At 63.8% G+C, this 57,138-nt stretch carries 52 protein-coding genes; 24 read left to right on the top strand and 28 right to left on the bottom strand.

All coding sequences use genetic code 11. The features are described from left to right. Window positions 1–93 precede the first annotated feature (93 nt). From HV765_RS02015 to HV765_RS02000, 4 genes are all read left to right on the top strand, one after another. A complete protein-coding gene (locus HV765_RS02015) occupies window positions 94–1,392 on the top strand; it encodes an MFS transporter (RefSeq protein ID WP_245636494.1) in 1,299 nt (432 codons plus the stop codon). Window positions 1,393–1,611: 219 nt separating this feature from the next. Beyond that, window positions 1,612–2,496, top strand: coding sequence for a hypothetical protein (locus HV765_RS02010; protein ID WP_082387296.1), 885 nt, complete (start codon window positions 1,612–1,614; stop codon window positions 2,494–2,496). Between the two features lie 142 nt (window positions 2,497–2,638). Continuing rightward, window positions 2,639–3,817 carry a hypothetical protein gene (locus tag HV765_RS02005; protein ID WP_175168597.1) on the top strand — a complete coding sequence of 393 codons (1,179 nt, stop codon included), beginning with the start codon at window positions 2,639–2,641 and terminating at the stop codon, window positions 3,815–3,817. A 55-nt stretch (window positions 3,818–3,872) separates the two neighbouring features. Then, the gene (locus HV765_RS02000) at window positions 3,873–4,394 is read left to right on the top strand and encodes a hypothetical protein (protein ID WP_175168596.1); all 522 of its coding nucleotides are present in this window, start codon (window positions 3,873–3,875) and stop codon (window positions 4,392–4,394) included. Window positions 4,395–4,527: 133 nt separating this feature from the next. Here HV765_RS02000 and HV765_RS01995 read toward each other — a convergent pair whose 3' ends face one another. After that, complete coding sequence (locus HV765_RS01995; RefSeq protein ID WP_175169463.1) at window positions 4,528–5,670, bottom strand: citrate/2-methylcitrate synthase; 1,143 nt, start codon at window positions 5,668–5,670, stop codon at window positions 4,528–4,530. 129 nt (window positions 5,671–5,799) lie between these two features. On the opposite strand from HV765_RS01995, the gene HV765_RS01990 reads away from it, so the two are divergent. The 7 genes from HV765_RS01990 to HV765_RS01960 all read left to right on the top strand — a co-directional run bounded on the left by HV765_RS01990 (window position 5,800) and on the right by HV765_RS01960 (window position 13,603). After that, the gene (locus HV765_RS01990) at window positions 5,800–6,753 is read left to right on the top strand and encodes a 2-hydroxyacid dehydrogenase (protein ID WP_175168595.1); all 954 of its coding nucleotides are present in this window, start codon (window positions 5,800–5,802) and stop codon (window positions 6,751–6,753) included. 16 nt (window positions 6,754–6,769) lie between these two features. Next, complete coding sequence (locus HV765_RS01985) at window positions 6,770–7,465, top strand: fumarylacetoacetate hydrolase family protein (RefSeq protein ID WP_175168594.1); 696 nt, start codon at window positions 6,770–6,772, stop codon at window positions 7,463–7,465. 150 nt (window positions 7,466–7,615) lie between these two features. Beyond that, complete coding sequence (locus HV765_RS01980) at window positions 7,616–8,380, top strand: SDR family oxidoreductase (RefSeq protein ID WP_175168593.1); 765 nt, start codon at window positions 7,616–7,618, stop codon at window positions 8,378–8,380. A gap of 85 nt (window positions 8,381–8,465) precedes the next feature. Then, complete coding sequence (locus tag HV765_RS01975; protein WP_054427670.1) at window positions 8,466–9,467, top strand: Bug family tripartite tricarboxylate transporter substrate binding protein; 1,002 nt, start codon at window positions 8,466–8,468, stop codon at window positions 9,465–9,467. 565 nt (window positions 9,468–10,032) lie between these two features. Next, window positions 10,033–11,673 (top strand): arylsulfatase, encoded by a 1,641-nt coding sequence (locus tag HV765_RS01970; protein WP_175168592.1) that lies wholly within the window; start codon window positions 10,033–10,035, stop codon window positions 11,671–11,673. Between the two features lie 132 nt (window positions 11,674–11,805). Beyond that, window positions 11,806–12,735: a hypothetical protein gene (locus HV765_RS01965; RefSeq protein ID WP_175169462.1), complete on the top strand. Its 930-nt coding sequence runs from the start codon at window positions 11,806–11,808 to the stop codon at window positions 12,733–12,735. 121 nt (window positions 12,736–12,856) lie between these two features. After that, entirely contained in the window at window positions 12,857–13,603 is a 747-nt protein-coding gene (locus tag HV765_RS01960; RefSeq protein WP_175168591.1) for a hypothetical protein, read from the top strand. Here the strand turns inward: HV765_RS01960 and HV765_RS01955 are convergent. Then, a complete protein-coding gene (locus tag HV765_RS01955) occupies window positions 13,585–14,652 on the bottom strand; it encodes a helix-turn-helix transcriptional regulator (RefSeq protein WP_175168590.1) in 1,068 nt (355 codons plus the stop codon). The two genes, HV765_RS01960 and HV765_RS01955, sit on opposite strands and share 19 nt — an antisense overlap. A gap of 155 nt (window positions 14,653–14,807) precedes the next feature. Here HV765_RS01955 and HV765_RS01950 point away from each other — a divergent pair, with 155 nt between their 5' ends. From HV765_RS01950 to HV765_RS01940, 3 genes are all read left to right on the top strand, one after another. Beyond that, window positions 14,808–15,908, top strand: a complete 1,101-nt coding sequence (locus tag HV765_RS01950) for a chemotaxis protein (protein WP_175168589.1) — start codon at window positions 14,808–14,810, stop codon at window positions 15,906–15,908. A 92-nt stretch (window positions 15,909–16,000) separates the two neighbouring features. Continuing rightward, window positions 16,001–17,632 (top strand): hypothetical protein, encoded by a 1,632-nt coding sequence (locus HV765_RS01945; RefSeq protein ID WP_175168588.1) that lies wholly within the window; start codon window positions 16,001–16,003, stop codon window positions 17,630–17,632. Window positions 17,633–17,917: 285 nt separating this feature from the next. After that, window positions 17,918–18,775 (top strand): hypothetical protein, encoded by an 858-nt coding sequence (locus HV765_RS01940; protein ID WP_175168587.1) that lies wholly within the window; start codon window positions 17,918–17,920, stop codon window positions 18,773–18,775. Here the strand turns inward: HV765_RS01940 and HV765_RS01935 are convergent. After that, window positions 18,749–19,903, bottom strand: a complete 1,155-nt coding sequence (locus tag HV765_RS01935; RefSeq protein WP_175168586.1) for an FUSC family protein — start codon at window positions 19,901–19,903, stop codon at window positions 18,749–18,751. The two genes, HV765_RS01940 and HV765_RS01935, sit on opposite strands and share 27 nt — an antisense overlap. 167 nt (window positions 19,904–20,070) lie before the next feature. Between HV765_RS01935 and HV765_RS01930 the strand changes: the two genes are divergently transcribed. Next, the gene (locus HV765_RS01930; protein ID WP_054427683.1) at window positions 20,071–20,442 is read left to right on the top strand and encodes a hypothetical protein; all 372 of its coding nucleotides are present in this window, start codon (window positions 20,071–20,073) and stop codon (window positions 20,440–20,442) included. A 465-nt stretch (window positions 20,443–20,907) separates the two neighbouring features. Here the strand turns inward: HV765_RS01930 and HV765_RS01925 are convergent, their stop codons facing one another. Next, on the bottom strand, window positions 20,908–21,813 hold the full coding sequence (locus HV765_RS01925; protein ID WP_175168585.1) for a LysR family transcriptional regulator: 906 nt from the start codon (window positions 21,811–21,813) through the stop codon (window positions 20,908–20,910). Between the two features lie 107 nt (window positions 21,814–21,920). On the opposite strand from HV765_RS01925, the gene HV765_RS01920 reads away from it, so the two are divergent. Next, window positions 21,921–23,057, top strand: coding sequence for a muconate/chloromuconate family cycloisomerase (locus tag HV765_RS01920; RefSeq protein WP_054427689.1), 1,137 nt, complete (start codon window positions 21,921–21,923; stop codon window positions 23,055–23,057). 69 nt (window positions 23,058–23,126) lie between these two features. Then, window positions 23,127–24,113: a Bug family tripartite tricarboxylate transporter substrate binding protein gene (locus HV765_RS01915; RefSeq protein WP_175168584.1), complete on the top strand. Its 987-nt coding sequence runs from the start codon at window positions 23,127–23,129 to the stop codon at window positions 24,111–24,113. Window positions 24,114–24,304: 191 nt separating this feature from the next. Here the strand turns inward: HV765_RS01915 and HV765_RS01910 are convergent, their stop codons facing one another. From HV765_RS01910 to araD, 3 genes are all read right to left on the bottom strand, one after another. Further along, on the bottom strand, window positions 24,305–25,294 hold the full coding sequence (locus HV765_RS01910) for a Bug family tripartite tricarboxylate transporter substrate binding protein (protein ID WP_175168583.1): 990 nt from the start codon (window positions 25,292–25,294) through the stop codon (window positions 24,305–24,307). A 79-nt stretch (window positions 25,295–25,373) separates the two neighbouring features. Next, window positions 25,374–26,084 (bottom strand): ribonuclease activity regulator RraA, encoded by a 711-nt coding sequence (locus HV765_RS01905; RefSeq protein WP_175169461.1) that lies wholly within the window; start codon window positions 26,082–26,084, stop codon window positions 25,374–25,376. 71 nt (window positions 26,085–26,155) lie between these two features. Then, complete coding sequence (gene araD / locus HV765_RS01900) at window positions 26,156–27,886, bottom strand: L-arabinonate dehydratase (protein WP_175168582.1); 1,731 nt, start codon at window positions 27,884–27,886, stop codon at window positions 26,156–26,158. Between the two features lie 124 nt (window positions 27,887–28,010). Between araD and HV765_RS01895 the strand changes: the two genes are divergently transcribed. Then, a complete protein-coding gene (locus HV765_RS01895; protein ID WP_175168581.1) occupies window positions 28,011–28,700 on the top strand; it encodes a GntR family transcriptional regulator in 690 nt (229 codons plus the stop codon). On the opposite strand, the gene nhaR is transcribed toward HV765_RS01895, so the two are convergent. Continuing rightward, window positions 28,697–29,629 (bottom strand): transcriptional activator NhaR, encoded by a 933-nt coding sequence (gene nhaR, locus HV765_RS01890; RefSeq protein WP_175169460.1) that lies wholly within the window; start codon window positions 29,627–29,629, stop codon window positions 28,697–28,699. The genes HV765_RS01895 and nhaR overlap by 4 nt on opposite strands. Window positions 29,630–29,775: 146 nt before the next feature. Here nhaR and HV765_RS01885 point away from each other — a divergent pair, with 146 nt between their 5' ends. After that, window positions 29,776–30,783, top strand: coding sequence for a TerC family protein (locus HV765_RS01885; RefSeq protein WP_175168580.1), 1,008 nt, complete (start codon window positions 29,776–29,778; stop codon window positions 30,781–30,783). Next, window positions 30,780–31,199, top strand: a complete 420-nt coding sequence (locus HV765_RS01880; protein ID WP_175168579.1) for a universal stress protein — start codon at window positions 30,780–30,782, stop codon at window positions 31,197–31,199. The genes HV765_RS01885 and HV765_RS01880 overlap by 4 nt, the downstream gene beginning before the upstream one ends. Window positions 31,200–31,233: 34 nt before the next feature. Here the strand turns inward: HV765_RS01880 and HV765_RS01875 are convergent, their stop codons facing one another. Further along, on the bottom strand, window positions 31,234–32,556 hold the full coding sequence (locus HV765_RS01875; RefSeq protein ID WP_175168578.1) for a hypothetical protein: 1,323 nt from the start codon (window positions 32,554–32,556) through the stop codon (window positions 31,234–31,236). Window positions 32,557–32,703: 147 nt separating this feature from the next. Between HV765_RS01875 and HV765_RS01870 the strand changes: the two genes are divergently transcribed. Continuing rightward, window positions 32,704–33,273, top strand: a complete 570-nt coding sequence (locus HV765_RS01870) for a surface-adhesin E family protein (RefSeq protein WP_175168577.1) — start codon at window positions 32,704–32,706, stop codon at window positions 33,271–33,273. Window positions 33,274–33,304: 31 nt separating this feature from the next. On the opposite strand, the gene HV765_RS01865 is transcribed toward HV765_RS01870, so the two are convergent. From HV765_RS01865 to HV765_RS01845, 5 genes are read right to left on the bottom strand one after another with little or no spacing between them, the layout of a single operon-like run. Beyond that, window positions 33,305–34,135 (bottom strand): ABC transporter permease, encoded by an 831-nt coding sequence (locus HV765_RS01865; RefSeq protein ID WP_420840096.1) that lies wholly within the window; start codon window positions 34,133–34,135, stop codon window positions 33,305–33,307. 14 nt (window positions 34,136–34,149) lie between these two features. Continuing rightward, complete coding sequence (locus HV765_RS01860) at window positions 34,150–35,340, bottom strand: ABC transporter substrate-binding protein (protein ID WP_175168576.1); 1,191 nt, start codon at window positions 35,338–35,340, stop codon at window positions 34,150–34,152. Between the two features lie 33 nt (window positions 35,341–35,373). Then, window positions 35,374–36,171 (bottom strand): ABC transporter ATP-binding protein, encoded by a 798-nt coding sequence (locus HV765_RS01855; RefSeq protein WP_054427707.1) that lies wholly within the window; start codon window positions 36,169–36,171, stop codon window positions 35,374–35,376. Then, window positions 36,168–37,364: an acyl-CoA dehydrogenase family protein gene (locus HV765_RS01850; protein ID WP_175169459.1), complete on the bottom strand. Its 1,197-nt coding sequence runs from the start codon at window positions 37,362–37,364 to the stop codon at window positions 36,168–36,170. The genes HV765_RS01855 and HV765_RS01850 overlap by 4 nt, the downstream gene beginning before the upstream one ends. Next, the gene (locus HV765_RS01845; RefSeq protein WP_175168575.1) at window positions 37,364–37,918 is read right to left on the bottom strand and encodes a carboxymuconolactone decarboxylase family protein; all 555 of its coding nucleotides are present in this window, start codon (window positions 37,916–37,918) and stop codon (window positions 37,364–37,366) included. Before HV765_RS01845 ends, HV765_RS01850 begins: the two co-directional genes overlap by 1 nt. A gap of 222 nt (window positions 37,919–38,140) precedes the next feature. On the opposite strand from HV765_RS01845, the gene HV765_RS01840 reads away from it, so the two are divergent. Further along, on the top strand, window positions 38,141–39,067 hold the full coding sequence (locus tag HV765_RS01840; protein WP_254600401.1) for an AraC family transcriptional regulator: 927 nt from the start codon (window positions 38,141–38,143) through the stop codon (window positions 39,065–39,067). Window positions 39,068–39,147: 80 nt separating this feature from the next. Here HV765_RS01840 and HV765_RS01835 read toward each other — a convergent pair whose 3' ends face one another. Genes HV765_RS01835 through HV765_RS01825 form a run of 3 tightly spaced genes read right to left on the bottom strand, consistent with a single transcriptional unit; the run spans window position 39,148 to window position 42,441 of the window. After that, complete coding sequence (locus HV765_RS01835) at window positions 39,148–39,966, bottom strand: alpha/beta fold hydrolase (protein WP_254600400.1); 819 nt, start codon at window positions 39,964–39,966, stop codon at window positions 39,148–39,150. A 3-nt stretch (window positions 39,967–39,969) separates the two neighbouring features. Beyond that, complete coding sequence (locus HV765_RS01830) at window positions 39,970–41,265, bottom strand: O-acetylhomoserine aminocarboxypropyltransferase/cysteine synthase family protein (RefSeq protein WP_054427711.1); 1,296 nt, start codon at window positions 41,263–41,265, stop codon at window positions 39,970–39,972. Between the two features lie 36 nt (window positions 41,266–41,301). Further along, window positions 41,302–42,441, bottom strand: a complete 1,140-nt coding sequence (locus HV765_RS01825) for an aminotransferase class V-fold PLP-dependent enzyme (RefSeq protein ID WP_175168574.1) — start codon at window positions 42,439–42,441, stop codon at window positions 41,302–41,304. A 169-nt stretch (window positions 42,442–42,610) separates the two neighbouring features. Between HV765_RS01825 and HV765_RS01820 the strand changes: the two genes are divergently transcribed. Beyond that, window positions 42,611–43,648, top strand: a complete 1,038-nt coding sequence (locus HV765_RS01820; protein WP_054427714.1) for an amino acid ABC transporter substrate-binding protein — start codon at window positions 42,611–42,613, stop codon at window positions 43,646–43,648. 123 nt (window positions 43,649–43,771) lie between these two features. Continuing rightward, window positions 43,772–45,931 (top strand): ABC transporter permease subunit, encoded by a 2,160-nt coding sequence (locus tag HV765_RS01815; RefSeq protein ID WP_175168573.1) that lies wholly within the window; start codon window positions 43,772–43,774, stop codon window positions 45,929–45,931. 37 nt (window positions 45,932–45,968) lie between these two features. On the opposite strand, the gene HV765_RS01810 is transcribed toward HV765_RS01815, so the two are convergent. The 11 genes from HV765_RS01810 to ubiU all read right to left on the bottom strand — a co-directional run bounded on the left by HV765_RS01810 (window position 45,969) and on the right by ubiU (window position 57,074). Next, window positions 45,969–46,940 (bottom strand): LysR family transcriptional regulator, encoded by a 972-nt coding sequence (locus HV765_RS01810; protein ID WP_175168572.1) that lies wholly within the window; start codon window positions 46,938–46,940, stop codon window positions 45,969–45,971. 64 nt (window positions 46,941–47,004) lie between these two features. Then, on the bottom strand, window positions 47,005–48,024 hold the full coding sequence (locus HV765_RS01805) for a histone deacetylase family protein (RefSeq protein WP_175168571.1): 1,020 nt from the start codon (window positions 48,022–48,024) through the stop codon (window positions 47,005–47,007). Then, window positions 48,021–49,355, bottom strand: a complete 1,335-nt coding sequence (locus HV765_RS01800; RefSeq protein WP_054427717.1) for an MFS transporter — start codon at window positions 49,353–49,355, stop codon at window positions 48,021–48,023. Before HV765_RS01800 ends, HV765_RS01805 begins: the two co-directional genes overlap by 4 nt. Before the next feature lie 118 nt (window positions 49,356–49,473). Further along, entirely contained in the window at window positions 49,474–50,352 is an 879-nt protein-coding gene (locus tag HV765_RS01795; protein WP_175168570.1) for an alpha/beta fold hydrolase, read from the bottom strand. Continuing rightward, the gene (locus HV765_RS01790; protein ID WP_054427723.1) at window positions 50,352–51,341 is read right to left on the bottom strand and encodes an alpha/beta hydrolase family protein; all 990 of its coding nucleotides are present in this window, start codon (window positions 51,339–51,341) and stop codon (window positions 50,352–50,354) included. The genes HV765_RS01795 and HV765_RS01790 overlap by 1 nt, the downstream gene beginning before the upstream one ends. Further along, the gene (locus tag HV765_RS01785) at window positions 51,338–52,210 is read right to left on the bottom strand and encodes an alpha/beta hydrolase family protein (RefSeq protein WP_054427725.1); all 873 of its coding nucleotides are present in this window, start codon (window positions 52,208–52,210) and stop codon (window positions 51,338–51,340) included. Before HV765_RS01785 ends, HV765_RS01790 begins: the two co-directional genes overlap by 4 nt. Before the next feature lie 35 nt (window positions 52,211–52,245). Further along, window positions 52,246–53,307, bottom strand: a complete 1,062-nt coding sequence (locus HV765_RS01780) for a fatty acid desaturase family protein (protein WP_175168569.1) — start codon at window positions 53,305–53,307, stop codon at window positions 52,246–52,248. 12 nt (window positions 53,308–53,319) lie between these two features. Continuing rightward, window positions 53,320–54,564 carry a class I SAM-dependent methyltransferase gene (locus HV765_RS01775; protein ID WP_175168568.1) on the bottom strand — a complete coding sequence of 415 codons (1,245 nt, stop codon included), beginning with the start codon at window positions 54,562–54,564 and terminating at the stop codon, window positions 53,320–53,322. 169 nt (window positions 54,565–54,733) lie between these two features. Then, entirely contained in the window at window positions 54,734–55,153 is a 420-nt protein-coding gene (gene ubiT, locus HV765_RS01770; protein ID WP_175168567.1) for a ubiquinone anaerobic biosynthesis accessory factor UbiT, read from the bottom strand. Then, a complete protein-coding gene (locus HV765_RS01765) occupies window positions 55,150–56,067 on the bottom strand; it encodes a U32 family peptidase (protein ID WP_175168566.1) in 918 nt (305 codons plus the stop codon). Before HV765_RS01765 ends, ubiT begins: the two co-directional genes overlap by 4 nt. Continuing rightward, window positions 56,058–57,074, bottom strand: a complete 1,017-nt coding sequence (gene ubiU / locus HV765_RS01760; protein WP_175168565.1) for a ubiquinone anaerobic biosynthesis protein UbiU — start codon at window positions 57,072–57,074, stop codon at window positions 56,058–56,060. Before ubiU ends, HV765_RS01765 begins: the two co-directional genes overlap by 10 nt. Between the last annotated feature and the right edge of the window lie 64 nt (window positions 57,075–57,138).

Here is a 57,138-nt window from a genome sequence, read left to right as displayed (position 1 = left end):
CCGGCGTGCCCGGATGCGTCATCACCCCCTCCCGCCTTCGAGAATTTCATGTTTCGGCAGTTGTTGGCCTTAGTCCTTGGGCCGCTTCTAGGTTTGTTCGTTGTCTGCATCGGCAACGCGTTCATCTCCTCTCTGACTACGCTGCGTCTGGACGCCGCTGGCGAATCGGCCACCGTCATCGGGATCATTTCGTCGTCGTACTTCATCGGCCTGACGCTGGGCGCCATCTTCAATGACCGGCTCATTGCGCGCATCGGCCACATCCGCGCCTACAGCAGCTTTGCGTCGCTGATCGCCGTCACCGTCTTGCTGCAAGGCCTGATCTACGGGCCGACCGCGTGGTTCGTGCTTCGCCTGATCAATGGCTGGGCCTGCGTGGGCGTGTTTCTGGTGGTGGAAAGCTGGCTGCTGCTCGCAGGCGACCCGAAGATGCGCGGGCGCTTGCTGGCGCTGTACATGATTGCGCTTTACGGCTCGGGCGTGCTGGGCCAGCTTCAGCTGGGCGCCCTCACACAGCTGGGCGACATGGCGCCCTTCATGGTGGCGGGGCTGCTGGCCTCGTTGTCGGTAATGCCGATGGTCATCATTCCGCGCATCTCACCGCTGGTTGAACGCGTTGAACCGCTAATGCCGCAACATCTGATCCGCATGACGCCCACGGGCGTGATGGGCTGTTTCGGGTCCGGGGTGGCGATTGCCGCCGTGTATACCTTGCTGCCGCTGTACTTGCAGCGCATCGGCCTGGACGTGGCCGACGTCGGCAAGATGATGAGCGCCGTGATTCTGGGCGCGATGGTATTGCAGTATCCCGTGGGCCGTTGGTCTGACCTGCGCGACCGCCAAGTGGTGCTGATTGCGCTGGCCGTGTTCTGCACCGTGTTGAGCCTGCTGATTCTGCTGCTGCCCGCGGGCTCTCCGTTGCTGATCGTGTTGCTGTTTCTATTGGGCGGCGGCGTGTTCGCCATCTATCCGGTGGCCGTCAGCCACGCGGCCGACCGCGCGCCGGCCGATGCGTTGATCCGCATGATTCAGGGGCTGCTGCTGATCAATTCGCTAGGCTCGGCGCTAAGCCCGCTGGCCATTTCACCCGTCATGTCGACGTTCGGCGCCGCCGGTTTTTTCTGGTGTTTTGCAGTGCTGAACCTGAGCTTGATGGTCTTCTTCATCTGGCGGCGCGGCGAGCGCCCGGCCCCCGCACCGGTGGCCCCCTTCGCCGCCGCCGCGCAAATGTCGCCAGCCGGCGTCGAGATGCGCGTAACGGAAGACCTGGTGCAAGGCGCGCTGGATCACGAAATGACCGAAGACCTGACAAACGTCGTGCCGGGCGCGGAAGCAGCGGAACCGGTGCTTTCAGCAGCGCCGAATCCGGTGCCTGCGCCGGGTGGGGACTAGAAAATCAACGCGCGTTTCCTGATATGTAACCGCCCAGCAATACCTGAAATATCATGAAGCCCAATGGCAATCACGCGCCCTTATACTCGCCTCCGCACGGCGTGGCACCCCATCTTGCGGCGTTTTAACCCGCCTTGGCGCGTGACAGATAATCAGCCTGCAATATAAAAACCAGCACCCTTGCGTTCCAAAAAAAATCAACAGGAAAGCGCCTACTCCATGACCCAGACCCTGAAGGCCAGCCCGACGCTGCGCAGTACCTTGGCCGGATTGCTTGTGGCCGCGTTTGCGGCGCTGTCGGCGCCGGCCGCTGCTGCCCCCGCTGCGCCCGCCCCCATCTCCAAGGAAGCCGCTGCGGCGGTCACTCCTCCCGATGCGCCCACGGTGATGTACGCCATTTATGACGTGGACGGCAAGGGCGAGACCACGTATGAGGTCACGAACGGCAGCGTCGCCACGTACTGGTTCGGTCATGCCTTTGAATCCGAAGGCACGCACTATTACACCGGCTTCGCGTGGGACACGGCGGATCGCTATGGCAAACCGGGCGAAGATCAGGTCGGCCCCGGCACGCAGGTCAACCTTACGGAAGTCACGTTCACGCTGACGGACCCGGCCTCCGACAAGCCATGGAAATTCCGTGGCATGGAGCCCACCATCGGCACGTTCGGCGCGTACGAACGGGGTACCGACGTGGACCCCAAACGCAAAGCGATCGAACACCGCACGCCCGGCGGCAAGCTGCTGTTGGCGGTGCCAACCACCAGCTTTGACAACGGCATCACCAGCGACGGCTACGACTTGCTGGTCTTCAATCCGGACCGCCTCAAGCGCGACGGTAACGACCATGTCTGGACGTACGTGGGCGGCGTGTTGACCGGAGAAGACAACAGCGCGGCGTGCGCCGATGGGGAAGTCATGCCCTGCACGGGCAGCTCCGGCGAATTGGAGTTTATGCCCGACGGCAAGACCGATATGCCGGCGTTGAAGATCACGCCCAAGGGCACGACGATTTCGGGCCCCAACAAGACCCGCCATCTGGGCGCCGCCGACATCACGACTTATGTTTTCGACCCGGCGAAAAAGGCCTACGTCAGCAAATAAGCAACCGCTCAAAAGCAGGAGGCCGAAACGCGCCACACACCACCGCAATACAGCTGCAATACAGCTTGCGTACAGGTGCAATTAAGGCCGCCTGCCTACAATTTCCGCATAGCATCTCTACCGCATTCGCGGTTCGAATTCCATGCGGCTTCTTCAGCAGGTCACGACTCCTCCGCCCGTGGGCGGCATTCGTATCGAGTCTTCAGATTCCCGTCAGGCAAACATCGCGCGGCAAGACCTGGACCGATTTCTATCGGAATCCGGGCTGCATGATGCGGCCACCGGCGCAGGCCTGACCGGCGCGTCACCGGGCGCGCATGCCTGGTTGCGTACGGCCGTCGCCGATGTCATCGCCCCCGGCTACGACACTACTGGCATCGCGCAACGGCTGGGGTTGCGGACCGACGTTGATGACGGCGATCTCGACCGCGAGATTCTGCTGGCGATGTTGGCCAGCCCCATCGCCTTCACGTTTCCCGATGTCGCGGAATTGAAATCGGCGGTACGCATCCGCCGCTATATCGTCCAAGCCGCGCGCAAGACGGCCTTGGCGTTTGACACGGAACACGCCGAGCGTCCCGAGGACTTCTGGACGTATCACGAAGACAGCGGCTTTACCGTGCTGCCAGGACGCTCGCTGATCGAGGGCTTGCGCCGCGCCACGCAGCCTGACGCGTCGGGCCAGTTGTATGCGTTCTCTTGCTACCGGGCGACGGAATACGTGACGGTGCTGGGCCTTGCGCAGGAATTGCAGCAGGCCAACCCGGAACTCGCGCGCCGTTTGCAGCGCCAATGGGAAACGCGTGCGGTCATGTCCGGGCGTTTTCATGACGCCTTCCTGCACGAATACGGATCGCTGGACGCGCCGTTGCCGCAACGCTTTTACGTGCCGGGTGACCGGCTCTGGTTCCGCAACCCGGACGCTGCGTCCTCCGATGTGGAAGGCTACGAAGGGTCGTGGGTGTTTTATCTGGGCAATGGCCAGTTCAATAATTTCTGGGAACACGGCAGCCCCTATACGTGGACGTCAAAGTGCGTGGAGATTTTCCACTGGCGTCACGGCTTGCAGAAAGACGCATCCGGCAAGCTGTTCATGGACGAGCAAATCGTTCACGAACGCGTGCAGCAGACACTGGCCGACGCGGACGCCACCGCCGTCATCCTTGAACGCATGGCGCGCATCCGCGACCCGCAAGGCGTGTACGCGGAAGGAGGCTGCATTGACGCCACGCGTGAGCGGGTGCGTTGGGTGCGGCCGGGCCATTGCGACATCGTGCTGCCCGAATTTCCCAGGCCGTCACCGATGTCTATCGCCGCCTGAACTGACGCGCGAATCGCGCGCCCGCCGGGCTTGAAGATCATGGCAAAATCGCGCCATGAACCTCTACCTGGTTGGCGTTATCGTTCTGCTTGCGGCCGCGGCCGTCATCTATCGCTGCCTGCACCGCCGGCCGGATGACACGCCTGGGTCCATCACCCGAACCCTTATCACGGGCGCGCTGCTTTACGGCGTGATCGGCCCGCCTGTCGGCTTGCTCGTCGTGACGCTCACGATGTCGATTCCGCAATTGATGCGCGACCTGGAGGGTTTGCAGGTGGCCTATCTGGTGGGCGGTTTACCGGCAGTGATGTGCGGCGTGACCGCCGGGGCGCTAAAGCCCGCGCGATCCTCATCTTCATGGTCAGCAGAATCTACCTGGCCCGCGTTTGCACTGGCCTGCGCCGCCGGCGCCGTGTACGGCTTTGCGCTGGTCTTGGCGATTGTCAACAGCGACAGCCTGCGATTTGCCGGTGAGGCCTTGCGCGCGGGCGCCGCACCCGGCTTGGCCGCCGCCGCAGTCTGCACCCTGCTGTTCCATGGCAGGCCCTGGATGGCTCACAAGCCGCGTCCCACCTAGCGCGGCATCGTGGCGCGTTGCCCCCGTCGCGCCGTGCCGCTGCCCACGTCGCGACGTGCTACTGCCCACATCGCAACGTGCTACTGCCCACGCCGCAACGTGCCGCTGCCCACGTCGCACCGTGCAGCTGCCGTTAGCCCGCTTCCGGCATCACCCCAACATATCTTCCTCGTGGCCGGATCACCTGCGCCACGCTAAGTTGTTCCAGGCTGTGCGCCAGCAAGCCAATGCTGCGCGCGGTGGCGAATAGCCCGAACGCCGCATCTTCCGGCAAGCGGTAATGCGCCACCAGCGCCGCCAGCGCCACATCAATATTCGGCGGCAGGCCCGTCAGCTGCGTGGCCTTTTCGATGAAGCGCGCGATGACGTCGGGCGGCTCGAACTGCGCCAACAACGCCGCTGCGCGCGGATCGCCGTCGGGGTACAGGTGGTGCCCAAACCCCGGCAGCGGCAGGCCGGTAGACAGGTAATGCGCAATCACCTGGTCTTCACCCAAGCGTTCCACTTCATTGAACAGCGCCTTGACGCGCCCCGAGGCATCGCCATGCAGCGGGCCTGACAACGTCGTCAGCCCAGACAGCAGGCACGCCGGCAATGACGCGCCCGTCGATGCCGCGATGCGCGCCGCAAAGGCGGAACTGGTGAGTTCGTGGTCCACCAGCAAGACCATGGCGGTGCGCAACCCCTCAGCCACGTGCGCGGGCTGCTTCCACCCTTGCGCAAAACGCAGATGCAACGGCTGCTTGCCCGGCTGCGCGCCAAACGCATTGGCCAACTGCCCGACCAACGCCTGGCATTCGCTATGCAGCACGCGCGTCATGCGCCCATGCGTGGAATGCCCGGTGGCGGCCAGCGTCGCCAACGTCGTGAACGCCGCTACCCGCCCGGGTGACGACACACGCGTCGCGGATGAAAAATCAACCGGGTGCTCGGCGTTCCACAACCACTGCGCCGCGGCTTCCAGGCTGGCCGTCTGCGCGAAGGCCACCGCATCCTGCCCGCGATACACCAGGCGCTGGCGAATGAAGGCCGAAATGGCGGTTGGGATGCTGGGTTCAGCGCCGAACAGCGTGTTGGTGGCAAGCGTTTCGTGCTTGCGCCCGGCCTGCTTGCGCTTGGCCAAGCCCGCCACATCTTCTGCCCGGTACAGGCTGCGCCGCGTGTCGGCCGGATCTGGCATCACTTCCAGTTTGCCGCGGCTGACATACGCGTAGATGGTCTGCGGCCGCACGCCCAATTGGCTGCACACCTCGGCCATTGAAATCCAGGAACCCATGATGTCTTGTTGCAAGTTTATATGTTGATTTTATAGATCAATATTGCTTTGCAAATCAATCATTAAATACGATGGGATCAATCATTCACGCACGCATGTTCGCCATGCCGCCCACTTGAGCTGAACCCTATGAAGCCCCAGGTCCTGCAACTGAACCCCATCCTGATTCCCGCCATCAATGACGAGCTGGCCTCGCTTTACCAGGTACACAAGTTCTTCGAGATTGCCGATCAGCCAGCCTGGCTGCGCGAGCACGGCGCGTCCATCAGCGCCGTCATCACGGGCGGGCACACGGGGATATCCCGCGGCATGCTGGAACAAATGCCCAACGTCAAAGTCGTGGCCGTGAACGGCGTGGGCACGGATGCGGTGGACCTGGCGTATTGCCGCAGCCGCCACCTGCCCGTAACCGCCACACTGGGCGCGCTGACCGAAGACGTGGCGGATCTGGCCATCGGCTTGCTGATCGCCGCGTGCCGCAACCTGTGTGCCGGCGACCGTTTTGTACGCGACGGCCTGTGGGAACTGAACCCCCAGCCCAGCGCCATTCCGCTTGCGCGCCGCTTCAGCGGCATGCGCGTAGGCATTGTCGGCATGGGCCGCGTCGGCCGCGCCGTGGCCGTGCGCGCCGCCGCCTTCGGATGCCCGATCCGCTACACCGACCTGCGCGCGATGGACGACGTGCCGCATGAATTCGTGCCTGCGTTGCTCGACCTGGCGGCGGCTTCCGATGCGCTGGTGTTGTGCGCCGCGGCCGACAAGGCCGAGGGCATCATCAACGCCGCCGTGCTGGACGCCTTGGGCCCGCGCGGCTTCCTGGTGAATGTGGCGCGCGGCCGGCTGGTCAATGAGGCCGACCTGACGCAGGCGCTGGCCGACGGCCGCATCGCGGGCGCGGGGCTGGATGTATTTGTTGACGAACCACGTGTACCGCAGGCGTTGCGCAACACCGACCGCACAACGCTGCAAGCACACCGCGCCAGCGCCACGTGGGAAACCCGCCACGCCATGGGCCAGATGGTGCTGGACAGCGTGGCGCAGGCGCTCGCGGGCGAACGCCCGGCGATGAGCCTGACCACCTGACCCGCAAGCGCCCGCCATGTCCGACTTCGTCTTTCCCCCTGCCGCCCCCGTCACGTTGTCCGTGGCGGGCAGCGCTTTGCGTTTTCCCGTGGCGCGCGTGTTCTGCATCGGCCGCAACTACCGATGGGATGCCAATGAACCCGCGCCCCAAGCCATGCCCGCGTGGTTCATGAAACCCGCAAGCGCCGTCGTGCCAGCAAGCGGGCCGCTGCCCTACCCGCCCGAGACCGCCGAGTTCTGCCATGAGGTGGAACTCGTCGTCGCCATCGGCCAAGGCGGCCGGAACCTGACACCCGAACAGGCGCAAGCGGATCACATCTGGGGCTACGCCACGGGTCTTGACCTGACGCGGCGCGACTTGCAGCAACAGGCCAAGCTTGCGGGCGGCCCGTGGGAACCCGCCAAGGCGTTTGATTATTCAGCACCGTGTACGCCCATCCTTCCCGTCAGCCGCGCCGGCCGCCTCACGCACGGTGCGATGTGGCTGGCGGTGAATGGCGTTGAGCGTCAGCGCACGGACCTGTCCCAACTGTTGTGGCCGGTGCCGGCGCTGGTGGCGATGCTGTCTCGTTCAGTGGCGCTGATGCCGGGCGACCTGATCTACACCGGCACGCCTGCGGGCGTGGGGCCGCTCGTGCCAGGTGATGTCATCACCGCCGGTATTGCCGGCATTGGCGAGCTGTCCATGACTGTCGCCCCATGCGCCGCGTAATGCCCAAGAGCTACCCCAACGAGCTGCCCCAACGAGCTACCCCAACAAGCTGCCCCCACGAGCGGCCCCAACAGGCCGCCCAACAGGCCGGCCCCAACAGCCATCACGCCCCTAGTCTTCCCTTCGTTTTCTGACATCAGGAGTTCACCCTTGAACGCAAGCTCGTCCCAAAAAATTGCCCTGGTCACCGGCGCTGGCAGCGGCGTCGGCCGCGTTACCGCGCTGGGTCTGCTGAACGACGGCTGGACCGTCGTGCTGGCGGGCCGGCGTGCCGACCCCTTGCACACGCTGGCCGCCGACGCCACCGCGCGCGGCCAGACTGCGGTGGCGGTGCCTGCCGACGTCACCGACCCGGCCAGTGTGCAAGCGCTGTTCGACACCATCGAACAACGCTTTGGCCGGCTGGATCTGCTGTTCAACAACGCCGGCGTCAACGCGCCCGCCGTGCCGATGGACGAGCTGCCGCTGGACAAGTGGTTCAGCGTCATCAACACCAATGTGACCGGCGTATTTCTGTGCGCGCGCGCCGCCTTCGGGCTGATGCGCCGGCAGACACCGCAGGGCGGCCGCATCATCAACAACGGCTCGATCTCGGCGCATACGCCGCGCCCCTACACTGCGCCCTATACCGCCAGCAAGCACGCCGTCACCGGGCTGACCAAAGCGCTATCGCTGGACGGCCGCGCCTTCAACATCGTGGCCAGCCAGATCGACATCGGTAACGCGTTGACCGAGCTGTCAGAACGCATGACGCGCGGCGTCTTGCAAGCCAACGGCACGACAGCGCCGGAACCCATGATGGACGCCACGCACGTCGCCAATGCGGTGCGCCACATGGCCGCCCTGCCGCTGGACGCCAACGTGTTGACCATGACCATCATGGCAAGCGCCATGCCCTTTACCGGGCGCGGTTAGCGCGGCACACAAGCACCGCAAGCACACAGCGCACTGCAAACCCAGAGTTGACTGAAGTTGACCATCACCCCCGAAGGAGACAAGCATGCAGATCACCACACTGGCCAAGGTTCTTGCCAAGGCCCTACCTAAAACCCTGGCCCTGTCGCTGGCCGCCGTGGCCATCACGCCCACGCAGGCCAGCGCGCAGAGCTACCCCACGCGCCCCATCAGCATCATCGTCCCCGCGCCGCCGGGCGGCGGCATCGACATCATCGCCCGCGTGGTCGGCGAGAAACTGTCGCAGTCGCTCGGGCAACCGGTCATTGTGGACAACCGGCCCGGCGCATCCAACAACCTGGGCACCGCGCTGCTGGCCAACGCCAAGCCCGACGGCTACACCATCGGCATTGTGGGCGGCAGCCACAACATCAATAAGTATCTATTCAAAAACCTGGGCTGGGACCCGCAAAAGAGTTTCGAACCCATCGTCTACACCCACGAAATTCCGCTGGTGTTTGCGGTGTACCCGAAGGTGCCCGCCAAGACCTTGCCCGAGCTCGTCAGCTGGATGAAGGCGAACCCCGACGAGGCCAAGGTGGCGACGTCGGGCCGTGGCAGCGCGCAGGAGATGGCCGCCGAAATGTTCCGCATGGTCAGCGGCGCGCCGATGCTGATGATTCCCTACAAGGGCTCATCAGCGGCTCACCCCGATCTGCTGGCCGGCCGCACCGTGCTGTACATCGACACGCTGAGCGCCATGCAGGAACAGGTCAAGGCCGGCAACGTCCGCGCCGTGGCGATCTCCACCGCCAAGCGCGCCCAGGCGCTGCCTGATGTGCCGACCGCGCAAGAGCAAGGGCTGGCCGGCTACGACGCCAACACCAATGGCGGCTTCCTGGCGCCTGCCGGCACGCCGAAAGAGATCATCAACAAGCTCAATACCGAAATCAACGCGGCGCTGAAGCAACCCGCCGTGCGCGCAAAACTGGAAGCCGCCGGGATCGAGGTCCAGGGCGGCACACCGCAGCAGTACGCGGCAGTGATTCAGGCTGATTTGACCAAGTGGGGCAAGGTCGTGAAGGAAGCGGGTATTCAGCCCGAGTGACGTCGTCTGCGTAGCCGTTCCCTGTGCGCTGCGGCCATCAGGGAACGGCAAGCACAGGGACGCCTGGCCCGCCAACAACGTACATGCGGGCCACAAAAAATGTGTTGTGAGAAAGGGAAAACATAGAAAATCAGAAAAAGGTTATGTATCCTGATTTTCGCGAACATTAACCAGGGACAACTCCCGCCCTTCGTTTCGCAAGCGTTAATTCAATCCCAGCATGACTAGCAATTCGTGGTAACCCTAGATCATTGATCGGCATTCCGTTTTTGAAGTCGGAAGTTTGGAGGGCACGTGACGCAGCGTTTGCAGGTTGATTGGCCGCAGACCAGGCATTGCCTGGCTCGCCGGCAACACCATGTCTCTGTTCCCTCGCCGGGCTTTCTTGCCCCCGCTGCGCCTCTGCCGCGCACACCGCGCTTCCTGCCCCACCCCTGAATGCCCACGTATCGCGCGAGCGGCGAACGCCCCCCCGCGCCATTGACCAGCAGTCCTGAATCGAACCGCATTGAAGCTATTGAGAGACCCAGGAGTTACACAGCCTGCGAAGGCAAGGAGGGGTGTCATGAAAGCAAGGCGATGGTTGGGAGCGGCGTTAATCGCCGTCGGCGGATTTTCCGTGATGGGTGGCGCCCTGGCACAAACCAAAGACGCGGCGTCCGGCACGCAAGGACAGGCGTCTGGCAAGAAACCAAATATTCTTGTTATTTTCGGCGATGACATCGGGCAGGCGAACATCAGCGCCTACACACGTGGCGTGGTGGGATACCGGACCCCCAACATTGATCGCATCGCCAACGAAGGCGCCATCTTCACGGATTACTACGCCGAGAACAGTTGCACCGCCGGGCGGTCAACGTTCATTACCGGCCAATCCGCCCGCCGCACCGGCTTGTCGAAAGTGGGCATTCCGGGCGCGCCCGTCGGCCTGCAAGACCGCGACATCACCATCGCCCAGGCGCTCAAGGGCCAGGGCTACAACACCGCCCAATTCGGCAAGAACCACCTGGGCGATCGCGACGAATATCTGCCCACCAAGCACGGCTTTGACGTGTTTTTCGGCAACCTTTATCACTTGAACGCCGAAGAAGAACCCGAACGCCCCTACTTCCCGAAGAACTCCACGGACCCCGCCATCAAGGCCTACATGCCGCGTGGCGTGATCAAGGCATCGGCTGACGGCAAGATCGAAGACACTGGCGCCTTGACCACCAAGCGCATGGAAACGATCGACGACGAAACCGTGGGCGCCGCGCTGGATTATCTGGACAAGCACGGCAAGGACGACAAGCCCTTCTTCCTGTGGATGAACTCCACGCGCATGCACTTGTTCACGCACATCCGGCCTGAACACAAGGGCAAGAGCGGCATGCCCGGCAATGATTACGCCGACGGCATGTGGGAGCACGACCAGGACGTGGGCAAGCTCCTGAAAAAGCTCGACGACCTGGGCATCGCCAACGACACCATCGTGATCTACACGACGGACAACGGCCCCAACCAGTTCTCGTGGCCGGACGCCGCATCCACGCCGTTCCGCAGTGAGAAGGACACGAACTGGGAAGGCGCATTCCGTGTGCCGGCGATGATCCGTTGGCCGGGCCACATCCAGCCGGGGTCGGTCAAAAACGACATCGTGTCCGGTATGGACTGGTTCCCGACACTGCTTGCCGCCGCCGGTGACGATGGCGTGAAGGAACGTCTGCTCAAGGGCTGGAAACCCAACGGCGCCAACCGCGACTTCAAGGTGCACCTGGACGGCTACAACCAGATCGATTACCTGACCGGCAAGAGCGATAAGAGCGCACGCGAAGACTTCTACTACTTCAACGATGACGGCCTGCTGGTCGCCATGCGTTACGAGAACTGGAAGGTGGTGTTCTGCGAACAGAAGGCGCCGGGGGGCTTTGCGGTCTGGAAGGAACCCTTCGTCTGCCTGCGCGTGCCCAAGGTGTTCAACCTGCGCATGGACCCGTACGAACGTGCCGACATCGTTTCCGATCAGTACAACGACTGGCTGACGAAGAACGCGTATCTGGCCTTCGTAGGCTCGGCCAAGGCATCGGAATTCCTGGAGACCTTCATCGAATGGCCGCCCAGCCAGAACCCGCCCAGCTTCAGTACCGACCAGGTACAGCGCGACGTGGACAAGAAGATCGAACAGTATTTCGAGGAACAGAAAAAACAGGGCAAGGGCCCCAAGTAAGCCAGGAAACCTGGTGAATAGCGCGCCGCGCAAGGGAGCCTCCCACGCGCGGCGCGTGTGCGTTTCGGACAAGGAAAAACGGTGCACCAGAACGCTGAAGCCAGAGGGCACGCCTGTTGGACACACGCATGGCTGATCGCTGCATTGGCCTGCGCGGCCGCGCCTGACGCCCTGGCCCAACCCACCCTGCGCTTGAGCCAGGACGATTTGCAGAAGCGTGCAAATGGAGTCTTAGCGCTGATGTCGTTCTCTATCGTGCCCGACATCACGACGAGTTCCTTATCCCTCGGCGGCGGTGGCGGCACAACGTCGGGCTCCACAGAATTTTTCATGACCCAGTTGGGTGGCGGCGACACGATCTCGAAATCGGTCCCCATCTACCTGGAAGGCGTGCTGGCCGGCAGCCGCTACGACCCGACCTTCATCGCCACGCAAGGCGCCGAGACCCGCAACATCCCCACCAAATGGAACAGCGTGTCGGCAACCGGCGGCATCGGCTGGGACTTCAAACTGACCGACGAACTGAAGCTGCGCCCCATCTTCAACGTTGCGCTGGGCAACGTCACCAGCGACCTGCGGGCTGCAAGTTGGTACGTCGGCCAAAAGACCGGCACGGACGTCACATTCCTGGACAAGGGTTCGCTGAACGCCTATGGGCTGGGCGGTTCAATCATGCTGGACTACGAACACTACCGCCCCGGCTACGAAGTGGATGTGGAATTGCGCTATTCCGACATCCGGCTAAAGAGCTTCGACAGCTCGGCCGCGGTGCAAGGCAACGCGATTGCCCAATCCGCAAACCTGTGGGCGCGCTACCGGGCCCCCACCGGTTTTGTGATGCTGCAACGCCCGCTGCGCTACGTGCTGGAGCTGACCCATTCCGAGTTTCTGGGCGACCAGCGCGGCGTGCTGGGATTCGACCGCCTGACATCCGTGGGCGCCGGCCTGGAGCTGGATTCCAGCGCCTACGACATGATCATCACCCGCACCCGATTGGTGGGGCGCTATGTGTTTGGAACAAACGTCTCGGGGTTTTCGGTGGGGCTGGCGGTGAGTTTCTGAGGGTGGCACGCGAACCGGTGCGCCGGCCAAATCCGCAGCAGATGGAAAGTTCTGGGTCTGGACAAGGAATGTCCAGAGCGCCATTCAGACTTCAATTTTCCGAGTCTGAATGGAGTCTTTTGTGTCACACACGTCCACCAACCATCAATCGATTCAACGCACTAACAAGGCCTCCGTGCAACTCGAAGGATGGGGTATGCCGGCTGACGAGGTCATCGCCTTGGCGGCAACGCTTAACCGTCAAGTGCCCGCGCTCGATTGGTTTGCAGAAGAGCGCGCTGACCGCGAAGCGCTGACGTTGCACCTGGTTGATATTGCTGCGTTGGCTGGCGAATCGGGACATGCAGTGTGGAATACCTTTGGCCCTGTCGAAGCCATGCGGCAAGCGCGCGAGGCAGGCCAACCGGCGCTAGCGGTCTGCCGCGGTAAATTCAGCGAGTTGCCAGTGGACCGCTTGGGGGTATGGGTGGCGGCGGCCGGCTTTGCATGGGAAACCAAAACGCAGGCGGTGATTCGAGCGCTCGCGGCCATGGCATGGCAACCGCAACGGGGCTACCAAGATTTGCCAGGATGGCAGGCCGTCCAACCGCTGACGCAGCGAAATCTGCTGGCCATTACAGCATCCGACGACGATAAAGTCGATTTTCCTGCCTTGATGAGACAGGTATCCGAAGCGTCGTTCATGCATCCCGCCGCCTTGTCAGTGGCCGGCGTTCCAACCGCAACGTTTGAACGCACGCTGGTGGAAGCCGGCATGCAAGACCTGCACGAAACAGCCGTTGCCCCCATGACGCTTGACGGCGTCCTGCGTATCGATGCGTTGGTGGGCTTCCCATGGCAGGGTACGAATCAGTCTGCAGCAGTTTGAACAAAGTCACCCGTCAAGTAAGCCGACGCCCCCTGGGCAAGCACCGCCTGAATCTCTTTGCGCAAATACGCCGGTTTGACCAGCATGACGTCCGGCGCCAATCCAAGCACGAACTGCTTGAACGTCAAGGACGGACGCACCGTCGCCACGATTTCAAAGCCCTCTCGTGTCTCTTTGATGACCTGATCCTCCGAGAGCCGGTAGTATCGCAACCGGCTTCGGAAGTCGCGCTCTCGGACTTTCAAGGTGACTCGCTGAGGGGCTTCGGGAAAGAACAACAACGTATGTTCCTGGCGCAAAAATCGCTCGAGATCAAAGCCCGTGTCGGTATCCGCCGGTTCATGGGTGGCAACGGCGCTGGTGATCCTGTCAATGCGGTGCAAGTAGCGCACGAACTTCCCGCTGCGCCGGGAACGTCGGCACGACACCAGATACAGCACACTGCCACGCTCGATCAGGGCCAAGGGCGACACTCGGTAATGAACCGGAGCGTTGGTCGATACCGCCACATTCTGATAGCCCAGGTCCAGGCTCGTATTGCGGTACAGCGCGTCCGTCAATGCGCCCATGATGGCCTCGTCCTGCTCGGGAGCAATCAAGGGAAACCCAGAGTCGATGATGGCCGCTTTGCCACGCCAGGCGCGGCCTTGCAGATACCGCGGATACGTAGGATGGCTAGCGAGAAGCTCTCGGCTGCGGTCGCAGTGCTCTCGTAATGTTCTGAGCGCCTCGGCAGGCAATTGGTTTGAGGCGAATTGCTCCAATTGCAAAAGCGCAACCGCCAGTTCCACACTTTTGACCTCGGCTTTGCCCGGCATCTTCTCGGGGATGCCACGCCAACTACGCGCACTTCCCTGCCCACGACAGTCAACAACGCCGTCTTGAAGCAGCCGTTGCAACGCCCTCTGCATGGTCTTGGATGAAGACGCCGAATATCCATACCGGGGCCGCAACCATTCATAAAGCATGCGCGACGACACCCATCCCCCGTCACGCTGAAGCATTTCAAGCACATCCCAATGCAAAGGCGTGAAATCTTCGCCTGCCATACGTCCCTCCATCCCCAATTTTCTTGGGCCCAATTCAAATCAAGCTCATAGGCCAAATCCCAATCTGGCTCTACGGGCCAAGCAATATTCCGTTTCTTCTATTTATATACTGTTATACTTTTGTGTAACACATTCTAACAGAGAGGACGACAGTAATGCCCCTTCCCTTGATCATCGGTGCCGCAGCCTTAGTTGCAGCCAGCTACGGCGCCAAAAAAGGTTATGACGGTTATCAAAAGCATTCCGAAGCCGACGACATCGTCAAACGGGCAAAAGCTGCATATGACGAACGTCGCACCGTCTTTGATGCCCAAGAAAAGAAAACCGAAGTGGCGTTGACGGCCCTGGGTAATCTGGAACTTGAAATCGGCGAGAGCTTCGGTGAATTCAAAACCCTGGCAGATACGCTGATTAATGACCTGAACGCGAATTCTCAAGACAAGCTGGAGGTCAAATTCCCCAAGCGGGAACTTCAGAAAATTGAGAATTACAGTTATTCCGCCGTTGGGGTGCTGGGCAGCATTGCCGGTGCGGGCGCGGCAGGCGCGGCGGCGGGTTTTGCGGTGTATGGCGGGGTTATGGCCCTGGGCGCGGCATCAACGGGTACGGCCATTTCCGCGTTGGCGGGCGCTGCGGCCACCAACGCCACCCTGGCCGCCATTGGCGGCGGCTCGCTCGCTGCGGGGGGTTTGGGCATGGCTGGTGGCACCGCCATTCTGGGTGCCGCCGTGGCTGCCCCGATCTTGGCAATCGCAGGTTGGGCCTATGACAACCACGGCGAAGAAGCCCTTAAAAACGCCCATAAGGCATCCGACGAAGCGGATGCCGCCATCAAGAAACTGGGTAAGGCAGATGAGTTCCTGGCAGACACCGAGGAATATGCACGCCGGATCAAGCGCGCCTTGACGCGCATCTATCGTGAATTCCATTGCTATTTCGATGATCTCAAAGACGTCAGCGCACTTGTCGATGACCTGAAGGGCCGCAATGTCGACGTCGCCGCCGAGCTCGCCAAACTGGGCACGTCGGTCACGCAGATCATCGAAAACGGCTATGCGCTCGCCTCGATTCTGACCAAAGTCATTACCACGCCGCTCTTCAAGGTTAAGGAAGCTCGTGGCGCCATCGTCGTCGATGAAAACGGCTTGCCCGAAATGCTCAAGGACGCAGATGGGTCGATGATGCTGAATGGTGACAAGATCGACGATGTGCTCGACGCCGCCAAGCAGGACGCCACGCGCTACGAACACCGCTAGCCCACTCGTACTTCGCACGGAGGGAGCAGGACTCCCTCTCCCTATTGCCGCCTTTTGCGTGGCCCCCTCGCCATTAATCCGATCTGAATACCATGCACGCTATCGCCAGCCAGTATCCCTGGGCAGAAGAGTTGGAAAAAACCGTCGTTCGAAGCCTCGCCACGAGTTTCGGTTTGGATTTCTTGTTATTCAAAGACAAGCATGGCGGCGAAGTCGACACGATTCATAATGCGCGAAGCGGCGTCTGGGCGACCCAGGCAGAGCATGACAAGTACGACCAGCGCGGCGCGTATTCGGACGTCAAGGGCGCTTATCATAGCGATCGCAGGTACATAGACAAGGGAAAGTCTGACGCCGCACTCCAGCAATCCGGCAAACTCCAGGACGGTTATACGTCCAGCCGGATGTCCGTGCAGAACGGAATTCGCGACCTGGATCATGTGATTGCGGCAAAGACCATTCATGATGATGCCGGTCGCGTATTGGCGGACATTTCCGGAATGAGTCTGGCAAACCACAGTTCCAATCTGGTTTCCACGCATCGGAGTATCAATCGATCGAAGCAGGCTTTGCCGGTCGAAGAGTTTCTGACTGCGCTGCCTGGCAAGATTAGTCAAAAAAAGGCCACCCTGACCGCCGATCGTAAAACCTTGGAGTCGATGCCACGAAATACGCCTGAGCAACGGCATCGAGCCGATCAACAAAAAACAAAAATAGAAAAGACCGAGTCGCAGCTCCAGGAGCTGGAATCGATCGACCCCGCAGCCATGCGGAAAAATGACTTGGCAGCCAGAAAGCAATACGACGGCACCATCAATAAGAAGTACTACACCAGCAGCAAATTCTGGGGCTCGACCCTGAGCGCGTCAGGCAACGCAGGCGTACGCATGGGAGCCCGGCAGATGCTGGGTCTGGTCGCCGCTGAAATCTGGTTCGAGTTGCGCGAAGCATTGCCCGCGCTCATGCAGAAAATGCGCGTGAATTTCTCACTAGCAACATTCCTGCAAGAGGCGGAACGCACGCTCCAGAGCATCTGGACTCGCGTGAAGGCGCGATTCAAAGATTTTCTGACCGCATTCAAAGACGGCGCGTTCGCCGGCATCCTGGGCAGCGTGACCACCACGATGTTCAACATCGTGGCCACCACTGGCAAGAGCGCGATCAAGATCATTCGCGAGATGTGGGGGCAAATGACGGCAGCCTTGAAGCTGTTGGTCTTCAACCCCGACGGCCTGTCCACAGTCGACCTGACAAAGGCCGTCGTCGCTGCGTTGTCCGCAGGCGTTGCGACCGCCGTGGGAAGCCTGGTCTACGCGCAACTGGTGCCTATCATGAGCTTTCCGTTCGGCGGAGAGCTTGCGGCGTTCATCGGCGCCTTGACGACCGGCATCGTTACCTTGGGTCTGCACTACGTCCTGCTGCACAGCAAAATGATGGAACGCATTTGGCTCCTGATTGAACGCAGCAGCCACGCGCTCACACTGCGGCAATTCGAAACTCTGAACGCGCAGTTGGACGAGTATTTGGAAGATATCGCCCGTATCGAATTGAATGTCGATGTCGACGAACTTGAAGACTTCGCCCTGGATTTGAGCAGCGCAAAAACCGAAACGGCGCGTGGCGCCGTGCTCCTGCGGGAGATCAAAGAACGCGGCATCGCGCTGCCCTATGAAATGGGCAATGCCGACAGCACACGCAGCTGGCTCGCGTCATTGGCCAAGTGAACTCGCCGTTTCCCTGCTCGCAGTGCGGGCGATGCTGCCAGCTGGTGGATCGCTCTGCGCTTACTCGGCATTTGGACCGCGGCGACGGCACGTGCCTGCACTTCGACGCCGTCCGCCTGCAATGCGGCATCTACGAGCAGCGCCCCGACCTCTGCAGGGTGGACCGGCAATACACGCTGCATTACGCGAAGCACCTCTCCTGGGACGACTTCGTGACGCTGAACCTGCGCGTGTGCGCAGCCCTGCAACACCCTGAGTTCCCCTCAGGTGACACCCCAACATCCCATGACCAAAACTGAATATCTCGCGCGCTCAGCGCCATTTATCCATTGGCTTGCCTCGATTGTCTCGGGACAGGTGCCGCTCGACTATCGGCATGAGAATGGCGTGGACGCCAGCCTGAAGGACGCCCTTGACCGCTACAGCTGGCCCAACAAGCGGATCGACATTCCGACCCCCGAGGGCCAATTAAGCATCCCTGCCCATAGCAACTTTTTAGTCAACGCCGCCCTGCTGCAGAGGCTCCAAGCGGGTCTACGCCGCTGCCTGGATCAGACGCCGGTCAATGATGCAGAGCTCGCGCATTGGGCCGAAGCCATCATGCGCTGGGGTGGCGTGTTCACCAAGCGTGGCAATGGCCCTTGGCTGGACAGTAAGCGAGTGGGCTTCTCAACCTACCTGCGCCCCGTACTGCAAGCGCTATCCGACCCGGGCGGCTCTGCGCACAAGGCGTTACCTGATCTCAGGTCGAACGCCGGCACCACCAAAATTCACTCCCTGGCGCTGCCTGATTTCGTGATCTATGACAGCCGCGTCGCTGCCGCCCTTGCGTGGCTGGCGCTGCGGTGGAGTCAACAGGAAGGCATCGCGGTGCCCGCCCAGTTGCGATTTGCCTGCATGCGCGCGAACACCAGTAAAGCCAACCTCAAAATGCGTTCACCCAATCAGACACTATTCCCCTACTTCGCCGCTACGGGACCGTTGCGAGAGCATCAGCGCCATGCGACCTGGAATATGCGAGCCAATTGGATCATCTGTGCAGCCGCTGCGCAGTCCACGGCCGCCGCTTGGACGGCTCGCCAGATCGAAGCTGCACTATTCATGATGGGCGCCGACTTAGCCCCTGCGATGCGCGATCGCTGAAACGACGAGCATCACCGCCCCCAGCACCAAAATGCCCGCCAGAATGCCCGATAGCCGCATCAGCGCTGGCGCCGGATCGTTTGCCCAATGGTGGTCCTGCACGAACACCATGATGAAGGCGATGGTGAACTGACGGCCGACATAGCTGGCGCCTTCCTGGCCCGACTGCACATGGCATCCGACCCACACGCCCAAGGACAGCACCAGCATGTGCCAAACGGGTTGCTCGTGCATTAGCGGCAAAAGCGCCATGCCCACCACCCCGGCCAACAGGCAGCCCGCCACGCGTTGCACCATTTTTTCAATGATGGGCTGGCGCGTGCTGTCCACCAGCTTGCCCGCCGGCAGGATCAACACCGCAATCGTCGTCACCATCGCTTGCGCGAAGCCGGGCATATCGAACCAGTAGGTGCACGCGGCAAGAATGACGATGGCCAAGGCCGCCTGCACCCCCAGCAGCAAACGGTTTCGCCGCAAGACGTCAGGCGGCGGCGCGCTGGCTTGTGTCGTGTCCGCGTCTTCACCAATGGCCAGCGGTGTCGCCGAAACCGGTGGCGGCCGCACACGCCGATACCACTGCGGCCCGAAATGAAATGCGCTGGCCACCAACACGCAAGCCAGCGTCCCCACAATGACCTCCGCCGCGCGCAACGCCGCAAACACGGCTGTCGCCTCCCATGACGCCAGCACGTGCGCTTCATACGTCACCATCAAGGCCGTCACCCCGCCCAGCATCCAGGCATACGGCGCCTTGGACCCATTGGCGTAATACGCCGCCACCCCGCCAATCACGCCCAGCATCGGCACGAACAACGCAGGACGGTCGCCAATCAACGGCCCCGCCAGCGCCCCCAGCGCCGCGCCCAGCAAGGTGCCGGCCACCCGATGCGCCGCGCGCTCAAGCGAGCTGTTGAAGCTCGTCTGCATGACGGCAAACCCGCTGACCGCCGCCCACCACGTGTACGACAAATGCAGGGCATTCGCGAGCGCGACCGATAGCGCGACGGACAGCACCGCCTCGATCGCAAACGTGGCGCGCGCCCGGGATGGCTTCCACGCGGCAAGCTCACGCCCCAGCGCAAACATCGCCGCGCGGATGGTGTGCAAGAGCGTATCGGCGAGTGTCATGCGATGAAGGGGGTTAGACGCTGCGGGTTGCCGGCGGGATGAAGTCAAATAATAAGGAGCTTCCCCCGCCTTGTCGAAACGCGCCTGCCAATCAGCGCGCGATAGATGTACGGTATTCTCGATCCGGCCAAATTCTGCTTATCAAACTGACCACCAAGGGAGTCAACATGAAACGCCATCCGCGCGTGATCGCTATTGCCGCTTTCGTCTCTATGCTTGCCGCTTGCGCCGCCCCGCAGACCAAAGCGCCCATCACCGGCAACACGCACGCCGGCGCCACGTTGAAAGCCGACGTCGCCCAGAACATTTCGATGCAGGCCCAAGTTCAACTGAATTGCCAAAAGGTCGACGCGATTCAAACGGAAGTCGTCAAGGTCAACCCGATTGGCACCGGCAATTCCGCCGCGTCCCGGCAGTATGGAAGCGTGGATGAACGATGGATCGTGCAACTGTGCAATCAGCAGATTCCGTTCAAAGTGACGTTGACGCCCGATGGAAAAGGCGGAACGTTTTTTTCGACGTCGCGCGAAACGTATTGATGATGGCGCAGTGATCGGTCACGCACGACCAACATCCGCTATTGCCCAGACCGTTGCGCGCAGCACCTCTCCGACGAGTTAGCGTAAACGTGTAAATGCACGAGCGCACAATCGAAAAGGCGCGCAAGCGCACACCGCCCCGACGCCCCACCACCGTATGCCGATTGCCGCCGCCCGGGCGGCAGCAATTCGGCGGCCCCGCAGCACTCGTCACCTAGGCACGCCCTAGCAGCGCGCCAATCCAAGACACCGGCAGCCTGTTGCCGTGGTGGCCCAGACGGCGCGCAACCTCGATGCGCCCGAGGGAATCTGAAGGGAAGGCCAAAGGCCTGGACGAAGATGACGACGGGGGAGTCCGGAGCGAAGGCTCCGGACCGCAATCGTGGGCGCGCGCCGTCTGGGCCACCACGGCAACGGGCGACCTACGAAGCAACGGCAACGGGCGACCAACAAAGACACAACCACCTACGAAGACAAACTCTTCCCGCCACCCCCAGCCAACTCCCCCGCCAACCCCAACGCCCGCAACAAAAACTCCGACCCATCATCCTTCCGATAGCTGACAATCACCGGCGACACAAACCCATCCCCTTCGATCCGCACATGCACCACATCCTGCCGCTGCAACCGTTGCACCGACGCCGGCACCACACTCACCCCTAAGCCTGCCGCCACCAGCCCAATCGCCGTCTGCAACTCGTTCGCCTCCTGCACCACCTGCAACGAATACCCCGCTGCCCGAAACAACCCCAGCACATGATCCGCAAAATTCGGCCGCGGCCGCGCCGGATACAGCACGAACGGCTCGCGCGCCAAACGCTCCACCGACACGCTTCCCATCCCTGCCAGCGGATGATGCAACGGCACGGCAGCCATCAGCGGTTCGGTCATCAGCACGCGCCGCTCAATCGCCGGGTCATCCAGCAAAATCCGCCCGATACCCAGATCAATCCGCCCGGCCTTCAACGCTTCAAGCTGCGGCAACGTCGTCATCTCCATCAGCCCCACCTCCACCTGCGGATCGGCGCTGCGCAGTTGGCGGATCAGCTCCGGCACAAAGCCATACAGCGTCGACGGCACAAACCCAATGCCAAACCATCGGCGCTGCGTCTGCCCCAAACGCCGGGTGCCTTCCAGCACCTCATCCAGCCTGGCGGTCAGCAGCCGGGACTGCTCCAGCAGAAAGCGGCCGGCCTCGGTCAAACGCAACGCCCGGGTCGTGCGCTCGAACAGCACCACGCCCAGCTCCTCTTCAAACTGGCGAATCTGACGGCTAAGCGGGGGTTGAGCGATGTGCAGGCGGGCGGCGGCGCGGGTGAAACTGCCCTCTTCCGCCACGGCCTGGAAATAACGCAAATGCCTGAGTTGCATGGCTAATTCAGACTTGAAAGGTATTAATCGGAACCTATATAGTCTTGGACCTTTCAGGAAACTGCAAGCGATACTGCCACCATCGCTCAATCCCTGGCAGTAAAAGTATGAATCAGCCCAGCATTCTTTCCGTCGAAGCCATTCTGGTGGACCTGCCCACCATCCGCGCCCATCAGCTGGCCATGGCCGTCATGCAGCGCCAGACGCTGGTGATCGTGCGGCTGATGTGCAGCGACGGCATCGAAGGCATTGGCGAAGCCACCACCATCGGCGGGCTGTCGTACGGAGAAGAAAGCCCCGAGGGCATCAAGCTGGCGATTGATACTTATCTGGCGCCCGCACTGGCTGGTTTGGACGCGACCAATATTCACGCCGCCATGCAACGCCTTGAGAAAGTGGCGCGCGGCAACCGCTTCGCCAAATCCGCGCTGGAAACCGCGTTGCTCGACGCGCAAGGCAAGCGCTTGAACGTCCCCGTGTCCACGCTGCTGGGTGGCGCCGTGCGCACCCGGATGCCGGTGCTGTGGACGCTGGCCAGCGGCGACACCGCCCGCGACATCGAAGAAGCCGAATCCCTGCTGCAAAGCCGCCGCCACAACACCTTCAAGCTGAAAGTCGGACGCCGCGCCGTGTTGGAAGACGTGGCCCACGTGTCGCGCATCAAGCAGGCGCTGGGCGACCGCGCTCGCGTCACCGTGGACGTCAACCAGGCCTGGAATGAGGCCGATGCAGCTGGCGCCATTGCACGCTTGGAAGCCGCTGGCGTTGACCTGATCGAACAACCGATTCCCCGCGCCAACCTCGCGGGCATGGCGCGGCTGGCTGCCCGCTTCGTCGTGCCGATCATGGCGGACGAAGCCGTCAACGGCCCCGAAGACGCGCTGGACATCGCGCGCCAAGGCGCGGCTGATGTGTTGGCGCTGAAGATCGCCAAGTCCGGCGGGCTGTATGAAATGCTGCGCACCGCCGCCGTCGGCGATGCGGCCGGCATGGCGCTGTATGGCGGCACGATGCTGGAAGGCTCGGTCGGTTCCATCGCGTCGGCGCACGGTTTTGCCTGCCTGCCGCGCTTGTCCTGGGGCACGGAATTGTTCGGCCCCCTGCTGCTGAAGGACGACATCGTCGCCAACCCGCCGCGCTACGCCGACTTTGAACTGGAACTGCCCAGCGGCCCGGGGCTGGGCCTGACGCTGGACGAAGACAAACTGAATTTCTATCGGCGCGACCGCGCAACGGCGACCTGATCCCAAGACACGGCCGCGCCCGCCATGAAGGGCGCACCCCACAATAATTCAAGCATCACGGAGACAACCATGCGCATGCGCCATGTATTCAAACCCTTTGCCCGCGCAGTCCTGGCGCTGTCCCTGCTGGGCGGCGCGTCCGCCGCGCTGGCCGACAGCTACCCCGACCGCCCCGTCAAATGGATCGTGCCCTTCCCGCCGGGCGGCGCTATGGACAGCATCGCCCGCACCTTGGGCGAATCCATGGGCAAGCAGCTGAACACGTCCTTCATCGTGGAAAACCGCGCGGGCGCAGGCGGCAACATCGGCGCGGCCAGCGTGGCGCGCTCCAAGCCGGACGGCTACACGATCCTGATCGTCGCCAACGGCATGGCGGTCAACCCGGCCCTGTACACCGACCTGAACTACGACCCCATCAAGGACTTCGCGCCGATCTCGCTGCTGGCCGTGGTGCCCAACGTGCTCGTCACCAACCCGGCGCGCACGGGTGCGACCAGCGTGCAAGACGTCATCACCAAGGCCAAGGCGCAGCCCAACCACTACACCTACGCCTCGGCCGGCGTGGGCACGTCCATCCATCTGGCAGGCGAACTGTTCGTGTCGATGACGGGCGTTGAGATGCTGCACGTGCCGTACAAGGGCAGCGGCCCCGCCGTCGCCGACCTGCTGGGCGGCCAGGTGGATTACATGTTCGACAGCATCACGTCCGCCAAACCGCACATCGCCGCTGGCAAGCTGCGCGCCTTGGCCGTCACCACCGCCAAGCGCTCCGCCGCGCTGCCCGACGTGCCCACCTTGCAAGAAGCTGGCGTGCCCGGCTACGAGCTGATGCCCTGGTTCGCCGCCTTCGCCCCCGCCGGCACGCCGCCAGAAGTCGTGGCCAAGCTGAACGAAGCCATGCGCAACGCACTGGCCGAACCGAAGGTAAAAGCCACACTGGATTCGATTGGCGCAGAGTCGATCGGCAGCTCGTCGGACGCCCTGCGCGATCACCTGGCCAAAGAAACCGCGCAATGGAAGACGCTGGTCAAGGAACGGAATATCAAGATCAACTGATGCGTGTGCCGGATCGCCCGGTGTCAGACTGCATTTTCCTGGAACCAGACTGCATTTTCCGCGGCGAAGGTCGGATTGAAAAATGCAGTCTGACTGCAAGATCCCCAGCACTCACCCCCTAAAAAAACGCCCACGCAGCACCTTGGTGCGCGTGGGCGTTTTGCTGTCGGTACACTCCGCCGGCGGAAAGACTACTCCACCGTCGCCCCCGACTTCTTCACCACTTCTGCCCAGCGCGGAATCTCGGTTGCCATCAGGGCGCGCAATTCGTCCGGCGTGCTGCCGACGAGTTCCATGCCCATGGTCTTGCCGAGTTTTTCCTGCACATCCGGTTCCTTCAAGATCAGCGCGATTTCGGCGGCCAGCTTGTCCAGGATGGGTTTGGGTGTGCCTTTCGGAGCGTAAACCGCTTGCCAGGATGCCATTTGGAAACCTGGCACGCCGGCTTCCTGCATGGTGGGGACCTCCGGCGCGAGCGAGATTCGGTCTTTGGTGGTGACGGCCAGAAGCTTCAGTTTGCCGGTTTGCAGCAGCGGCAAGGCGGCGGTCATCTGGTCGAACATGAAGGTTACGGCGCCCGATGACACGTCAACCATGGCGGGCGGCGTGCCCTTGTAAGGCACGTGCGTGAGCGGCACGCCGATCATGCTTGAGAACAGTTCGCCGGCCAGGTGCGTGGACGTGCCCGCGCCGGAGGACGCGAAGGTGCGCTTGTTGGGGTCGCGCTTGAGCAGCGCGATCAGGTCGGCCACCGAGTTCACGCCCAGGTTGGGGTCAACCAGCAGCACGTTCGGCAGGTAGGCGATGAGCGACACCGGTTCGAAGTCTTTGACCGGGTCGTACTTCAGGTTCTTGTACAGGCTGGCGTTGATGGCGTGCGTGCTGATCGTGCCGCCGAACAAGGTGTAGCCATCGGGCGGCGCTTTCGCGACGTAGGTGGCGCCGATGCCACCGGCCGCGCCGGGCTTGTTTTCGACGATGACGTTCTGGTGCAGGCGGTCACCCAGCTTCTGGGCGAGCACGCGGCCGACGACGTCGGTAGACCCGCCGACGGTGAATGGCACCACATAGGAAATCGGCTTTTGCGCGGGCCAATCGGCGGCGCTGGCCGGCATGGCCAGCGTGCCTAGGACGGCACTGGCCAGCAGCGCGGCCAACGCGCTGCGTCGTTGCGTATTCATGGTTGTCTCCTGCCTTGATTTATTGCTTTATAGGTATGGGGTCGCAGGCGGCGGGACGACTGGCCGCCTACAGCAAGGCTCAACGGCCTTGCTCTTTGCGCCAGGCGGCGAATTTGTCTTTGGTGCCCGGATCGGTGGGCGGGTACAGGCCCAGGATGGACGCGCCCTGCTGCACCTGACTGGTCACGAAGTCTTCGAATGCGGTCATCTCCACCGCTTCGATCGAGATCTCGTCGGCCAGATGCGCGGGAATGACGACCACGCCTTCGCGGTCGCCCACGACGATGTCGCCCGGCCACACGGCGACATCACCGCAGCCGATGGGCGCGTTGATGTCCAGCGCCTGATGCAGCGTCAGGTTGGTCGGGGCCGAGGGGCGCTGGTGATAGGCGGCAAAGCCCAGTTCGGCAATTTCAGGGGAATCGCGAAAGCCCCCGTCCGTGACCACGCCAGCCACGCCGCGCTTCATCAAGCGCGTGATCAGGATGGAACCGGCGGACGCCGCGCGCGCGTCCTTGCGGCTGTCCATGACCAGCACCGCGCCTTCCGGGCAGGTTTCGACAGCGACGCGTTGCGGGTGCGAGCGGTCTTCAAACACCTTGATGGTGTTCAAGTCTTCACGCGCGGGGATGTAGCGCAGGGTGAACGCCGGGCCGACCATGTTGGGCAGGTTGGCGTTCAGCGGGCGCACGTCCTGGATGAACTGATTGCGCAGGCCGCGTTTGAACAGCGCCGTGCACAGGGTGGCCGTGCTGATGCCGGACAGGCGGGCACGGGTTTCGGGATTCATTTGGGACACGATGACTCCGGACAAAAAACAGAATGAAAGAAACGCGCGGCGGGCCCTGCCCGCCTGCGCGCTTAGAAGATTTCGGGTTCCGGCACGGGTGCGCCGAACTCGGTTTCCAGGAAATCGAAATCGCAGCCGTCGTTGGCTTGCAGGATGTGCTTGGAATACATCCAGCCGTAGCCACGCTCGTAGCGCTTGGGCGGCGGCGTCCAGGCGGCACGGCGTGCGGCCAGCTCTTCGTCGCTGATGTTCAGATGAATGCTGCGAGCCGGCACGTCCACCGTGATCAGGTCGCCGGTTTTCACGAAGGCCAGCGGGCCGCCCACATACGACTCGGGCGCGGCATGCAGGATGCAGGCGCCGTAGCTCGTGCCGCTCATGCGGGCGTCAGACAGGCGCAGCATGTCGCGCACGCCCTGCTTCACCAGCTTCGTCGGGATGGGCAGCATGCCCCATTCCGGCATGCCTGGGCCGCCTTGCGGGCCGGCGTTGCGCAGGATCATGATGTGTTCGGGGGTGACGTCCAGGTTCTCGTCGTCGACCGCCGCCTTCATGCTGGGGTAGTCGTCGAACACCAGCGCCGGACCCGTGTGTTGCAGGAATTGCGGCGCGCAAGCGCTGGGCTTGATCACGCAGCCGTCGGGCGCAATATTGCCGCGCAACACGGCCAGCGCGCCTTCGTCATAAATGGCGGTGTCCACCTTGCGGATGACGTCGTCGTTGTAGACCTCGGCGCCCGCGATGTTCTCGCCCAGCGTCTTGCCGGTGACGGTCATGGCGGACAGGTCCAGGTGGCCGTCCAGGCGCGTCATCAGTGCCGGCAAACCGCCTGCGTAATAGAAGTCTTCCATCAGATAGGTGTCGCCGCTGGGCCGGATGTTGGCAATGACGGGCACCTTGCGGCTCGCGGCGTCAAAGTCTTCCAGGCTGACGGCATGGCCTGCGCGGCGCGACATGGCCACCAGGTGAATGATGGCGTTGGTGGAACAGCCCATGGCCATGGCCACGTTGATGGCGTTCTTGAACGATGCCAGGCTCAGGATGCGCTTGGGCGTCAGGTTGTCCCAGACCATCTCGACCACGCGGCGGCCGCACTCGGCGGACATGCGCATGTGGCCGACGTCAGCTGCGGGAATCGAGGATGCGCCGGGCAAGGTCATGCCGATGGCTTCGGCAATGGCCGTCATGGTGCTGGCCGTGCCCATCGTCATGCAGGTGCCGTAGCTGCGGGCGATGCCGCCTTCAACTTCGGTCCATTGTTCCTGGGTGATCTTGCCGGCGCGGCGCTCGTCCCAGAGCTTCCAGGCGTCCGACCCCGACCCCAGGATCTTGCCCTTCCAGTTGCCGCGCAACATGGGGCCGGCCGGCACGTACACGCACGGCAGCCCGGCGCTGATGGCGCCCATGAGCAACCCCGGCGTGGTCTTGTCGCAGCCGCCCATCAGCACCGCGCCATCCACCGGGTGGCTGCGCAGCAGCTCTTCGGTTTCCATGGCCAGGAAGTTGCGGTAGAGCATCGTCGTGGGCTTGACGAAGGATTCCGACACCGAAATGGCCGGCAGCTCCACCGGAAAACCGCCCGCCTGAAACACGCCACGCTTCACGTCTTCAACGCGCTGCTTGAAATGGCTGTGACAGGGGTTGAGGTCAGACCAGGTGTTGATGATGGCGATGATGGGCCGGCCGACCCAGTCGTCAGGCGCATAGCCCATTTGCATCATGCGGGAACGGTGGCCGAACGAACGCAGGTCATCCTTGGCCATCCAGGCGGCGCTGCGCAGACTTTCGTAGGAACGTTTCATAGGGGAAATGGGGGTGAGGCGTGGTGGGGATGAACGCATTTAAACACTAATACATTAGTGCGTCAGCTAGGTGAAAACCCGCTACACTGCGGGCTTTACTACCGTACTCCCGTCAGGCCCCCTGATGCAAAGCCCCAAGCTCCGACTCGACCGCTCACGCCACGCCGCGCCCCAGGTTTTCGAACATCTGCGCGAACAGATCGTGTCGCTGGAACTCGCCCCCGGCGCCCCGCTGTCGCGCGTGACGCTGGCCGAAACCTATGGCTTGAGCCAGACGCCTATCCGCGACGCCCTGATGCGGCTGGCCGAAGAAGCGCTGGTGGAAATCTATCCGCAACACACCACCGTCGTCAGCCGCATCGACATCCCCGCTGCCCGGCAGGCGCATTTCCTGCGCCAGTCGCTGGAACTGGAAATCGTGCACATGCTTGCGCAACGGCCTGATCCGATGCTGCACAAGCGGCTGCAAGCCAGCATCGACCTGCAACGCACGAGCCACGCCAGTGGCGAATATCAGCAGTTCATCAATGCGGATCAGGCGTTTCACCGCGACATGCATACCGCTGCGGGCGTGATGAGTCTATGGGAATTGGAGCAGCGCTACAGCGGCCACCTGGACCGTCTGCGCCGGCTGCATCTGCCGGAAGCCGGCAAGGCCGAGCGCATCATGGACGACCATCAGCGCTTGCTGGACGCCATCGTGGCGCAGGAACCCGCGCGGGCGCAACAGGTGCTGCGCGAACATTTGTCTGGCACGCTGAGCCAGGTTGCCGAGATCTGCAAGCGCTATCCGGAGTATGTGCTGGCCGCCTAACCCCGGTTGCGTGCGCGTCCCAGCGCCGACGGGCCGAAGATGTCTTCTTGGGCCGCCTTGCTCAGTGCAATGATTGCCGGATGTTGCAGCTGCCTGTCGGTCGTCAAGGCGTAAAGCTGTTCCTTGACGGCGCTGGCGGTGCCTATGGTGCGCACCCGGTACTGTTTGACCAGGTAGGCAGCGGTGGCGCTGGGCGCGGCAAATAAGCCCACCCCTGTCTGGCCGAATGAATTCAACAACGCGCTGTCATCAAATTCGCCCACGATGCGCGGGCGGATGTTGTGCTCGTCAAACCATTGCAGTAACCGCACGCGGATTGCCGCGTCTTCACCCGGCAAAAGAAATGGCGCCTGATCCAGCATCTTGGGAAAACGGCTCGGCAACTGTTCAAGCAACGCGGGCGCTCCAAAAAAAGTCAGGCTGCTTTCGCCGAGCAAATGGCTATAGCCGCGTACGTTCACGTGATTCGGCATCGGGCGATCGGCAATCACCATGTCGTAGCGGTGTACGGCCAGGTCTGCCAGCAAAAAGGCAAGCCGGCCTTCACGACAGATCAGCCGCACGTTCTCTTCCAGCCGCAACACCGGCTCGATCATCCGGTACACAAGCGCTTTGGGTACGCCTTCGGCAACACCCAACCTGAAATCAAGGGATTGCCGGGCGGGGCGGTCACGCAGATCGTCCAGCAATTCGTCGCCCAGGGTAAAGATGCGATCGGCGTACTGCACCGCTCGCCGACCGATATCCGTGAGTTCAAGTCCCCGCCCCGCCCGCCGGAACAACGCGGAGCCCAGTGCGGATTCCAGTTCTTGCAACTGGCCGCTTATCGATTGAGGGGTGCGCTGCAATTGCTGCGCTGCGCGGGCAATGCTCCCGGCCTTGGCGACAACCCAGAAATAGCGCAGATGTTTGTAGTTGAGAGTGACCATGGAGATCATTCCAAAAAATCTGACTATGACTTCATGTTATGCGAATTGTCCGACGAATAGGCACGCTCTAGACTGGCCTCGTACCTTGCATCGTTCACGGTTCCGCTCGCCTTCCGGCGGCAGGCGACGATGGCGGGAGGCGGCTTATGGGCCGGGTTGAAACGTTTGCCACCCTGCCGATGTGGGTGGGATTCATCGCTTTCGTGGTCGCCGTGCTGGCACTGGATCTGTATATGCTGGGCGGCCGCCGCGCACACCGCGTGTCGCCTCGGGAAGCACTGTTCTGGGCGCTTGCCTGGGCGACGCTGGCAACGCTGTTCGGCCTGCTCATGTGGTGGTTTCTTGACGCCACCGCAAGCCGGGCAGTGGCCAATCAAAAGACGCTGGAGTACTTCACCGGATACCTGATCGAACTGTCCCTGTCTGCGGACAATATGTTCGTGTTTTCGTTGATCTTCACCTACTTCGCGGTCCCCCCCGAATTGCAGCGGCGGGTGCTGCTGTATGGGGTGCTGGGCGCCATCTTCATGCGCATCGGAATGATACTTGCCGGCGTCTGGCTACTGACCCAATTTGCCTGGCTGTTCTATGTGCTGGGCGCGTTCCTGGTGCTGAGCGGCATCAAAATGCTGACCGCCGCAGGCCGCCAGCCCGACATCGCGCAAAACCCCTTGGTGCGCTTGATGCGGGCCACCATGCGAATCACCAAGGAATACCATGGACAGGCCTTCTTCGTGCAGATCCATGGGATGCGTTACGCGACCCCAATGTTCGTGGTGCTCCTGCTGATTGAGGCGACGGATGTGGTGTTCGCCGTCGACAGCATCCCGGCGATCTTCGCCGTCACCACCGACCCCTTCATCGTTTTCACGTCGAACATCTTCGCCATCATGGGCTTGCGGGCGCTTTACTTCCTGCTGGCCAACTTGGTGGACCGCTTTCACTACTTGAAGTATGGATTGGCAGTTGTGCTGATGGTCATCGGCGCAAAAATGCTGGCGGCGCAGTGGGTGCACGTACCGGTGCATTGGTCGCTCGGCGTGATTGGGGTGGTGCTGGCCGCCTCCATTGGCGCCAGCCTGGCCCTGCCAAAGCGAACGGCTACCGCCAACCGCAACGAAGTGAAGAAGTCCCAACCCGGAGAGCAGCCATGAACACAATCATTCTTGCCACCGACGGATCGACGTATAGCAATGAGGCGGCGCACTACCTGGTCGCGACCCCTTTGCTAAACCGCGATTTCATCGTGCATGTCGTGCATTGCGAGCCCGAAGTCAGAGGGGACGTCGTGTCATTCATCGGCAAGGACGAAGTCGATGCCTGGCACCACGAAGAAAGCGACAAGGCGATGCGCTCAGTGGTGGAAATACTGCGCAAAGGCAACGTCAACTTTGAATGCCACGAAATGACCGGTTTCACGCCCCAAAAGGTCATTGACTATGCCGCGCACGTCAAAGCCAACGTAATTGTGCTGGGTTCGCATCACCGCAGCCCGCTTATGAACGCCGTGCTGGGGTCCGTCAGCAGTCGGATACTGGCGCACGCGACCTGCCCGGTGCTGGTGATCTGACACCGAAGCGACGGCGGCGGCAGTTGTCGGGCTGTCAATCCAAGGGGTACCGGCGAATGACCGTCCTGCCGTCGCGCTCGGCCAGCGACAGCAACGCGTCACCCGACGCATCCATGCCCAAAAGCCCCGTCTCGACGTCTTGCGGCAGTTGGAACGGGCGCCAGGTCTTGCCCTGATCGCGCGTATAGAAATAGGTCTTGGTGTACTCGTTAAACGAGAACAGGTGGTCGGCGTAGGTCTTGATCACCCAGGCGCGGCCGCTGAACCAGGCGTCGCCGATCCAACTGGGCTTGCCCTGCACCAACGGAGAATCGGCGCGCCGATGCCAGATGCGTTCAGCCTTGTCCAGCTCATAAATGGCATCGCCCGTGATCTCGAACACGGGTTCATCCCGCGTCACGCGCGCGTCCGCCGCTTGGGGCGGCACCGGGGCCACGCCCTGCGTGATGCGGAAGGCCGGCGACACGCCATCTTGCAGCTCGACTTCAAAGCGCCGGGTTTCCAGCACCTCGTTCTTGTCCGACGCGCTCAGGCTGATCCGCGTGCGCCAGCTCCAGCCCACGGCGCGCCGCTCATCCAGCGGATAGAGCGACCAGTCATATGCCAGTTGGTCTTCGGCGCGGGCGCCGCCGTCCTTGGCCAGCATGTCGCGAAAGGCGCGTTCAAAGGCGGCCCCATCCGGCCACACCTGTTCATCCAGCGAGATCCCCGACCACTGGCGCGCCCCATCCTGGCTGACCAGCAAGCGGTAACCCGCGTCATGGCGTTCCATTGCGATGACGCGGTCTTGCGTCAGAAACACGGTGTGCTGCTGCCCGGGGCCCAGCACCACGTCCGCGTCCCGCGCCCACGTCTTGCCCAGGTCGTCCGAGCGCAAGGTTTCAAACGCGGCGGGCTGTTCGCCTTCTTCGGGCGTGCGTTCAATGGCGGTGATCAGATACAGCGCGCGCCCTTCCGGCGTGCCGATCAGGCTGACCCCGGCGTCACCGCTGATCGACCCCAGCAGATCAAAAGCACCTGTGCCCTGCCCGCCATAGATCAGGTTGCGCGTATCAGCCTGCAGCCAGGGGTTCTGCTGGCGCGTGCCAAGCGCGGGCACTTGCGCATCCAGCAGCGGGGCCTTTTCAAGCGCGGGCATGTCCTTGGCCGACACCAGACGCTGCCCGATCAGCAGCTGCCGTTCGCCGTAACGTTGCAGCGCCACCCGCGAGGACGAGGCCAGCGCCGGGCCACTGAGTTCGCCGATGATCTCGCTGCGCGCCAAGGGTTTGCCCATGGGAACCAGTTGGTAGATGCCATAGCCGATCACCGCGGCGACGGCGATCGCGGCAGCGCTGGCAAGCAGTCTAAGGTTCATGAAGGCAACGCATCCAGAGGCGGCAGCACCAGCCATTCGGCCAGTGACGTTTGGGGGAACGGACGAAACTATAGCGTGTCACGCGCGGTTCTCTATACTGGCGTGACATACTCTTACGCCGCATTGGCCCATACACGGAACCCGGACATGATCGCTAGGCACACCCCCCTCACCTTCGCCCTGGTTGTTCTTGGGGCAATCGCATGGGGGCAGCCGGCGCTGGCCGCTACGCCTGACGTCTGCGCGGCGGTGACGGTGCGCGAAGGCGACCCGATTCCCCCCGACGCCTGCGCCGTCAACATCGTGCCTCGCAGCCTTGACGTGTCGGGCATCACCTTCGGCGGCGGCCCGGCCTGGACGCCGCTGGACCCGCAGGCCATGCCCGGCGTGTTCTACGACAGCGCATCGATCGCCCCCGTATCCGAGCGCCCCGTGGTGATGACGGTGACCGTGGCCTGGTTCTATGCGCAGCCGCGCGTGTCCGAAACCAATGGCCAACCGTACGCGTCGGTCTCGCAGCCCATCACCTTGAATTGCACCGCCAACACCTACACCGTCACCCACACCCAGCACTATGCCGGTAACGACGCCACCGGGGCGCTGGTGGAATCGATACCCGTGGCGGGCATCCATAACGCGCCTGTCGCGCGCGACCCCGTGCAGCGCAAGCTACGGGGCGTGGTCTGCCCCACGCCGGGCAAGAACGCACGCAAGTAGTTGCCCTGGAGCGCGGCGGCCACGCCGCGCCCTACCCCCGCCAGTACCGGTACAGCCCGCGCGCTGCGGCATCCAGCAGAAAGCCCAGCACGCCGATCATCAGCACCATGGCCATCAGTTCGGAATAGGCCAGACGGTCGCGCGTGTCCAGAATGAAATACCCCATGCCCGCCGACACGCCCAGCATTTCGCAGGGCACCAGCACAATCCACAGAATGCCAATCGCCAGCCGCACGCCCGTCAGGATGTGGCCAAGCACGCCCGGCAGGATCACGCGGCGCAAGGTCTCCCAGCGCGTGGCCGCCACGCTTTGCGCCAGTTGCAGCCAGCGCGGGTCCAGCTGCTGCACGCCGGCCGCCGTGTTCAACACGATGGGCCACACGGCCGCGAACGTCAGCAGGAAGTAGACCGGGTCATCGCCCACGCCAAACACCATCACGGCGATGGGCATCCACGACAGCGGCGAGATCATCCGCAAGAATTGCATCGCGGGCGACACCGTGGCCTCCAGGCGGCGCCAGCTGCCTATCGCCAGGCCCAGCGGCACGCCGATAGCCAGCGCGAATCCCAAGCCCACCGCAATGCGCCGCAGGCTGACCAGGATATGCAGCGGCAGATCGGACGCGGTCAGCAGCTCGGCCAGGCTGACAAAGGTGGCGCCCGGCGAAAAGCGCCGGGCCATGCCGCCGGCGGGCGACAGCACATCCGTGCCCAGCCACCACAGCGCCAGCAATGCAGCCAGCCCGCCCAGGCCCAATGCGCAACGCGCGAGCAGGCCCAGGCCCCCGGCGCGTGCGCCACTCGCAGGCTTGGCGGGCTTGGCGGCTGGCGCCGCCTGTCCGCCAGCCGGCGCTTGTGCCACAGACTCCCGTGCCGTCACGCCTGCACCATTTCAGTCCGGCTATAGGCGTTGGGGAAACCGAAGCGGCTCAGGCCGCCCACGGATTGAATCGCACGCTTCACGTAGCGGTCATCCACCAGCTCGCTTGCGGCGCGTGCGGGGTCCAGGCTGGCCAGGAAACCCCGGTCGGCCTCGATCAGCGTGTCACGCAGGCGGCGCACCAGTTCCTCGGTGTAGCTGGGAAACGGATAGGGCTGGAAGTCGATGCGGCGTTCGTCCCAAGCGGCATGGCGGATGGCGCCGCTGGCCAGGTACTGCTCGCGGTCGGATGCGGGCGGCGCCAGCACCTTGGACAGCGCGGGCAACGCATGCGGCGTATAGCGGTTGATGCCCTCTTTGGACAGCAGCTGCGCCGTCTCGGCGCGATTGTCGCGTATCCACAGTTGCGCCTGGACGATGGCGTCCACCACTTTCTGCGACCACTCCGGGCGCTGTTCCAGGTCGCGCTCGTGCATGAACACGACGCAGCACGCGTGATTGCGCCAGACGTCGCCCGTAAAGCGCAGCACCTTGCCCACGCCCAGCGTTTCGGCAACCGCATTGAAGGGTTCCGCCACGATGTAGCCCGCGATGCGGTTCTGCGCCAGCGCGGGCGGCATGTCGGCGGGCGCCATGACGATCAGGTTGACCTCGTTGGCGCCCACGGCGCCATCCTTGCGCGCCACCGGCGTCAAGCCGTTTTCGCGCAGCAGATACTGCAACATGACGTTGTGGATGGAATACCAGAACGGAATGGCGACCGTCTTGCCGCCCAATTCCTTCACGCTGTTGATGGCGGGCGCCACGGTCAGGCCCGATCCGCCCACGTGATTCCACGCCACCACCTTGGCCGGCACTTTGCTGCCAAAGCGCGCCCATACGGTCATGGGCGACAACAAATGCACCACGTTGACCTGCCCCGAAATAAAGGCTTCGATCACCTGCGCCCAGCTGCGCAGCAACGTGGGCTTTTCGGCCTTGACGCCCGCCTTGTCGAACAAGCCGTTGTTATGCGCCACCAGCAACGGCGCGGCGTCGGTAATGGGCAGATAGCCGATGCGCACGGGCGCGTCCGGGTCGGTTTGCGCACGGGCGTTGAACGCCGACAGCAAAGACGCCGCGCCACCTGCCGTCAGCAGGGCCGAGAGTTTCAACCAGTCGCGACGCGACATGTGTTCCAGGCACATCAATAAGCTCCTTGCTTGGGGGTGGCGAACCGGTCAGGCCGGTACGGCGTCAATACGCCCGGCCCGCAGCGCGCTGCGCAGACGGGTCAGGATTTCCAGGCGCAGCGCGCCCATTTCAGACAGCAGGTCGGCGCGCGGATGCGGCAGGTCCACCTGCCACGTGCCCAGGATGCGGCCGGGCGCGCCGCCCAGCAGCACAATGCGGTCGGCCAGCACCAGGGCTTCGTCAATATCGTGGGTGATTAGCACGGCGGCGGTGTTGAAGTCGGCCACGACCTTGCGCAGTAACCCCTGCATGTCGCTGCGGGTAACTTCGTCCAACGCGCCGAACGGTTCGTCCAGCAGCAGCACCGACGGCTGGCGCGCCAGACAGCGCGCCAAAGCCGTGCGCTGCGCCATGCCGCCCGACAATTGCGCCGGGCGCATATGCCGCGCATGCGACAACCCAACTTCTTCGATGGCCTGGTCCACGCGCGCGCGGCGCTGCGCGTCCGTCAGCGCGGGCTGATGCTTGAAGTCCAGCCCGAACGCCACATTGCGTTCCAGCGACAGCCACGGCAACAGGCTAGGGTCCTGAAACGCCACGGCCACGCGCGGATGCACGCCATTCAGCGGCGCGCCTTCCATGCGCAGCGAACCCGCCGTGGCGGACTGCAAGCCCGCCAGCACGCGCAGCAGGCTGGACTTGCCCGCGCCGCTTGCCCCCAGCACCGCCACGACTTCCCCGCGCGCCAAGTCCAGGTCCACGTCTTGAAAGACCGGCGCCGGCGCAGCCGGATAGCGCAAGGCCAGGCCGCGCGCCTGCAACACCGGCGGCGCGCCCGCCGTCACGCGGTGGCTCCCGCCTGTGGCGCCACGGTAGACGCTTGGGCCGCTTGCCGCCCTGCACCCGCTACGCCGGCTCCCGCCGCCTCGGCGGCCAGCTTGGCCTGCCGTTTGGCCAGCTCGGTTTTCAATTGCACAAGGCTGGGCGTGACGATGGGCAGGAACGCCGCTTCACGCCAACGCCGGGCAAAGCTGGCGCCTGCCGGTTTCAAATAGGCCGCGCCGCCGCTGGCTTGCAGCTCCAGTTGCACCGCCTGATGCGCGGCATCGGCCAATGCGATGCGGATTTCAAACAAGGCCCAAGGCTCGGTCACGAAGCGTCCGCTGCGCACCCCGGCAATCAAGCTGGCGCTTAACGCTTCCACTTGCGCCCGCAACGCGGCCAGCGGCTCGCCCAAAATGCCGCGCGAGGCCTGGCCCTGCCCGGTCTGCGCCGCGGCGTCCAAAGCGCGCCGCGCCAGCCCGATGGACAAACCGCATTGCAGCCCCGCGAACGCCGGACGCGCGCCGGGCAGATACTGCCGCGCATCGGCGTGGATCAGCCATTCCGGCCCGATGCGCACGCCCTGCACCTCCAGCGCAGCCGTGTTGCTGGACTGCAAGGCCATCAAGGAAAGATCCGGGCTGCGCGTCAGGCCCGCGATATCGTTGGGCAGCGCCACCACGGCGGGCGTGCCATCGGGCGCGGTCACGGCAGCCGCGACCAAAAAACCCTGTGGCCGCAGATTGGTGACCCACGGCATGCGGCCGTCCAGCACCCAGTGGCCGTCGGATTCCCGCGCACTGATTTGCAGCGATTCAATGCCGCTCAGGAACTTCATCGCGTTCGACAACGCGGTGGCTCCGGCTTGTTCGCCCGTCAGCAGCGGTGTCAGCCAGCGCTCTGCCAGCACCGTGTTCGGGCTGCGCAACAGGTATTCGATAAACACCCGCTGGCCCCACGCCACAAAGGCGCTGGCGACCGAGTGTTCGGCCACTTGCGATACCGCTTCGATGGCGTCGCCAATATCAGTGCCGGGCTGGCCGCCCAGCGCCTGCGGCACGCCAATGCGGAACACGCCGGCCGCGGCCAGCTTGGGCAGCACCGTGGCCGCGTCATGGCTGCCGTCGTCCAAGGCGTCGGCATGCTGCGTGAGCCATGCCGCCAGATCCTGCGGCAAGCGCCAGTTCGCTTCTGTGTGCAGCGCTTGCGCCGTCATCACGCGCCGCTCCAGGCGTAGTCACGCAGCTGATCGTTCAACGGCGTCTGCGCCAGGTTATTGCCAAAATTGCAGATCGTGGCCAACCCCACGCCCACGATCACTTCCAACGCATTGCCGTCCGTGAAGCCGGCATCGCGCAAGGCTTGCAGCGTGTCGTCGGTGACACGGCCGCGCGTCAGGATCACCGCTTCGGTAAAGGCCGCCAGCGCTTGCAGGCGTTCATCCGGCAACACGCCTTGAGCGCGCAACGCCTCAATCACTTCAGGCGACAGCCGCGCCTTGTTGCGCGCAATGGCCGTGTGCCCCGCCACGCAGAACGTGCAGCCGTGGCGCGTGCCCGCCACCAGTTGCACCACTTCGCGTTCCTGCAAGGTAAGCCCGGCGCGCGCATTCAGCTGCGACAGCGTTTGATAGGCCTCCAGCGCCACCGGCGCATTGGCCAGCACGCCCAGCAGGTTCGACAGGTATCCGGCGCCCTGCTCCGCAGCGGCCAGCGCGGCGCGCGTGGGTTCGGGAGCGCTTTGCGCGGTATGGACGGGCAAACGGGCCATGAAGATCTCCTGGGGTATCGTTGAAAACCATATTGTGCGGGCGGCCGGCCACAAGCGACAATGCGCGAAGATCGCAACTTGATGCTCGATCTTATCGACTTTCAGCTATTCGCTTATAACCAGAATTACCACCCGCGTTTCGTCCGCCATCATGCTCGCAAACTGCTACGGTCATCGGACCCGATCAGTTCACGTTCACCGCTACCGCCCAGCTTATTCATCTTGCCCAACGACGCTCCCCATACCGATCAAGCCGCTGTTGATGCGCTGCTGTTGTCCAGCCTGGAAGTGCAATCCAGCTTGTATCACCTGGGGCAGTATTGCGGCAATTGGTCCGCCAGCACCAGCGGGCGGGCGCGTGCCAGCTTTCATTTGATCCTGCATGGCCGCTGCCGGGTGGCGCTGCTGGATGCCCACGGCATTGAGCTAGACGCGCTGACGCTCGCCGCGGGCGACGGCATTTTCTTCCTGCGCGACATCCCGCACGCGTTGACGCCGCTTGACGCCCCGGCGCCCGGCACGGCGCTGTGCCGCGTCATGGAGCCGCTATTGCCGCGGCAAGCAGACAGCACGGGGCTGGCTTGCGGCTTCTTTCAATTCCGGCCGGGCCTGGCCGATTTGTTGGCCGACACCCTGCCCGACTACCTGATGCTGCGCGCCGAAGACGAACGCTTTCGCACCGCGCGCGGCGTGTTCGATTTGATTCTGGCGGAAACGTCGCAACCGCCGGGCGGCTCGCCCGTGGTGCTGGAGCGGCTGACTGATCTGCTGATCTTCTTCATGCTGCGCCATCTGGCGCTGCATGACCGCCAGGCCTACGGCCTGTTCGTGCTGGCGCGCGACCCCGCCATGGCCAGCCTGCTGCAAGCCATTCTGGCGGACCCCGCCGCGCCCTGGAGCATGCAAGACATGGCAGACCGCCTGCACATGTCCAAAGCCACGTTTCACCGGCGCTTCACGCTGCAAAGCGGCACCACGCCCGCGCAATTGCTGCAGCTGCTGCGCATGCGCGTCGCGCGCCGTCATTTGAGCCAGGGGATGGGAATTCAGGATGCGGCTGAACGCGTGGGCTATCAATCGCAAGCCGCGTTCAGCCGGGTGTTTCAACGGACCGAGGGCGTGGCGCCCTCGGCCTTGCGCAAGCGCTAGCAATAGCGCCGGCGCTTGCCTTGGCGCTTGCCTTGGCGCTCGCCTGCTGGCGCTCGCCTTAGCGTTATCGCGCCTTCGCCTTACCCCAAACCCAGCAACAGATCGGCCAGCAAGCCGGGATGCGTGATGTGGGCTTCGTGCGGCGCGGCGATGTCCACCCACTTCCACCCTTGCTGCGACTTCACCAGCTTGCGTGATTCCTCCAGCACCGCCAATTCAGGCTGCGTGCAATGGATGTACGTGCGCGGGCGGCCGTTGCCAATGGGGTGCTTCAACGTCAGCGGCGTGGTGTAGCTGGCCAGCGGATGCGCCGTCAACCGGCGCTTCACCCATTCGTAATCCGCGCTGCCCGGGGTGAACCCCCACGCAGCGGGTATCGGATCAGGAATCGGCACCGCCAAACCCCCCGTGGCCTTGGACGCGGCAGCGATACGCGCATCGGCATCCGCCTTCGGATACACCGAAAACGCATCCTGGCCGCTTTGCAGCACGATGGCGTCGAAGTACACCAGGTGCGCCAGGCGCTCAGGGATTCGGTCGGCCACGCCGCTGATGGGAATGCCGCCGAAGCTGTGGCCCACCAGAATCACATCGTTCAACTCTTGCGTTTCGATGACCTGCACCAGGTCTTCGACGAAGGTGTCGATGGTGATGTTCTTGTTCAGCAAATGCGCGCGGTCGCCCATGCCGGTATAGCTGGGCGCGTAGACGCGATGGCCCGCCGCTTGCAGGCGGTCGGCCACCGGGCGCCAGCACCAGCCGCCATGCCACGAGCCATGGGCCAGCACATACGTCTTGGCCTTCTTGGCCGGGTTGGCGGCTAGCGCCGAAGCGCCCGCCGCCAGGGCCGGCAGCCCGGCGGCCAGTTTCAACAGGGTCCTGCGGGGAATCATCGTCATGCTTTAAACCTGCGCCAATGCCTGTTCCAGGTCGGCGATCAAATCGTCGATGTGTTCAATACCGATCGACAAGCGAACGGTCTCTTCGCGCACGCCGGCCTTTTGCAGTTCTTCGGGATTCAATTGGCGGTGCGTGGTGGAAGCCGGGTGCGTGGCCAGCGACTTCGAGTCACCGATGTTGACCAGTCGCGTGAACAGTTGCAGCGCGTCCTGGAAGCGCGCACCGGCGTCGCGGCCGCCCTTCACGCCGAACGTGAACAGGCCCGGCACCTTGCCGCCCAGGTATTTCTGCGCCAGGGCGTGGTCGGGGTGATCGGCAAGCCCCGCGTAGTTGACCCATTCCACCTTCGGATGCTCACGCAGGAAGGTAGCAACCTTGACGGCGTTTTCAACGATGCGGTCCACGCGCAGCGCCAGCGTTTCGATGCCTTGCAGAATCTGGAACGAGTTGAACGGCGAGATCGCGGCGCCCGTATTGCGCAGCGGCACCACGCGCGCGCGGCCAATGTAGGCGGCGGCTCCGAAGGCTTCGGTATAGACCACGCCGTGGTAGCTGATGTCCGGCTCGTTCAGGCGCTTGAAGCGGGCCTTGTGTTCGGCCCACGGGAACTTGCCCGAATCAATGATGGCGCCGCCCAGGCTTGTGCCGTGGCCGCCCAGGTACTTGGTCAGCGACTGCACGACGATATCCGCACCGTGTTCGATCGGGCGCAGCAGGTACGGCGACGGCACGGTGTTGTCGACAATCAGCGGCAGGCCATGGCGGTGAGCGATGTCGGCCAACGCGGCGATGTCGGTGATGTTGCCCAAGGGGTTGCCGACCGATTCCGCGAAGATGGCCTTGGTGCGGTCATCAATCTGCGATTCGAATGCGGCCAGGTCGCTGGGGCTGGCAAAGCGCGTGGTGATGCCGTATTGCGGCAGCGTGTGCGCGAACAGGTTGTAGGTGCCGCCGTACAGCGTGCTGGACGACACGATGTTGTCGCCCGCTTCGGCAATGGTCAGGATGGCGTAGGTGACGGCGGCCTGGCCCGAGGCCAGCGCCAGCGCGGCGATGCCGCCTTCCAGGGCCGCCACGCGCTGCTCCAGCACGTCGGTTGTGGGGTTCATGATGCGGGTATAGATGTTGCCCGGCACCTTCAGGTCGAACAGGTCGGCGCCATGCTGCGTGTCGTCGAACGCGTAGGCAACCGTCTGGTAAATGGGTACGGCCACGGCGCGGGTCGTGGGATCGGGGCGGTAGCCGCCATGCACGGCCACGGTTTCCAGGCGCCAATTGGGCTTCTTCGGTTCAGTCATGTGTCTCTCCAGAAAATACGAATTTGATAAAGCGAATCAAACGGCCAAGACGCGCGCGGCGCGCAAGATGCGTTCGATGTCTTCGTGATTGTTATAGGCGCCGACGGACAGGCGCACGTAACCATACTCCACTACGCTGGCCACCACGCCTTCGCGGGTCAGGTGCGCCAGGGCGGCGGCGGGGTCCGCCACGCGCACGGCGGTGGTGGTGCTGCGCAATTCGGCGTCAGGCGGCGACACCACCTGCACGCCCTGCGCGCGCAAGCCTTCACTTAGCGCTTGCGACAATTCCAGCACCCAGGGTTCGATGCGATCCGGCTGCGCGCCTTCGATCAAGCTCAGCGCACCTGCCCAACCGGCGATGCCGGGGTAGTTCAGGTTGCCGGTTTCCAGCCGGCGCGCGTCCCCGGCATCCGACACGCCCACCTGCCATTGCAGGCCGGACTTGTCCAAGGTGGTGACGCCAGATGGCCCCACGTACAAGGGGTCCAGCGCGTCCAGCAGCTTGGGCGACACGTGCAACAAGCCCACGCCCAAGGGGCCGAGCATGCCTTTGTGCGCGCCGCAGGCAAACGCGTCCACTTTCCATTCGTCGACCTTGGCGCGCAACAGGCCTGCACCCTGGATACCGTCCACGATCAGCCAGATGCCGCGTTCGGCGCAGCGGCGGCCGAGCTCGACGATGTCGGTACGCAAGCCGGTGCCGTACTGCACCCACGACACCGCGATCAAACGCGTGCGCGCATCCACGTGCTGCCACAGATCATCCACCGTATAGCGATGCGACGTCGCCTGGGCCACGCGCACCTGCACGCCGCGACGGCGCAGGTTCAGCCAGGGCAAGGCGTTGGTGGGGTGTTCCTGATCATCCACGATCAGGTTGTCGCCGTCTTGCCAGGCCAGGCCTTGCGCCACCGTGTTCAACCCTTCAGTGGTGTTCTTGGTGAAGGCCAGGCGGCGCGCGTCCCCGCCAATCAGGCGGGCCAGACGCACGCGCAAGGCGTCGGCATCGCGCAGCCATTGCGGCTTGTCGCTGCGGGCATAAGTAATGCTGTCAAAGAAGCCGGCCACCGCGTCAGCCACCTTGGGCGACAACGGGCTGGTGTAGGCAATATTGGCGTAGGCCTTGTCACGCGTGATGGGAAACAACTGCCTGAATTCGTCCTGCCAGCTCATGCGCAACCTTCTCTGTGATTCCAACTTGGTATGGCGGAATTCTAGGTATATGACGCGCATCTGGATAAGGCTTAGTTCTTATATTCATATGACCATATAGTCGCTCTGCGAACGCCTGCCCGCCCCTAGAATTCATGCCTTTCTTGCATACAAACAATACGGGAACGGCATGCGATTGAATCCTCTACTCAAGACGGCTGGCGTGGCCGCCGCGTTGGCGATTGCGGGCGCGGCAACAACAGGCGCCGCGCATGCCGGCACGGTCGACACCATCAAGAAACGCGGTGAACTCGTGTGCGGCGTCAGCCAAGGTTCGGCCGGTTTGTCGATTGCCGACAAGCAAGGCCGCTGGACGGGCCTGGACGCGGACCTGTGCCGCGCGCTTGCCGCCGCCGTCTTGGGCGACGCCGAGAAAACGCGCTTCGTGCCGCTGAGCTCGCAGCAACGCTTTCCCGCCTTGCAGTCCGGCGAGATCGATGTGTTGAACCGCAACACCACCATCACGTCGGGCCGCGATGCGGGGCTGGGCATTACGTCCGCCGGCATCGTGTTCTATGACGGCCAAGGCTTCCTGGTGCCGCGCAAGCTGGGCGTGAAGAGCGCGGCCGAACTGGATGGCGCGCAAGTCTGCGTGCAGCCCGGCACGGTGAACGAGCAAAACCTGGTCGACTACTTCAAGAAGAACAAGCTCACGTACCGCCCGGTGGTGATCGAAAACCTGGTGGAACTGGAACAAGCCTTCTACGCTGGCCGCTGCGACGTGTACTTGTCGGATGCGTCCACGCTTGCCGCCAGCCGCGCCGCGCGTGCTGCCAAGCCGGACGACTTTGTCATCCTGCCCGAACGCATCAACAAGTCGCCGCTAGGCCCTTTCGTGCGGCAGGACGACCCCAACTGGGCGTCGATTGTGCGGTGGACGGTGAACGCGCTGGTCGCCGCCGAAGAACTGGGCATCACGTCGAAGAACGCCGACAGCCAGGCGCAAAGCACCGACGCCCAAGTGCGCCGCCTGTTGGGCGTGGACCCCGGCATCGGCAAGAGCTTTGGCCTGGACGAAAGCTGGGCGAAGAACGCCATCAAGGCCGTGGGCAACTATGGCGAAGTCTGGGACCGCAACCTGGGCGCAGCCACGCCGCTGAAGCTGGACCGCGGCCTGAACGCGCAATGGAACAAGGGCGGCCTGCTGTATTCGCCCCCCTTCCAATGAGCGTGACTTCCTGAACGCGGCAGGCGGGCCAATGGCCCGCCTTTTGCATTGGCTCCGCGCCCCGCGCCGACGTACGAGCGCCCCGCGCCCGACCTGCTTCTGTTGTCAGGCATCACGACCACCATGACTGCACTTACCCTTCCCCTGCCCGCCCCGTCGCTGCTGCGCCGCTGGCTGCCCTCGCTTGCCTGGATTCTGGTGCTGGGCGGCATGGCCGCCACGCTGCTGCTGCACATTGAATCCGTGCAGACCGCGCGCGGTATCCAGGGCGGATTCGGCTTTCTATTCCAGCCAGCAGGCTTTCGAATTTCGGAAAGCCTGCTCGGCGTAACGCCCGATGATCCGTACTGGATGTCGATTGCGGCGGGTCTCGTCAACACGCTGACGGTGGCCGCCGTCGCCATTCCGCTGGCGACCGGCTTGGGCATTGCGCTGGGGCTGATGCGCTTGTCGTCGCATCCGCTGGCCGCCCGTTGCGCCGCCGTCATCATTGCGCCGCTGCGCAACACGCCCGTGCTGTTGCAGCTGTTCGTCTGGTACGGCCTGCTGCTGCGCCTGCCAGACGTGCGCCAGGCATGGCAACCCTTGCCACACGTGCTGCTGTCCAATCGCGGATTGGCCCTGCCAGCCTTGCAAGGCTGGCTGCCTTATGCCGTAGTCTTGGCGGTGGCGCTGATGGTCGGCTGGCGTGCGCGGCGGCGCGTTGGCAACCCGGCCGTCTACGCTTCCCTTGCCATCGCCGCGTTGGCCTGGGCGCTGCTACCCGCTATCCACATCGACTTGCCCATCAAGCGTGGCCTGGGCTTGCAAGGCGGCTGGCAACCCAGCATTGAATTCGCGGCGTTGCTGATCGGCTTGGTCGTGTTTCATGCGGCCTACATTGCCGACATCGTCCGCGCCGCCGTGCGCGCCGTGCCGATCGGGCTGGTGGAAGCCGGCCAGGCAATGGGCCTGACGCCGCGCGCCGTGCTGCGGCTGGTGATCGCGCCGTATGCCGCTCGCGTGGCGCTTCCGCCCTATGCCAACCAGTGCCTGTCGCTGGTGAAGAACAGCACATTGGCCATCGCGATTGGCTATCAGGAATTGATGGCGGTCATCAACACCGCCATCACGCAGACCGGCTTGGCGCTGGAAGGCATTGCGCTGGCGGTGGCGGTGTATCTGACGTTGGCGCTAGCGTTGGGCGGCGGGCTATCGGCCTGGAACGCGCGCAACACGCGCCACGGGCCGGGCGACACGCATGGCGCGCGGCTGGGCGACCGGCCGTTGTGGAATGCGGCCGATGGCGAACGGCGCCCCTGGCGCGGCAAGCTGGCCTCTACCGCGATGGCCGTGCTGTTGGCGGCCGCAGCGTGGGCCTTGCTGGACTGGGCCGTGGTACGCGCGGTGTGGCAAGGCGGCCCCGCCGCTTGCGCCAACGCGGCGGGCGCGTGCTGGGCCGCGGTGGGAGAAAACCTGCCGCTGCTGTTCTTCGGCACCATGGCCGAGGCCGACCGAGGCCCGGCGCTGGCCGCCTGCGCGGCGCTGCTGGCCGGCATCGCGCTGACGCTCGGCGTGCGCGGCCTGCCCGCCCAGATACGCGGGGCCTTGTTGATTGCCCTGCTGGCGGTGGTGGTGGCCGCGTTGACCGGCTGGCCTTGGGGCGGCGCGCTGATCGGTCCGCAGCGTTGGGGCGGCTTGCTTGTCACACTGATCCTGGCCATCGCTGCGCTGGCCGCCGCCGTGCCGTTGGCCTTTGCGCTGGCGTTGTTGCGCCGCTCAGGCAGCCGCGCGGGGTCGCTGGCGGCCGCTGGGCTGATCGAAGCGGTACGCGGCGTGCCGTTGGTCACGCAGCTGCTGTTCGCGTCCTTTGTATTGCCGATGTTGCTGGGTGGCGGCGTATCCAAGTTCAGCATGGCGCTGGCCGCGCTGACCTTGCACACCGCCTGCCTGCTGGCCGAAGTCTTGCGCGGCGCGCTGCAAGCCATTCCGCCGGGCCAGATGATGGCCGCACGCGCGTTGGGCATGCGCCCCGCCACCGCGTACGCCACGGTCATCTGGCCGCAAGCGCGCCGCATCGCCGCGCCCGCCGCGCTGGGCGTGTTCGTGGGCGCAGTGAAAGACACGTCGCTGGTCAGCATCATCGGTGTGTTCGACGTGCTGGGCGCGGCCAAAGCGGTGGTGGCCGGCACGGACTGGCGGCCCTATCACGTCGAGGTTTATCTGGCGGTGGCGCTGTTGTACTTCGTGGCCAGCCTGGCGTTGACGCGCGTTGCGCGGCGCATGGAAACGCGCGGCGGGTAGATGGGGCCAGACGTTACGCGCTCGTCCTACCGCGGGTTCAGCCCGCCCGCGAATCCAGCGGCGTGCGGGCCAGGAAGCGGTCGAAGGCGGCCAGATACGCCCCTTCCACCGCCGTCAGTTTGCGTTGCTTGTGCCAGGTCAGAAACACGTCGATCTCGGCCACGGATTCGGCCGGCGGCAGGCGCCGCAGTTCGCCGCTCATGACGTCCTGGCGGATCAGGTGCTCGGGCAGAAAGCTCAGCCCGATGCCCGCCACCACCATCCGGCGGACCTCTTCGATGTTGGGCGACGTGCCCACGATGCGGCCCGTGAAGCCCTGCTGGTCGCGGAAGATGGTCAGCGGAGACAAGGTGTCGCCGATCTGGTCGCTGGCGAAGCACACGAAATTCTGGTCCATCAGGTCTTCGATGCTGATGCGCTGCTTTGAGAACAGCGGGTGGTGCCGGCCGCAGACCACCGCATAGTGATGCCGAAGAAAGAGCCGACGTTCCAGGCCTTCAACCGGCTTGCGGCACAAACAGATGCCCAGCGCGGGCACTCGCTTGGCCAGCGCGTCCAGAATGACGGCGCTGGGCAACACGTCAATATGGAATTCAATCTTGGGATAGCGGCGATGAAATTGCGCCAGGAAGTCGTCATAGGCCGGGCTTTGGACCTTGCTCATCACCAGCAGCCGCAACGTGCCGGCCACTTCGGCCTTGTCTTGCGTGGCGGCGTTTTCAATGCGGGCCATGGTGCCGTACATGTCGCGGGCGATGGCGTAGATTTCATCGCCCAAGCCCGTCAACCGGAACTCGCCATTGCGCCGGTGCAGCAGCATGCCGCCCACCGCGTCCTCCAGCCGCTTCAGCGCCTGGCTGACCGCGGGCTGGCTCAGGTGCAGCGCCTGCGCCGCCCTGCCCACCCCGCGTTCCTGCACCACAAACATGAACGTGCGCAGCAGGTTCCAGTCCATGCGTTCGGGCGCCAGCGAGAGCGCAGAAGGGGTACGGCGGGCAGGCTGGGGCATGGCGGTCCGGAAGGCGGCGGGTAAGAAATTTGAATCCAACCCAAGCCGGCCGCCGCCCCAAGAGTCAAGCGCCGGTCAGCCCCGCGAAAAACCGCGATGCGTTGGATTCCAGGCCCTCAATATAGTAGCCACCCTCTTGCACGATCAAGGTCGGCAAACGCATGCCGCCCACCGCCCGGCCCAGGCGCTCAAAGCCGTCTTCCGTCACGCTGACCATGGCTTGCGGATCTTTCTCGAAGATATCGAAACCCAAAGACAGCACCAGCGCATCCGGCTGAAAGAGGTCGATGGCCTGGCGCGCCTGGGTCAAGCGGTCAAAGAACACGGATTCCGGCGAGCCGTGCGGCATGGGCAGGTTGATGTTGTAGCCGTAGCCTTCGCCCGCGCCGCGCTCGTCTTCAAAGCCTGCGACCACCGGGTAGAAGTTTTCGGGATCGCCGTGGATCGACACGTAGAGCACGTCGCTGCGCTCGTAGAAAATTTCCTGAATGCCCTGGCCGTGGTGCATGTCGGTGTCCAGGATGGCCACGCGCGGATAGCGCGACGTCAAGTGCTGCGCGGCGATGGCCGCATTGTTCAGGTAGCAGAAGCCGCCTGCGGCATCGCGGCGCGCATGATGACCGGGCGGCCGGCACAGCGCGTAGGCGTGGCGGTCGCCCGCCAGCAGCGCTTCGGCGCCCGCCACCGCGCATTGCGCCGACCAATACGCCGACTGCCACGTGTTCGGGCCGACCGGGCAGCTGCCATCCGCCAGATAGCGCCCGGCCTTGGCCAGCACGCCGCGTAACGCGTTGGGTTCGCGCACGAAGACATTCGACACGACCTCGCCGCCCCAGTCGCCCGGCAGTTTCATCCAGTCGTCATGGGCGCTTTGCAGAAAGCGCAGATAGTCCAGCGAGTGCACGGCCGAAATGGCGCCGGCCCCGTGGTCGGCGGGCGTCTGCACGTCAAAGCCCAGCTTGCGTGCCGCTTGCACCAGGCCATCCAGACGCGCCGGCACTTCCTGCGGGGTGCGCATCTTGCCGCGCGAAAAATAGGTTTGCGGATGATGCAGCTTCTGGTCGTCGTGAAAAAATGCCTTCATGCTTGCTGATCCTTCAGGTGAAATTGCTCGGTGCGCTGGCCAACATTGCCCAGCAGCAGAACGGAAACCAGGGAAAGCAACGAAATCGCCGAGAACAGCAGCGCCAGCGGCCACCACTGCCCTTTGAAATTCTCCGCCAGCACGGTGCCAAGCAAGGGCGTCAGACCGCCGAAGATGGCGCCCGACAACTGGTAGGCCATCGAGATGCCCGTGTAGCGGATGCCGGTCGGAAAGCTGTCGCTGACATAGCCCGCGATGACCGCGTAGTAGGCGCCCATGAAGAGTACCGCCACGCCGACCCCCAGCGTAATACTGGAAAGCGAGCCCTGGTCGACCAGGTTGAACATCGCGTAGGGCGTGAAGATCGACACGAACGCCATCGCGCCCAGGAACCGCAGGTTGCCGACGCGGCTGGCGATGTAGGCCGCAAGCGGCGTGATGAAGAACTGCATGATCGACACGACCAGCAGGCAATCCAGAATCACCGCCCGGTTCAAGCCCACGTACTGCGTGGTGTACGCAATCATGAACGTGTTGGTGAAGTAGAAGCCGGCAATGCCCAGCACGTTGGCGCCCACCGCCAGTATCAGCAGCCGGGGCGCGCCGCGCAGCACCTGCGCAAGCGGGGCCTGGGCGGGTTTGGCCGGGTTGGCGCGCTTGGCCTGCGCTGCCTTTTCCGCGATGAAGTCGGGCGATTCGTTCACGCTCAAGCGAATCACGAAGCCCACCACCAGCAGCACCGCCGAGAACAGGAACGGTACGCGCCAGCCCCAGCTCAGGAACGCCTCGTCGTCCAGGCCCGTCACCAGCTTGAACATCAGCATCGACAGGATCAAGCCCGCCGGGCTGCCCAGTTGGGCGAACGATGCGAAGAACGTGCGCTTGCTTTGGTCCGGCGAATGCTCGCCCGCCATCAGCACCGCCCCGCCCCATTCGCCGCCCACCGCGATCCCCTGCACGATACGCAGCAGGATCAGCAGGATGGGCGCCCAGATGCCGATGGACGCGTGGGTGGGCAACAGGCCGATCAAGACGGTTACCGTGCCCATCATCACCAAGGTGATCACCAGCGATTTCTTGCGGCCGATCTTGTCGCCAATGTGGCCGAAGATGGCGCCGCCCAGCGGCCGGGCGAAGAAGCCCACCGCGAATGTGCCGAAGGCGGCCAAGGTGCCGTAGAAGCCGGTGGCCGATGGAAAAAAGATCTTGCCGAACACCAGCGCGGCCGCGGTCGCGTAGATGTAGAAGTCGTACCACTCGATCATCGTGCCGACAAAAGCGGCGGTCGACGCACGCACCGGTTGGTGGCCCGTCACGGGTTTTCCCCTCATGTTTATCTCTCTTTACGTAGTTGAGGTCTTGCAGACGATCGTTATAGCCCCGCCCAAACCATAAGAAAAATTCTTATTTCTTATCCGCTGAATTCGTTTGGCTAATGAGTGAAAACCCTTAAATTCGCACCGACGCCGCGCGGAGCAGCGCGTCAAAACGCGCGGGCGCTTCCAGCCCGGGGAAGTGTCCGCAGTCGTCAAACGCCACCCATCTTGCGGCGGGCACGTCATGCAGCAAGGACTTTGGCGGCGTGTGGGCGTGCGAGCGGTCGGCCCCGCCCCACAAGGCGGTGACCGGTTGCGGCGGCGCGCTCGCGCCTGCGGGGTGCGCCAACAACGCTTGGTAGGCGTCGGCCAGCAGAAACAGGCCGCCAGCGTCCACGGCATGCAAGGCTGGCGTGGTGAAGGCCTGGCGCAGCGCATCGTCATGCCCCGCGGGCAAGGCGGCCCCATACCAATGCCGCGTGGCTTGCCGCCGGAACGCGCACATGAAGCATTGGCCGACCCACGGCGTGCGGATCAGCCCATGCAGATCCGCGCGCCGCGCCCAGCGTTGCGCGTCCGCCAAGGCCGGCGCCTGCTGAAGAATCAGGTGCCTGACGCGCTCGGGATGGCGTGCGGCAAAATCCAGGCCCACGTAAGCGCCCAGGCAGGACATATCCAGCACGGTCTCGGTCAGCCCCAAGCGGTCGAACAACTGATGCAGGGTGGCGCTTTGGCTCGCCAGGCCGAAACGAAACCCGGGACGTGGCCGGGAATAGCCAAAACCGGGCAGCTCAAACGCCACCACGCGTTGACCCGCCGCCACGCGGCGTATCAGCGGCAGGCAATGTTCGATGACGTTCGGCGGGTCAGGCACGACCACATAGGCGCCCCGGCCGGAACCGTTGCCGCTGTCGAAGACGCGAATCTGCGTATGCGGCAAATCGATGATGTGGCCCACTGCATGCGCAGGCAAACGCGGGCGGCCCCATAGCATCAGGCTGAATCGGGCCATCACCGATACCGGCTGGCCGGCAAGCGCCAAAAATCAAACGCGTGCGGATGCCCGCCATCCGCGACGTGAGACAGCCATTGCACACAGTCCCGCCACAGCCCTTCCTCACAACGGCGGGGGTCAAAGAAGCCGGAGTGGCCCAGGCCGGGCCGGGAGGCGGCACGCGCATGGCCGGCAGCTTGAACGTCAAAAGCCGCACGGGCATCACTGGCCACTAAGTGCGCGCGGATGACGGCGGCGTTCACGTAGAAGTGCTCCACCAAGGCGTCCACGGCGGGCTTGGGTGCGTAGACGACATCGTCATCGAAACTCAGCGACAGGATCGGCGCCCGAAAGCGCCGATGCGCAGACTCCAGCCGCCCGCCTTGCGCATCCGTGTAGCCGCCATTCAGCGTCCAGCGCGCGTAGTCGCGGGCCACGCCGCGCTCAAGCCGATGCAGCCCCATCCATTGCAGCGGCACATGCCCGAACAGGCCCAGGCACAGCGGCACCACGCCCTGGAAGAAGGCCAGCACCGCATACCGGCGCCAGTCGGGCCACCAACGCCAATAGCCCTTTTGGCATCCCACCGCCAGCATCGCGTCGACCCGGTGCGCGTTGGGCGCCAAGGCGGCGATCTGGCCGCCGATGCTGTGGCAGATCAACGCAATGCGTGGGTGGCCGAATTCCGCGTCTGCCCACGCAATCATGGCGGCAAGGTCCTGTTCGCCCCACGCCTGCATCGACACGCGTTGCGCCATCCCTGGCGGAATTGCCGACTGCCCAATGCCGCGGTAATCGAAGGTCAGCGCGTGCCATCCCGACTGCGCTACATAGGCCGCTAACGAACGAAAGCGATCCTGCGACGCGCCGGTGGCATTCAGGAAAATAGCGACGCGCGGCGGATGCATGGCCACCCCCTCACACGCGGCGTAGTGATGCGCGCTTAGAGGGAACTGGTCCGCCGCCAGGATGCGCAAGGCGCGTGGCGCAGAAGCGGGCGCCGTCATTGCGCCAGCAGCCAGGCCGACCCGGCGGGCCACAGCGCCCGGCTGCCGCGGCGGAAGTAGCCGAAATGCCCCAGCGCGTTCAAGCCAAATGCCGACGGGGCAAGCGGCCGGGTTTCGACATTGGCCGACGCATAAAACGCCAGCAAGGCGTGAACGGCAGCGGAAGGCGCCATCCAGTCATCCTCGATGGTGTAGGCCAGAATATTGCCGTTGTACGCCTTGAAGTGTTGCCGCAGCGGCTGCCCGGATTCATCGACGATGTAGTCGGGATGGCGGCACCAGCGCGCCCATTCCCGAGCCACGCCTGGTGGCAGATCCGAACTGCCCAGCCCTAGACGGCGGGCCGGAAAGCGCGAACAGAGCCGCGTCAACACCGGCAGCACCGCAAACCAAAGCGCGGCCAGCCCCAAGCGGCGTGGCCAAGGCCAATAGCGCCAATAACCGCTTTGACTGCTAACGGCCAACATGCCCGCCGCCTGCCGGTTGTTGGCGGCCAAGCCGAACAACTGTCCGCCCGCGCTATGGCCCACCACCAGCAGGCGGTAGCCGGGATGGCGCTGCGTCAGAAAGGCGATGGCGCCCGCGGTATCCGCTTCGCCCCACTGCCGCATCGTTCCGGGTTCTTGCTGGACAGAACGTACGCAGGAATCGCCAATGCCGCGGTAGTCGTACGTCAACACGGTGAATCCCGCCGCAGCCAGATAGCGGGCGTAAGCGTCGTAATAGCCCCGTTTGACGGCCGTGGCGCCATTTAACAGCACACAGCGCTGATTCGAATCGGCTGGCGCGTAGAGCGTTCCCGTCAATGTTCGCCCGTCGCTGGCCGCAAAACGCACCACGTCACTTTGAATGTTCTGCTCTTCCTGCATGCCGCCCTCCTTGGCTGCGTTGCGCCGTCGCGCCGTTACCGCTGCGAGCGACGCGGCTCGGGTTCCGGCAGCGCGGCGTGCACCACCTTGGGACGCCAGAACGTCACGAATGAATGCCACATGGCCTCGAACCAGCCTTCGGTTCGATACGGATACCCGTGCTCGTCACAGAAGCGCTTCACGATGGGGCTGATGGCGCGGTAATGCCTGGGGCTGATGCTCGGGAACAGATGATGTTCGATCTGGTATTCCACGCCGCCGCATAGCAGCCGGCCCACTGGCCCAGTCCGGAAGTTGATGGTGGTGGCGGTTTGCAGCATCAGGAAGTTGCCATTCAGCGTGCTGCGGTCGTACAGGCCCGCAGCGGCCGGATAATGCGCGGGTGCAAACAGCGCAAACGCGGCGTAAGACATCGCGGCATAGCGCAGCAGCGTAAACATCAGCACCGCTTCCAGCGTGAAAAACAGGCAAGGCACGCCCACCCAGACGACCCAGTGCAGCATCAGCACCGACAAATCCGCCCAGTGCGCGCGCGTGCGCTTTGCCGGGTCCGCCAGCCGGCGCAACAGATACCGCCAGCTTTGGAACACCACGCCAAAGGCGTTACCCACCAGCATCAGCGGCAGAAAATAGCCTTGGTGTGCGTACCACCAGCGATGCAGGCCGCGCACCCGATGCAGTTCGGATTGGTTCAACGCGAACACCGGCGCCAGATTTGCATCGTTATCCACACCAACAATGTTCGGGTGCGGATGATGAATCACCAAATGCTTTTGCCGCCAGTAGTTCGCCGACACCTGGCTGAAGAACGGGTAGCCGAAGTACAGAAAGAAGTCGTTCACCCACCGCCGCTTGCTGATGGCGTGATGCGAGGCGGTATGCGCGTTCGTGGTGATACCCATGCTGCCCATGATGATGGCCGCAAACGCCAGCAGGCGCACCCACCACGCATCTGACGTCGCCAGCGCCGCGACGCCCGCGATCGTCAACCCGACAAACACCAGCCATTCACCGAAGATGGCCCAAGGCGTCCGTTCGCTGAACCCCGCGGCCATGAGCGTATTGCGCAGTCTGGCAAAGTCGCTGTTCGCAGGCATCGCGATGTCTCCTTAAACGCGCTGATACCGGTACGGCGCGTAGTAATCGTTGGTGAACAGCACTTGGTACAACGCGGCCTCGCCCGCCTTCGCGGCCGCAATGCCGCAGCACAGGTAGTATTCCCACATGCGTTTGAAGGCCGCGTCGTAGCGGCTGGCATCCAGCGACGGCGCGTGTGCGCGAAACGCCTCCAGCCAACGCTGCGCCGTGACGGCATAGTGGCGAACCAGGTTTTCCGCATCCAGGATGGCCAGGTGGTGGTTCTCTAGCTGCCGGGTGATTGCCGATAATTTGGGCGTATCCGAACCCGGAAAGATGTAGCGCTGGATGAAAGGGTCGTGACGGTTGACGCGCGTGTTGCACCCGATGGCGTGCACCAGACCGCGTCCGTTTGGCCGAAGCGCTTTGGCAAGGGTGCGGAAATATTGCGGGTACTCGCGCCGGGGAAGGTGTTCCAGCATGCCCACGCTGACAACCCGATCAAACACCCCGGCAACCGACGCGTAATCTTGCAGCAGCACTTTCACGCGGTCGCCCACCCCATGCTGGTTGATCAGCGCATTCGCCCGTTCCCAGTGCGCCAGGCTGTTCGTGACGCCGGTGCCCTTGACCCCGTAGTGCCGCGCCGCATGAATCAGCAAGCCGCCCTTGCCGCATCCCACATCCAGCAGGGTTTGACGCGGCGCCAGTTCCAGCTTCTGGCAAATGCGGTCGAGTTTGTCGTGTTGAAGCGTGTCGATGTCGGCGTCGGCGTTGCGCGCATAGCCGCAGGAATACACCTGATAGCGGTCGTGCAGGAACGCATCGAACAGGTCTTCGCCAACGTCGTAGTGGCGGCGCACATTGCGCGTCTTGCCCGCCAGCAGGTTGCCTGCCAGCAACGCCCCATACCGCAAGGCGTAGCGCCAGTGCCGCCCCGTCTTGCGGTCCATCCGGGCCTTGAGCAAGACCGCCAGCACATCCGCCAACCGGCCGTCATCGACATCGAAGCCGCCTTCCATGAAGGATTCGCCCATGCCCAGGTTGCCCTGCAACAGCACGCGCGCGTAGAAGTCAGGCCGGTGAACCCGCAGCACGAGTTCAGCCGCCCCGCTTTGGCCCACCGCGTGACGGCGGCCCCCATCAATGATCAGCAGCGATGCGTCGCGCAGATGCTGGCGCAGCAGGTCAATGAACAGGCGTTCCGCCCGCGACGAAGTGGCCGCCTGCGCCCCTTTCGCCGGAATGGGAAGTTCTGCACCGGTGTTGCTATGCATGCTGAATGCTCCCTTGCCTGATGGCAGTTGAGCAGCAGCTTAGGCGAAATGGACGGCCGTTTTGGCCTTGAACCGGCGTCTGAACGTGAAATCTGAGTCTTCCTATTTCACGCCGCGTGGTGTAGCCCCGGCTCCGCAGGCTTGCGCCAGCGGGGGCTCGTGGCGGACCTTACATCGCTGGCTTCAGCCACGCGGGGCGCGGGGCGGCGTCCAGCCAATTCTTGACGATAAGCCCCAGTTCGGTGTCACCCGAAATGCGCAGGCGCCGTTGAAAGAACAAGGTGTCCGCATCGGTGTCGGCGCGCATCAAGCTCAGCAGGTCCGCCATCGTTGCCCCCAGTTCCAGCTCGGCGGGCGCGCCATGCCACATCGGCCGAAACGCCCCGCCCCGCACCCCGAAACTGCTGCGCAGCCCAAAGTCTTCGATGGTGATGGCGAAGCTGCGCCCTTCCAGTTCGGGCGGCGGCGCCAGCCATTTGAAGCGGCGCGCCAATTCCAGCCCGGCCACGAAATGCATCGATACGAGCGGCGCGGGCAGGCGCCGCCCCACCTTTGCCAGCAGACCCGGAAACCCCATCGCGACGCTCATGCTGCCGTCTCCAGAAGTTCAATGCCCGAGCGGCCGTAGTAATAGCCATTACAGCGCCCCATCCCTGCGGGCGGCGTCACGGCCCCGGGCTCGCCGCCCGCGCGGATCGCATCCAGCGCGGCAATGGCGTCAAGCGTTCCTGCCGACTGCGGATTCACCCGCATGACCTCGACACCCATGCTGGCCAGCTCCCTTGCCTGCGCCAACAAGTCCAGACAGGCGGCGGATTGCACCTGGATGCCGTTGATACTGAGAAATTCATTGGATTCGCGTGTCCGCATGTCGAGCCCATCGGGGTGTTCAATGCACCGGAATCCGCACTCATCCTTCTTCAAGCGGAAATGGCGCGCGGTAAAGCAGCGCGCCGAAAACGCCAGCGCCATGCGGCCCCACACCAGCACTTCGGCGGCCAGCCCGGCCGGGCGTTCTTCCAGCAGCCGGGCAAGCGTATTGCCATCCATTTCCAGCGGCGCCACAAAGCGTATTGCGCCCAGGCTTGCCAGCCATTGCAGGGTGCCGCCGTGATACGCATTGACGTGCGGCCCCGCCACAAAGGGCCGCCCGCCCAAATGCCGCAGGGCGCCGACTTCACCCGCCTCGATCATGAAGTCTTCTTGCGCGCACAGTTTCTTTAACGCCAGCGCTTCCGCGCCCGTTTCGATCAGCGTACGCCCCGACAGCACCACCGTCTTGCCCGTGGCGCGCAAGTCCCGCGCCAGGTCCAGCCAATCGCCCGCGCGCAATTCGTGGCGGCGGCTGCACACCGTTTCGCCCACATAGAGGATGTCTGCGGCGCTGTCGGCCAGTTCTGCATAGAAATCCAGTGTGTGTTGGCGTGGCCAGTAATACAGCAACGGTCCAACAGCGATCTGGAAGGCGTTGCGTTCAAGGGTGGGGTTGCGATCTATTTCCATGGCCGTTCGAATGCGCCTTGCGTGACTTGGGAACCTTCTGCGTGGCGCGCCAGCAAGGCGTTCCACTTGGGCAGCGGCGAAAACCGTGCGGCGTCGGCATGCGCGCTGTCCAGCGCCGCCCGCAGCGTGGACACCACTTGCGCGACATACGCCGGGCTGCGCTGCCGCCCTTCTATCTTGATGGCCGTCACCCCCATCTCCGCCAGGCGCGGCAACAGGCCGATGGCGTTCAGGCTGGTGGGTTCTTCCAGCGCGTGGTCGGCGCGCCCTTCGACTTCGAAGCGGCCTTTGCACAAGGTGGGATAGGCGGCAGGCTCGCCCGGTTCGTATCGATCAATCAGAATGCCCGACAGACGCGCGTCCATCCGGCCCCGCGTTTCCACCCATCGCACGGCGTGGGCGGGTGAACAGACGCCTTTGTTATTCGGGGAATCGCCCGTGGCGTAAGACGACAGCAGGCACCGCCCTTCGGCCATGACGCACAGGCTGCCAAAGCCGAAGACCTCGACTTCCACGCTGACGTTGGCGCAAATGCGCGCAATCTCCGCCAGCGTCAACACGCGCGGCAACACCACACGGCGTATGCCGAACTGTTCCTTCATGAGTTCGATGGCGTCGGTGTGGGTGGCGGACCCTTGTACCGACAGATGCAAGCGCAGATCGGGGTAGCGGTCGCTGGCATAGGCCAGCAAGCCCGCATCCGCCATGATGACGGCGTCCGCGCCCAGGTCGTGCGCGGCGTCCACCGCCGCGCGCCATTCCTGGCCCCTGCCCGCTTGCACAAAGGTGTTGATGGCGAACAGCACCTGCCGGCCGCGCTGATGCGCGAGGTCGACGCCCGTTCGGATATCACTTTCCGAAAAATTCAGCCCGGCGAAGTTGCGAGCGTTGGTGGCGTTGCGCAAGCCCAGATAGACCGTGTCGGCACCTGCGTCCAAGGCGGCGGTCAGCGCGGCAAGGCTGCCCGCTGGCGCCACCAATTCCAGGGGATGGGAAGATGTTTCCATGCCTGGCAGTCTAGAGTCCGGCCATCGGCCGGACCTTGTCACAGATCAACATAGCGGCTGACGC

The sequence above is a fragment of the Achromobacter kerstersii genome, from assembly GCF_902859595.1.
GTDB lineage: Bacteria > Pseudomonadota > Gammaproteobacteria > Burkholderiales > Burkholderiaceae_B > Achromobacter > Achromobacter kerstersii.
Note: the sequence above shows the minus strand (reverse complement) of the source record. Positions and strands in the feature narration are given on the sequence as shown.

Bases quoted from the DNA above. Each gene is read 5' to 3' on its own strand.
- HV765_RS02010 (WP_082387296.1), top strand. From the start codon at position 1,612: ATGACCCAGACCCTGAAGGCCAGCCCGACGCTGCGCAGTACCTTGGCC.
- HV765_RS02005 (WP_175168597.1), top strand. From the start codon at position 2,639: ATGCGGCTTCTTCAGCAGGTCACGACTCCTCCGCCCGTGGGCGGCATT.
- HV765_RS02000 (WP_175168596.1), top strand. From the start codon at position 3,873: ATGAACCTCTACCTGGTTGGCGTTATCGTTCTGCTTGCGGCCGCGGCC.
- HV765_RS01995 (WP_175169463.1), bottom strand. From the start codon at position 5,670: ATGGGTTCCTGGATTTCAATGGCCGAGGTGTGCAGCCAATTGGGCGTG.
- HV765_RS01990 (WP_175168595.1), top strand. From the start codon at position 5,800: ATGAAGCCCCAGGTCCTGCAACTGAACCCCATCCTGATTCCCGCCATC.
- HV765_RS01985 (WP_175168594.1), top strand. From the start codon at position 6,770: ATGTCCGACTTCGTCTTTCCCCCTGCCGCCCCCGTCACGTTGTCCGTG.
- HV765_RS01975 (WP_054427670.1), top strand. From the start codon at position 8,466: ATGCAGATCACCACACTGGCCAAGGTTCTTGCCAAGGCCCTACCTAAA.
- HV765_RS01970 (WP_175168592.1), top strand. From the start codon at position 10,033: ATGAAAGCAAGGCGATGGTTGGGAGCGGCGTTAATCGCCGTCGGCGGA.
- HV765_RS01955 (WP_175168590.1), bottom strand. From the start codon at position 14,652: ATGGCAGGCGAAGATTTCACGCCTTTGCATTGGGATGTGCTTGAAATG.
- HV765_RS01950 (WP_175168589.1), top strand. From the start codon at position 14,808: ATGCCCCTTCCCTTGATCATCGGTGCCGCAGCCTTAGTTGCAGCCAGC.
- HV765_RS01945 (WP_175168588.1), top strand. From the start codon at position 16,001: ATGCACGCTATCGCCAGCCAGTATCCCTGGGCAGAAGAGTTGGAAAAA.
- HV765_RS01940 (WP_175168587.1), top strand. From the start codon at position 17,918: ATGACCAAAACTGAATATCTCGCGCGCTCAGCGCCATTTATCCATTGG.
- HV765_RS01935 (WP_175168586.1), bottom strand. From the start codon at position 19,903: ATGACACTCGCCGATACGCTCTTGCACACCATCCGCGCGGCGATGTTT.
- HV765_RS01930 (WP_054427683.1), top strand. From the start codon at position 20,071: ATGAAACGCCATCCGCGCGTGATCGCTATTGCCGCTTTCGTCTCTATG.
- HV765_RS01925 (WP_175168585.1), bottom strand. From the start codon at position 21,813: ATGCAACTCAGGCATTTGCGTTATTTCCAGGCCGTGGCGGAAGAGGGC.
- HV765_RS01920 (WP_054427689.1), top strand. From the start codon at position 21,921: ATGAATCAGCCCAGCATTCTTTCCGTCGAAGCCATTCTGGTGGACCTG.
- HV765_RS01915 (WP_175168584.1), top strand. From the start codon at position 23,127: ATGCGCATGCGCCATGTATTCAAACCCTTTGCCCGCGCAGTCCTGGCG.
- HV765_RS01910 (WP_175168583.1), bottom strand. From the start codon at position 25,294: ATGAATACGCAACGACGCAGCGCGTTGGCCGCGCTGCTGGCCAGTGCC.
- HV765_RS01905 (WP_175169461.1), bottom strand. From the start codon at position 26,084: ATGAATCCCGAAACCCGTGCCCGCCTGTCCGGCATCAGCACGGCCACC.
- araD (WP_175168582.1), bottom strand. From the start codon at position 27,886: ATGAAACGTTCCTACGAAAGTCTGCGCAGCGCCGCCTGGATGGCCAAG.
- HV765_RS01895 (WP_175168581.1), top strand. From the start codon at position 28,011: ATGCAAAGCCCCAAGCTCCGACTCGACCGCTCACGCCACGCCGCGCCC.
- nhaR (WP_175169460.1), bottom strand. From the start codon at position 29,629: ATGGTCACTCTCAACTACAAACATCTGCGCTATTTCTGGGTTGTCGCC.
- HV765_RS01885 (WP_175168580.1), top strand. From the start codon at position 29,776: ATGGGCCGGGTTGAAACGTTTGCCACCCTGCCGATGTGGGTGGGATTC.
- HV765_RS01880 (WP_175168579.1), top strand. From the start codon at position 30,780: ATGAACACAATCATTCTTGCCACCGACGGATCGACGTATAGCAATGAG.
- HV765_RS01875 (WP_175168578.1), bottom strand. From the start codon at position 32,556: ATGAACCTTAGACTGCTTGCCAGCGCTGCCGCGATCGCCGTCGCCGCG.
- HV765_RS01870 (WP_175168577.1), top strand. From the start codon at position 32,704: ATGATCGCTAGGCACACCCCCCTCACCTTCGCCCTGGTTGTTCTTGGG.
- HV765_RS01860 (WP_175168576.1), bottom strand. From the start codon at position 35,340: ATGTGCCTGGAACACATGTCGCGTCGCGACTGGTTGAAACTCTCGGCC.
- HV765_RS01850 (WP_175169459.1), bottom strand. From the start codon at position 37,364: ATGACGGCGCAAGCGCTGCACACAGAAGCGAACTGGCGCTTGCCGCAG.
- HV765_RS01845 (WP_175168575.1), bottom strand. From the start codon at position 37,918: ATGGCCCGTTTGCCCGTCCATACCGCGCAAAGCGCTCCCGAACCCACG.
- HV765_RS01835 (WP_254600400.1), bottom strand. From the start codon at position 39,966: ATGACGATGATTCCCCGCAGGACCCTGTTGAAACTGGCCGCCGGGCTG.
- HV765_RS01830 (WP_054427711.1), bottom strand. From the start codon at position 41,265: ATGACTGAACCGAAGAAGCCCAATTGGCGCCTGGAAACCGTGGCCGTG.
- HV765_RS01825 (WP_175168574.1), bottom strand. From the start codon at position 42,441: ATGAGCTGGCAGGACGAATTCAGGCAGTTGTTTCCCATCACGCGTGAC.
- HV765_RS01820 (WP_054427714.1), top strand. From the start codon at position 42,611: ATGCGATTGAATCCTCTACTCAAGACGGCTGGCGTGGCCGCCGCGTTG.
- HV765_RS01815 (WP_175168573.1), top strand. From the start codon at position 43,772: ATGACTGCACTTACCCTTCCCCTGCCCGCCCCGTCGCTGCTGCGCCGC.
- HV765_RS01810 (WP_175168572.1), bottom strand. From the start codon at position 46,940: ATGCCCCAGCCTGCCCGCCGTACCCCTTCTGCGCTCTCGCTGGCGCCC.
- HV765_RS01805 (WP_175168571.1), bottom strand. From the start codon at position 48,024: ATGAAGGCATTTTTTCACGACGACCAGAAGCTGCATCATCCGCAAACC.
- HV765_RS01800 (WP_054427717.1), bottom strand. From the start codon at position 49,355: ATGAGGGGAAAACCCGTGACGGGCCACCAACCGGTGCGTGCGTCGACC.
- HV765_RS01795 (WP_175168570.1), bottom strand. From the start codon at position 50,352: ATGGCCCGATTCAGCCTGATGCTATGGGGCCGCCCGCGTTTGCCTGCG.
- HV765_RS01790 (WP_054427723.1), bottom strand. From the start codon at position 51,341: ATGACGGCGCCCGCTTCTGCGCCACGCGCCTTGCGCATCCTGGCGGCG.
- HV765_RS01785 (WP_054427725.1), bottom strand. From the start codon at position 52,210: ATGCAGGAAGAGCAGAACATTCAAAGTGACGTGGTGCGTTTTGCGGCC.
- HV765_RS01780 (WP_175168569.1), bottom strand. From the start codon at position 53,307: ATGCCTGCGAACAGCGACTTTGCCAGACTGCGCAATACGCTCATGGCC.
- HV765_RS01775 (WP_175168568.1), bottom strand. From the start codon at position 54,564: ATGCATAGCAACACCGGTGCAGAACTTCCCATTCCGGCGAAAGGGGCG.
- ubiT (WP_175168567.1), bottom strand. From the start codon at position 55,153: ATGAGCGTCGCGATGGGGTTTCCGGGTCTGCTGGCAAAGGTGGGGCGG.
- HV765_RS01765 (WP_175168566.1), bottom strand. From the start codon at position 56,067: ATGGAAATAGATCGCAACCCCACCCTTGAACGCAACGCCTTCCAGATC.
- ubiU (WP_175168565.1), bottom strand. From the start codon at position 57,074: ATGGAAACATCTTCCCATCCCCTGGAATTGGTGGCGCCAGCGGGCAGC.